The sequence below is a fragment of the Loigolactobacillus backii genome (assembly GCF_003946275.1).
In the GTDB taxonomy this organism is placed as follows: Bacteria; Bacillota; Bacilli; order Lactobacillales; family Lactobacillaceae; genus Loigolactobacillus; species Loigolactobacillus backii.
The window spans coordinates 1-57,671 of the sequence record NZ_RHNQ01000001.1; the positions used below are offsets into that span (position 1 = coordinate 1).

The following is a 57,671-nucleotide window of genomic DNA, read 5'->3' on the forward strand; positions in this document are numbered from 1 at the left end:
GGGGAAGTATACTCTCCTCACAATTAGAACTATCAATATTTTACGTATCACCTACTTGACTTCTGACCACAAGTCTTATCAATAAATTACGTAAAACGTAGCACCGTTTTATTTAACTGATGAAATGAAGTTAAGCGGCTAGGACAAAAGCCCTAGCCGCTTACTATTTCTGATCATTACTCTAGTGGCGTGTAGCGTTCATATTTAAATTGAATTATATCGCTACCAAAAATAATGCTTATACCACTTGCCATTGAATTACACGTGGGCAGATTTAGGTTAGATTCCATTCCAGTGCGCGAGGACGGAACGCGTGGCGGAATGGTACCTAAACTATTCGTTCCTGTTCCAGTTAGGTTTTAGCGTTTTTAAAACTAGTTAATAGTTTTAAATATGGTCGTTACGATCCACTAGAACGTACGCCCAAAATCAGAGTTCTCGTACCTTTGTCACACCACTGTTTTCATTTTTGGCGGATATAAAAAAGCACTTGGCTATTTTGCCAAGTGCTTAAAATTACAATTATTATTTAGCGTCTTCATTATCTGGTAATTCACCAGTATGGTAAACTTCCGATACGTCGTCATCATCTTCGAGAAGATCAATCATTCGTTCGAATTGTTCAACCTTATCCGTTGGAACTGGTGTTGTGTTCTCAGGAATCATGGTTAATTCAGCGTTGGCTAACTTATAACCTTTTGCTTCCAAAGCATCACGAACAGCTGCCAATTGCTTCGGATCAGTGTAAATTTCGAAAGCTTCATCTGAAGTTTCCATATCATCAGCACCAGTTTCCAAAGCATCCTCTAACATCTGATCTTCATCAACGTCCAAATCTTCACGTTCGATTACGATATAGCCACGCCGATCAAACATGTAAGCAACTGAACCTGAAGCACCTAAGGCACCACCATTACGCGTAAAAGCAACACGTACATTAGATGATGTCCGATTTTTATTATCCGTTAAAGCATGAACTAAAACGGCAACACCACCTGGTGCGTAACCTTCATAAGTAACTTCTTCATAATTTGCTGTATCAGTATTGGAACCCTTATCAACCGCGTGTTTAACATTATCCTTCGGCATATTAGCAGCTCGTGCCTTATCCATAATCAAGCGTAGTTGGGGGTTTGAAGAAGGATCAGGACCCCCAGCTTTTACAGCCATATATAACTCGCGAGATATTTTTTGGAAGATTTTTCCACGCTTTGCATCTTGGGCGTTTTTACGGCCCTGGATGTTATGCCATTTTGAATGTCCTGACATGTTATTTCCCTCTTTCCTTTATCAAAAAATTGTGTCAATTCAATAAGACACCTAGACTATATTATCAAAACTAGCCGTCGCTGACAAGACCCACCACCAATAAATTGATACCGATTACTTATTTTTAGACTGAATTATCTCCACTTAAAAAAACTAACCAATTGAATTTGGCAAAAAAATAGGTTAGACCATTTAGCAATCATTGCCAAACGGACTAACTTACTTTTAGATTAAGTTTATTCTACCGTAACTGCCTTTGCCAAATTACGTGGTTTATCAACATCATAGCCCCGATTCAAACTAGTGTAATAAGCTAATAATTGAGCTGGCACAACGGTTAATAATGGTGTCAACATTGGGTCAACATCCGAGAAAGTAATGTTATCTTCAGGTTGAGCAACGCTATCCATCGCAATGGTTAATACGTGTGCACCACGGGCCTTAACTTCCTGGATATTTCCGCGAGTATGACTTGCTACACGCTTATCGGTGATGATCGCCATAACTGGTGTACCATCCTCAATCAACGAAATGGTACCATGTTTCAGTTCAGCACCAGCAAAGCCTTCCGCTTGAACGTAAGAAATTTCTTTTAACTTCAGTGCTGCCTCTAAAGACACGGCAAAATCATAACCGCGCCCAATATAAAAGGCATTACGGGTTGTAGCCAAATAATTCTTGGCTAACGAGTTAATCAATTCTTTTTCATCAACTAAACTTTGCATTTCATTGGCCACGATACTCAACTGACCTTTAACGTCAAAGTCAGTGGCCGTCGTTTGCTGGCGAACGTCACCTAATGCTTTAGCCAAAATCGTTTGTAAGGCAATTTGTGCCGTGTAGGCCTTGGTCGAAGCAACTGCGATCTCGGGGCCGGCGTCAAGTAACATCGTGTACGTAGCCTCACGTGACAAGGTTGATCCTTCTGAATTCGTGATCGTTAAACTTGGGTAGCCCCATTGATTAACCTTAACTAACACTTGGCGACTATCAGCTGTTTCACCACTTTGTGATAAGAAAAGGAAGAACGGTTTTTTGGACAATAATGGTGTGTTATAGCCAAACTCACTTGCCAACTGAACTTCCGTTGGAATATTGGCCAATTTTTCGAAAATTGATTTTGCAACTAGGCCTGCATTATAGCTGGTCCCGGCTGCTAAAATATAAAGCCGATCCGCCTGGTTCAGCGCCTTTAAAAGATCGGTTTCAATTTTAGGCTTCCCTGCATCATCTAAATACTTCTGGAGCAAGGTTCGCATGACGGCTGGTTGTTCGTCAATTTCCTTTAACATATAAAATGGGTAAGTGCCTTTTTCAGTATCACTTTCGTTAATCGAAACGTGATATGATTTTCGGGTAACAGCTTTGCCGGCCAATGTTTCAATCGCAATTCCATCTTTTTTAACCGTCACAAGTTCGCCATCATGGAGTTCAACAAAATCCTTGGTTTGACCAACCATTGCCATGGCATCCGAGCAAACAACGTTAAAGCCATTACCCACACCAATTAACAACGGGCTCTTATTCTTAGCAACGTATAATGTGTCTGGATCTTCACGGTCAACTAACAAGAACGCGTAAGAACCATCCAGCAGCTGAACTGTTTTCCGAAAGGCTTCCTTACCGGAGAGTTGCTCGTTGGTTGCAAAATAGTCAACCAATTGAACAACAACTTCCGTATCGGTCTGACTGACAAGATGAACACCCTGCAAATATTGATCACGTAATTCAGCATAGTTATTGATGACACCGTTGTGGACCAAATAAAAACGACCATCAGCCGATACATGTGGGTGCGCATTAACGTCACTAGGAATACCATGAGTTGCCCAACGTGTGTGCCCAATTCCCATGGTTCCTTTCACTTCAGGTCCAATTGCCTTTTTAAGGTCCGCAATTCGGCCCTTCGTTTTAACTAAATAATCATGACCATTTTGATCGTTAACGTAAACACCTGCTGAATCATAACCACGGTACTCTAACTTTTGTAACCCGTTGATTAAAATATCAACGGTATTTTCTTTTCCGATAACACCAACAATTCCACACATAAAAAACATCCTCTTCTCAGATTAATATTGAAGTTCATGTTTCCAACTGCGTGATTGCCGCTTTATTGCAAGCTTACACTTGTTTTTAACGATCAATCTGTAGAGTGCAGACCCTGAAGCCACCCGCCGATATTCGATAGACTTCTTCCTCGTCAACCAAAAATTTTTGGCCCAGGCGCTTTCCATTATATTGGTATAGACACATCCTTTTCTCATTTAGTAATTGGAAACACTTAAAACTATAGCTTTAAGTTGAACAGTTGTCAATTATAGTTCACATAAAAATAAATATTTTAATATTGGTATACTATCATTAATCATAAGCCAAGGCACAAAAATAAGGAACAATCACAAATCTTTTTGTAATTGTTCCTTATTTTTTTAATATTCACAATTATCTAGTTGGTAAAAAAATCATTGCTAAGCTATTCGACACCAACTTGTTCCCGAACAACGGCCGCGATTCGGTCAACGTACTGACCAACTTCTTCTTTGGTTGGTGCCTCGGCCATTACTCGCAGTAATGGTTCAGTTCCACTTGGGCGTACTAAAACACGACCATCACCGTTCATTTCTTTTTCAACGGTGTCAATAACATCCTTAATCGTTGGGTTATCTAAGGCCTTTTTCTTATCGGCAACTTTAATATTAACCAATTTTTGCGGATAAGTTTTGACTGGCTCTGCTAATTCGGAGAGTTTTTTACCCGTTTGCTTCATAACGTTTAATAATTGAATAGCCGTTAAAAGCCCGTCACCTGTTGTATTATAATCAAATAAAACAACGTGTCCTGATTGCTCGCCACCTAGGTTATAGCCGCTCTTACGCATCTCTTCAACAACGTAGCGATCACCGACCTTAGTTTGTAGGGACTTCAAACCATCAGCCTCTAACGCCTTATAAAGGCCCATATTACTCATGACCGTTGTGACGACAGTATCCTTCTTTAGTCGGCCACGCTGAGCAAAATAATTGCCCAAAATGTACATGATCTTATCACCGTTAACAATCTTACCTTCTTCATCAACTGCAATACAGCGATCACCGTCACCATCAAAGGCAACACCAGCCTGTGCTTCCTTATCAACAACGGTTTCTGCAAGCTTTTCGGGATGAGTTGAACCAACACCATCGTTGATATTCACACCATTTGGTTTAGTTGCGATTGTCGTAAATTCAGTCTCTAAATCGGCAAATAAGCGGGTGACAATTCCACTGGTAGCTCCATTGGCCGCGTCAACAACAACATTTAAGCCAGACAAATCTTCTTGTAAGGTTTGTTCTAAGAATTGCGTGTACTTTAATACACCTTCTGAATAGTCCGCAACAGTTCCAAGACCTTCTTTTGATGGTCGTGGTAACGTGTCCTTGGGTTCATCCAACAAGTCTTCAATCTCGGCTTCTTGTTCGTCCAGCAACTTAAAGCCATCAGGGCCAAAAAACTTAATGCCGTTATATTCAGCTGGATTGTGCGAAGCTGTTATCTGGACACCAGCGGCAGCTCCTTGAATACGAGTTAAATAGGCTACAGCTGGTGTTGAAATAACACCTAAAGACATAACCTCGATGCCGACTGACAACAAACCAGAAATTAATGCTTCTTCTAATAACTGACCAGAAATTCGTGTGTCCCGCGCAACCAAAACAAGTGGTTTTTTATCTTGATTTTCCTGGTATTTAGCTAGAACATAGCCACCAGTTCGACCAACGCGAAAAGCCAACTCGGGCGTTAATTCTTGATTTGCAACACCTCGTACGCCATCGGTTCCAAAATATCTTCCCATAACTTAAATTCCTCGTTTCTTTTTCATTTATTAATTAGACTGTGAGCTGCTACTACTCGAACTCTCTTGGTTCGCACTCTGACTTGACTCCGAACTCGATTCAGAAGAAGTCGTGCTACTTGAACTATCATTCTTACTGGAAGTAGCAGTGACACTGCTACTGGCAGCACCACTTTCAGCCGTTGTGTCATTATTATTAGTCCCATCATCACTAACGGAGACAAGTACCTGAACACTCTTAGGACTGCACTGCAGATTACTACTACCCGGATCAAGGCTGATTGTCTTAGTGGTCGAAGATGAAGCATCGTCCACTGGCACATCAACCGTTAGATCTTTCAATTTATCAAGTTCACTCTGCGGTCCCGTTACGGTAACTGATTTGGTATCTGAAGACAGCTTAACTGATTTACCATCTGCTGGTGTCCCAGTGGCCTTCAAATTAATACTTACTTTTTTAGACGGATGTTCCACCGGTATGGTCACTTTAACTGCTTGTGGATCCATTAAAACATTAACCGTATTTCCTTTGCTATCCAACGCTTGCAGTAAAGTTTCCTGGGAAATATCACTTTCAATATTGTTCTTTGTATTTACGGTTGCAACGACTTGCTCAATTGAATTTACAGCCGAACGTGATCCTGTAACAGTGGTCGTCGTTTGATTCAAACTAATATCGCCCGTTGTGTAGCCGGTTGCCAAATTAGCCTTATTAAACTTGACCTGAATTGGAAAACGCTTAGTTTCCTTCCGTTGAACATCAATCGTTACTCGCTGGGGACTAATACGGTAACTAAGTTCCTTGTTTAGCCCTTCCTGGCGCAAAGTAACGACGTGTTTGCCAACACCCAGTCGTTCAAGGTTGGCCATTACTTTAAAATTTTGTGTATTAGTTGTTGCCGTTACTAAAGCACTGGGCCCTTCAATCTTAACCTTAACTTTTTCAGGATAACCGGTAATAAAATATTTATCCGTATCGGCGTTGATCTGTAGCGGCACCGTAATTGTTTTTGATTTATTTGCTAACATTGTACTACTGCTACTAGCAGCCTGCCGTGTTGAATTGATCCGATCAATATTAACGTAGGTAAACAACATGATCGCAAAAATCAGTGCTAGACCACGATAAACCCAAGGGCTATTAAAAAATTTGTTCATTTTTTAATTCCCCCTTTAATGACTGCGTCGATAAATTCTTGCACAACATTTCGTTGCGGTTGCTCAGGCTTCAATAATTCACGACGCAAAATTTTAAGGTAATCTTCTTGGGATAGATCACGCATCATTTCACTATTTTGGGTGATCATGACCCCACCAGTTTCTTCTGAAACAACAATCGTTAAGGCGTCGGTTACTTCACTAATCCCGACGGCTGCCCGATGTCTTGTCCCTAATTCTTTAGGAATAAGATTACTGTCTGATAATGGTAGGTAGGCTGCAGCCACCGCAATTCGCCCATTTTGAATGATTACCGCACCATCATGTAAGGGCGTGTTAGGAATAAAGATATTAATCAATAATTCCCCGGTGACATCGGCGTCCAAGGTAATTCCAGTTTCGATATAATCTTCTAAACCGGTATTTAATTGTAACGTCATTAAGGCACCAATCCGCCGCTTTGACATGTACTGAATCGCCTTATCAAGCCCGGCAATCATGCGCTTTTCCTGTTCATTTTGCGAACGATTGCGCACAAAAATTGAACCGCGACCTAAATGCTCCAAGCCTCGTCGAATTTCAGGTTGAAATATAATTACTGTGGCGATAACGCCCCAATTAATGACCTGATCCATAATAAACGAAACAGTCCGTAGCCCGATTCCCCAACTGATCAATTTAATTACCACGATCACAACTATTCCCTTTAATAGTTGCACCGCCTTGGTTCCCCGAACTAACATGATCAACTTATAAATGAAATACCAGACAACAAAGATGTCTAATAAGTTGACGATGTTACCCCAGTTTAATAGATCATTCCAATTAATTGACATAGGCTACCTCCACTTCTTATAAACTTGCGTTATTATTATAGCACGAACGGGACTACTTTTAGTGACCATGCATCTTAAATTCAAGAAATTTATCATTATAAATACCAACCATCCGCGGTCCTAAATCCTGGTAAACCTGCAGATGACTAATCGTTTTTTCATCTGGATAAAACTGTGGATCATGAGCAATTGCTTTGGGCAACTTTTTTTCGGCCGCCTTATTTGGTGTGGCGTAACCAACATAAGTGGCATTTTGAGCGGCATTTTCCGGTCTTAGCATGAAATTAATGAACGCGTAAATGGCTTTATAGTGCTTAGCCGTCTTTGGAATCACTAAATTATCAAACCACAGATTGCTTCCTTCACGCGGTACAACATAATGTAAATGAGAATTATTCGCCATCATCTCAGATGCCTCGCCGGACCAAGTAACGGCCAATGCTGCCTCGTCTTGCGCCATATACATTTTAATCTCATCTGCGACAACGGCCTTAACGTTAGGACTTAATTGATCGAGCCGCTTTTTTGCCGCATTCAACTGGACTAGATTAGTTGTATTAACTGAATGACCTTGTTCGATTAAGGCCATTCCCATAATATCCCGAGCAGAATCCACCAACATAATTTGATTACGGAAACGTGGCGACCATAAATCACGCCAATGTTGTACCTGATTAGCCTTAACCATCTGATCATTGTAGACAATCCCTAATGTTCCCCAAAAATAGGGTACTGAGTAACGATTATCCGGATCAAAACCAAGGTTAAGAAAACGCGAATTTATGTTAGCCAGACCGTGAATTCGAGATTTATTTAACGGTTTTAATAAATGTGCTTTCCGCATTTTTTGAACCATATATTCTGATGGGACGGCCAGATCATAACTAGTACCACCCTGCTGAATTTTAGTAAACATTGCTTCGTTACTATCAAAAGTTTCAACACGAACTTTGTAGCCTGTTTCATGTTGAAACTTTTTAATGAGTTGTGGATCAATATAATCGCCCCAATTGTACAAGGTTAACGTATCGGAACTGGTTAGTCCTTGTGCCTTTTGTAAATGGCTACTCGTCATAAACAATAAGAAACAAACCGCCAAAATTCCTAAAATAAAACTAATTAATCGTTTCATTTAATTTGAGTTGCCTCCAATCGTTGCCGCTTTCGCGTTCGTTTGGAAGAATTATACTGATTGAGAAAATAATACCCTACGACTAACAACAAAGAAAAAACGAACATCAACGCAGATAGTGCATTAATTTCTAAACTGATCCCTTGCCGCGCCCGGGCATAAATTTCAACCGACAGCGTTTCAAAGCCATTCCCAGTAACAAAAAAGGTCACCGCAAAGTCGTCTAACGAATAGGTAAAGGCCATGAAATAACCGGCAAAAACACCTGGGGCAATGTAGGGTAAAATGACCCGACTAAAAACTTGAAAATTGGTAGCGCCTAAATCAGTTGCGGCGTCAATCAAAGATAAATTCATCTCGTTTAGCTTAGGAAGCACCATTAACACCACAATTGGAATGGAAAAAGCAATATGGCTTAATAAGACGGAGCCAAAACCCAGTTTGAACCCTAAAAAGGTAAAAAAGATTAAAAAACTGGCCCCAATAATGACATCTGGCGAAACCATTAGGATATTATTCAATGATAAAATGGCGTTTTTAACAACCGGCCGCTTGACACTGTAAATCTGTAATGCCCCCAACGTTCCAATAATAGTCGCCAAAAGTGATGACAAAAGTGCAATTAATAATGTATCAACAACAATCTCGATCATCCGGGAATCACTAAATAATTCCGTATAATGCTGCCAAGTAAAACCAGTAAAATGCGTCATAGTTCCGCCACGATTAAAGGAATAAAAGATTAAATAAAAAATCGGTACGTAAAGTAACGCAAAAACGAAAATTAAATATAAATTTTGCCAACTAAATCGTTTTTTCATTCACCTTTTCGCCCCTTTTTTCGTCGTTCACCAGTGACAAACATAATAATGACCATTGCAACAATTAAAACAACCCCAATTGTGGAACCCATCCCCCAGTTCTGTGTTACTAAAAAATGCTCCTCAATTGCTGTCCCTAGCGTGATCACCTTATTACCGCCGATTAAACGCGTTAGCATGAATAGCGATAACGAAGGAATGAAAACGGCCTGGACGCCGGCCTTAACACCGTTTATCGTTAAAGGAAAAATCACCTTACTAAAGGTTTGCCAATTAGTCGCACCTAAATCACGACTGGCATTAACGAAGGATGGGTTCAGCTCATCAATAGCGTTAAAAATTGGTAAGATCATAAACGGAATTTCAATGTAGGCCGCAACAAAAATAAAACTAGCGTTGGTAAATAACAGTTGCTGGGGGCCAATCCCAACAAAGGTAAGAAAATGATTCACCGACCCATTTTGACTGAGAATCCCAATAAACGCGTAGGCTTTCAATAACAAATTAATCCAGGTTGGTAAAATAATCAGCAACAACCACAATTGCTTATTTTTAGTTTGATTTAGCCAATAGGCCGTTGGGTAACTGATCAATAGCGTTAACAACGTGATCAATAGTGCGTACCAAATCGAATTAAGCGTCATTTTAAGGTAGGTCCCCGAACCAAAGTAGGCTTGATAGTTAGCAAGCGTTAAATGGCCACTAATATCAAAAAATGATTGGTAAACAATCAGGACTAACGGCGCAATTACAAAAAGAACGATCCAAAGAATGTATAAGAAGCTATAAGCCGGATTAAAACGTTTCATTCTTCTTCACCTTCATAAGTCTCAAGCCGCGCGTCAAATTCTTCTTCTGATTCACCAAAACGCATAACGTGCACATCCTCTGGCCCAAAACTAATCCCCACCTTTTGTCCAATGGTGGCCTTATGCACGGCGTGAATGAGCCACTGATTATTTGCGCTGTCATGACTCATAATTTCGTAAATATTTCCCCGGAAAACTTGCGTATCTACCGTCACAGTGAGCTTCCCCTTGGTTACATCCGTTAAAACTAAGTCCTCAGGGCGTAGCACAATTTCAACGGGCTCGTCTGGTCGCATTCCCGCATCCGCACACTCAAACTCCTTACCAACAAAAGAAACTAAGTAATCCTTGACCATTTTTCCTTTGACGATGTTACTTTCCCCAATAAAATCCGCAACAAAATGATTAATTGGTTCATCGTAGATATCCACTGGATTACCTTGCTGCAAAATCTTGCCATTATTCATTACAAAAATTTCATCACTCATCGCCAGTGCCTCACCCTGATCATGGGTCACAAATAAAAAAGTAATGCCTAATCTACGCTGTAATTGGCGTAATTCAACTTGCATTGCTGTTCGCAGCTTGGCGTCTAAGGCGGATAATGGTTCGTCCAACAACAAAACTTCTGGCTCGTTAACAATGGCCCGGGCAATCGCAACCCGTTGTTGCTGACCACCAGATAACTCGGCAATCTCGCGATCATCATAGCCCGTTAGTTGAACTAGACGTAATGCTTCAAGCACACGTTGGCGAATTTCTGCTTTAGGAACTTTTCGTAAACTAAGACCAAAAGCAACATTATCAAAAACATTTAGATGGGGAAAAAGTGCGTAGTCTTGAAATACTGTATTAACTTTACGTTTATTTGCGGGTAAGTTATTAATCTTTTGCCCTTTGAATTTGATTTCACCACTCGTTGCGCTTGTAAAGCCGGCTAGGATTCTAAGAATAGTTGTTTTACCGCAACCAGAAGGCCCTAGCAAAGTATAAAATTTGCCTTGTTCTAATTCAAAATTAATATCATTTAAGGCAATTGTGTCACCATAACGCTTATCAACGGCTTCAAAACTAATAATTGTATTTGCCAACGCACATTGCTCCTTTTTAGTTAAATTATTCGCTTTTAAGTTTAATTCACAGCACCCCCAATTATATCGGACAAAATGCTTTTTTTAAACCTTTTCCGTACTTGTTTTACTGTTGTGAAATGGCTTACAATAATAAGAAAGTAAATTCACTTTGGAGGGAAGCACATGACTGACTACCAGGCTTTAGAACTCACACAAGAAGCGGACACGATTATCCCGCAATTTACTACCCGGACGCTACAACCACTTGAAAGTGGTCAGGTCCAAATTAAGGTCGACTATTCCAGTATCAATTTTAAAGACGCCCTAACGCTTAACGCAAAAAGTGGCGTTCTTCACCATTACCCCCAAATTCCCGGCATTGATGCTGCAGGCGTGATTGTTAACAGTGCTTCCACTAAATTATTGCCTGGAACCGCCGTGGTTGTGACTGGTTTTGGTCTGGGTATTAATCATCCTGGTGGCTTTGCCGAATACATTACCGTTCCCGAAAGTTGGGTGGTTCCTTTGTCCAACGGCTTAACAACCAAACAGGCCATGTTTTTTGGGACCGCGGGCTTTACGGCGGCGCTATCCATTTTGACCCTGCGCCAGCACAGTTCAATGCTAAATCCACAAGCACCACTGCTTGTCACTGGTACTACCGGCGGCGTTGGCGGTCTAGCACTCATGATGCTTCACCAATTGGGCTACCAAGATCTCACTGCGGTCACCCGCCAACCACAACAGCAATCATATTTAGAACAACTTGGCGCAACTCAAGTAATTAATCCTGCTGAGCTAATTAATGATCAAAAACGACCGTTACTTAAACAACAATACACTGGTGTTGTTGACGCAGTTGGTGGCAGCCTTTTAAATAATTTACTTCCGCAAATCAGCTACACCGGTGCCGTCGCCTTATCTGGCAACGCCGCTGGCATTCAATTGGCCGCCACCACTTTGCCCTTTATTCTTCGCGGAATCACTCTGTACGGTATTGACTCAGTCAATGTTCCCATAAAACAACGACCAGTAATTTGGCAACATTTGGCCACTGATTTTTGGCCAACCAATTTAACCGATTTCAAAGTAAGAACTGTTCTATTCAAAGATTTAGGATTATTCCTACCAACTTACTTACAATCACCTCGCCAGGGCCGCGTGATTGTAAAGATCTCCTAGTGGCGTGTTGGAAAAAGCGTTTAGATTCCTGCAGTTACAATGCATCAACTGAGTATCATTTGAAACAAACAAGGGACCAAACAATAATCACTTTTGGCCAACTACAGTCATGAAATAACGGCAGTAGTCCTAATTAATGATTATTGCTTGGCCCTTTTTAATTATCCTCAACATTATCAGCTAGCAGTAGTGCGTTTTCTGAATAATTAACGTACTGCCGCAACTTGGCAGCTAACTGCCACGAAATATACCGCTCCTCCAGCATATTTTGGATTCCGGTTCGCTCTGCAGCTAAGGCCTTCAAACGTAGTTCACGCATCTGCCGATCATACGTTACGCGTGGCGAATGGCCTTGAGCGTGATTCATCTGTTTAATTTGCTCAATTTGGTTACGATAGTTAACAATAATCTGGTAAATAAGTTGCCGATTATACCGGTGTTTTTTAGCCGCCGTTGTTTTCAAAAAGGTAGAGAGTGCCTTGATGCCACCCTTTGCACACTCTTTTTCAACGTATAAACGTTCATTATAGAAGGGGCCTTTTTGCCGGTGTGCAATAACCTGATACCGCAACCGATTTAAGTTATGCCGAAGATGGCCTATTTGAACTAAGATATGGGAACCATTTAATTGTTTGGGTAAATTAATTAACATTTGTCGCCGCCGAGCCAGATTCTTTTGAAAATATGAGTAGGTTCTCCCCTGAATTTTACCCTCTTGCCATAATTGATCTAACACTTGGGCTTCACCATTCAAACCAACTTGGCGAAGTTTTAGTTCATCTTCTAGAAAAGGAACTAATTGTTCTTCTGTTCGATTAGCAACTTGAAGTTGGCGGATCATCTCTTGGTATTCCGAAATAAGGTCATAGACTGCCCGTTGATTTGACGTATGCCGCTCACTTTCTATTCGTCTCACGGCCAATTGCATCGTATAAATTCTTGCCTTAACCTCTGGTAATTCTTTCTCAGAGGGCTTCTCCACCATTCCTTGGGCCATATTTTCCTGTGATTGTAACTCGTCATCCCCACCTAAATCACTACCACGAGTCATGATTGAAACTTTGCTTTTGGTAATTAGTGGGATAAAAATAACCGCCATCAACAGGCTTAAAATAATAACCCCCGCCGCAATAAAAAGCATAATGGAGCGTTCAGGAAATGGTGCCCCAGAAGCAACATAATAAGGTACTGATAATACACCGGCCATTGTGATCGCACCACGAACACCGGACAATCCAGAGAGTAGTGCAACGCCAATACTTGGTCGAACATCGTCTTTGGATGGATTAAGGTAGTGGAAGAGCATATTACCTAGTGTCCAAATAACCCGTAATGCGAAAATCGCCAGCCAAACTAAAATAACGTCTAAGATTGCTACTGGCGTACTATCATTAGGATTGCGAATAGTTTGCGTCATTGCAACCGGCAATTCAATGCCAAGTATGATGAAGACAACCCCGTTTAATAAATAAATAGCAATATCCCAAGTTCTTTCTGTGACAATTTTTAATTCCGGCAAATAACCTGCATAATTTTGATTAGAAAAATTATAGACAATCCCCGCTGCCACAACGGCAATAACCCCAGATGCATGGGCACCTTCTTCGGCCACTAAATAAATAATAAACGGTGTAACCAACTGTAAAACAGTATGTAAAACAACATCACTTATTCCCTGCTGCAGTAAAAAGGCCTGCAGTCCCCGAATTAAATACATCAGGGCAACCCCAACCACTGCACCAACTAGCGCAATGTAGAAAAAATCAGTTGTTGCGTGCTGCCATGAAAACAAACCGGTAACAGTTGCGGCAATTCCGTACTTAAACCCAATCAGGCCACTGGCATCATTTATAAGACTCTCACCGCTAACTAAATGCAGCACACCATCCGGTAATTTGGCCTGACTTGAAATCGATTGTACGGCCACTGGGTCAGTTGGTGAGATAATAGCCGCCAACGCAAAACTAGCTGCCAGTGGTAGATCAGGTACCAGCCAGTGGATAACATAACCACCTACTATGGTTGTCGCCAAAACAAGAAAAATGGCGTTTGCAATAATCGGCCCGCGTAAGGCCCATAACTCGGCCTTGGGAAAATGGCGGCCATCATTAAATAGCAGTGGTGCTATGAATAGCAGCATAAACCAATCCGTTCGCAAAGGAATTTGAACTTTAAAGGCCAAGGCCAACAATAGACCTAGCGCAATTTGCAATAAACTTACAGGAAGAAAGGTTAAGTAATGGCTAATAATATTTGATACAAGGACAAGGCAGATTAAAATAATTATTGCTTCTAACATTGTCATTGTCATTACGCAATTTCCTCCTTTTTAATAATAAATGGTCGACCCAAAAAGAGTCGACCACGTCGTTAGTTTTTTGATTCAGGATCTTCACCAATAATCCGTACTTCAGGTTCCAGTTGAACCCCAGATTTTTCTAAAACTGTTTTCTGAACAAAGTGAATTAAATCAATATAATTAGTCGCGGTCCCATGGGCAACATTTACCATAAAGCCAGCGTGCTTAGTTGAAACCTGAATGCCACCAATTTGTTTACCTTGTAGCCCAGCTTCATGAATCAATTTACCAGTAAAATAACCGGTTGGTCGCTTGAAGACACTTCCACAAGAGGGGTACTCTAAAGGTTGCTTAGACGCTCGTAACGCATTTAATTCGTCCATTCGTGCCTTAATCTTAACCGGGTCACCCTTTTTTAGTTGAAACTGTGCTTCTAGCACAATTCCTTGATTCTCCTGAACAAGACTGTGACGATAGCTAAAATGAAGCTCGCGGCCGCTGAACTTCTGTACTTGGCCATTTGGTAACAACAACGTCATCGCACTAACAACTTCACTCATCTCACCATCGTAAGCGCCAGCATTCATGAACATTGCGCCACCAATACTACCGGGAATGCCCGCCGCAAATTCTAAGCCAGTTAGGCCACCCTGCCAAGCAGCGATTGTTGTATCAATAATCTTGGCACCGGCTTGCACAATGATTTCTTTACCAACTACCTGAATTCGATGCATTTTAGTCAGAATAAGGACTAGCCCACGAATACCGCCATCCTTCACGATTAAATTACTGGCATTACCTAAAATTGTAAGTGGTAATTGTTGCTCACGGGCGTAATTAACTAAATCAGTTGTTTCAGCGATTGTCTTTGGAAAGGCCAGGTAATCTGCCGGCCCACCAGTTTTTGTATACGTATAATGACTTAAAGGTTCATTTAATTTAATATCAGTTTTCGAAAATTTTTGTTGGATCGTCAAAACATCATTTAACATACTTTGTGCCATTCCTTTCGGAAATTTATTCTTGTTATTATTTTAGCATGAACATTACTAGATTAACAGCTAGCAACTTCTAGGTAACCTGCTTTGTCTTTTGGCCAATTGTTTTGTAAAATGGAGAAGAAATCACTGTCCTAACTTCAATAAATAAAACTGTACGGTCAACTGGAGGAACTAAAATGAAATTTATTTCGTGGAACGTTAATGGCTTGCGGGCCATTCTTAAAAAGAATTTTATGGACGTCTTTGAAGAACAAGATGCCGATTTCTTTTGTGTTCAAGAAACAAAACTACAAGCGGGTCAAGTTGATCTTGAGCTGCCTGGCTACCACCAATATTGGAATTACGCAGATCGCAAGGGCTATTCAGGTACTGCCATTTTCACTAAACATGAACCTTTGACGGTTCGTTACGGAATGGACATCGATGAACACGACCATGAAGGCCGTTTAATCACGCTAGAATACCCTGATTTTTACGTGGTTACTTGCTACACACCCAATTCCCAAACTAAATTAAAACGATTAGATTACCGGATGCGTTGGGATACGGCCTTTCGCAATTACGTCACTGAACTTTATAAAGTTAAATCAGTGATTTTCTGTGGTGATTTAAATGTTGCTCACGAGGCAATTGATTTAAAAAATGATCAGTCTAATCATCATAATGCAGGCTTTTCAGACGAAGAACGAGAACAGTTTACACAGCTATTAAAGGCTGGTTTCACCGACAGTTTTCGTTACTTTTACCCTGATCAAACTGGCAGCTATTCTTGGTGGAGCTACCGCTTTAACGCCCGGGCAAACAATGCTGGTTGGCGAATTGACTACTTTGTAACCTCCAATGACCTACAACCTAAATTAACGCGGGCGAGCATCTTAAACGATATTATGGGCTCTGATCATTGCCCAGTAGTATTAGAAACCAACTAACGACATCTAAATTTTTAACAATTAAGAAAGCGGGTAAATCAATGAACTTTGTTGCAATGGATTTTGAAACTGCGAACAGCAAACGCTATAGTGCCTGTTCAATCGCGCTTACAATTGTTCGTGATAGTCAGGTAGTTGATGAATTTTACTCACTAATTAAACCTGATACGCCGTTTAGCCGGCGTAATGAAAAAATTCACGGCATTCATACGGCTGACGTTAGTACCGCACCGGATTTTCCAGCTGTTTGGCCGCATATGGCACCTTTTTTCCAGCGAAACCGATTAGTTGTCGCGCATAACGCTAATTTTGATATTGGGGTTCTCCGCAGCTGTCTAGAGCACTACCAATTACAGCAACCTGAGTACTTAGCGCTAGATACGGTAAAAACAAGTCGCCAATTCTTCCCTGAATTTCCTAATCACAAGCTGGATACCGTTTGCCGTGAGTTAGAAATTGATTTATACCATCACCACAACGCATTAGATGACAGCCTAGCTTGTGCTAATATTTTGCTTTGTGAAGCCAATCAATTTGGTACCGCCCCATTACAAAAATTAGTTAAGGTCATCGCTTAGTGAAGCAAATGCTTTGCTTAATAACCTTTCAACCAAAAATAGTAGCCCTGCCAAAAATTTTGACAGGAGCTACTATTTTTCTTTTCCAAACGTTTCAGTCCCAAAAAATTCCAACTAAAAATCTAGCCCAAGCAATAACCTTGAACAGAAGTACTGCTTAAACTAGTTGATCATCTTCGCCATCAATAATACTTGTAGAAAACCAGCCTGCTCATCATGAAAACCCCGCTCAAGCTTTCCTTCTACCTGAAAATCGAATTTTTGGTAAAGGTGAATTGCCCGCTCATTACGTGCCTGAACGGTCAGTTCTAAGCGGCGTAAGATTGATTCTTTTTCCGCCCAACTAATTAACTCCGCCATCATTGCACTTCCCAGGCCTAGGCCCCAATACGCTTGTAAAATGGAAATACCTAATTCACCAATGTGTTGAATTTGCGCCTCTTGTCCAGCAATCACTCGTGCAATTCCGATAATCTGCTTCCCAGCAAGTGCCACGAGCAGTGTGTTATTGGTTGACGCGTAAATATCGGCCAGTTGTTCTTGCTCAAACGCTTCTGTCATACCATCATTATTACCATCCACTAACAAATAAGAAGTCTCTTGCCCCAATTTGGCCATTACCTTCATTATTTCGGCCGCATCCGTCGGAATTGCCTGCCGAATGGTTACTTCCTCATCACTCATGACGATACTCCTGAGCCAATGAATCAACTACCCGTTGGCTTTGTTCACCATGCGCTTCAAATAATAAACGACGCCAATCATCATGGTGTGGATCTTTAGTAAATTTAATCAACAAGTAATCCGTTGGCCATAGATCCTGAATAAACTGCGGCCATTCAACAACACTCACACCATCACCAGTAAAATATTCCTCTAGTCCAAGTTCATCACCGCCGCCATCTTCTAGTCGGTAAACATCCATATGGTAAAGCGGCAAGCGGCCTTCCTTATATTCACGAATCAAGGTAAACGTAGGACTCTTAACGTAACGTTTAATACCCAGTGCCTGCGCAATTCCTTTTGTGAAAGTTGTTTTGCCAGCACCTAAGTCCCCTTCCAAAAGAAGCACACTTCCAGCCTGCAGCAATTGACCTAGCTTGTTTGCTAATTGCTTGGTTTCCTGATCGTTTCTTACCTTTACCGTTAGCATGATTTCACCCTCACTTAACTAATTAGGTTTATTATACCAAAATAGGCGGGAGTGGGACAGAAGTCAGTTTTGGGTTTACTACGTCACGTAGGCCAACCCAATCACCGTGCTATGGTTATTGGGTTAGCTACAGTTAGGTATGTAAACCCATACTTTCAGCAAACGTTCTAGAGTAATGATCGGAAATAATAAGAGGCCAGGAAAAAATTCCTGACCTCTTACATTGGATTTATTTTAATTATAATGAAAGATTTAAAAAATATTTGACTTCTGATCAACAAAACTTTGGTCAGGATTGGTAAATACGCTTATTATATTTCTCTGACCAATTTGGTGAAAACGTGTTTGCAAAAGCAGATTATGGCGTATAACTACTTTTTCAAACATTCCTTACATTAACGTCTGTGCTGCGGTAATGATCGCCAATTTATAAACATCTTCCTCGTTAGCACCTCGCGACAGATCAGAAACTGGTTTGTTCAAGCCTTGTAGAATTGGTCCCACGGCTTCAAAGCCTCCAAAACGTTGGGCAATTTTATAGCCAATATTCCCTGCTTGTAATTCGGGGAAGACAAAGACGGTGGCCTGGCCAGCAACCTTAGAATCTGGTGCTTTTTGTTGTCCTACTGAAGACACATACGCAGCGTCAAATTGTAATTCGCCATCAATTTGGTATTCTGGTGCAGCCGTTTGAGCTAGCTTAGTTGCTTCCTGAACCTTGGTAACAACATCAGCCTTTGCTGACCCCTTAGTTGAAAAACTCAATAAGGCAACGCGCGGATCAATGTCAAATAACGCGGCCGTTTTAGCCGATTCTACTGCAATTTCTGCCAATTCTTGTGCGTTAGGATCAACGTTAATAGCACAATCAGAGAATAAGTAACGTTCTTTACCTTTGGTCATAATAAAGGCACCACTTGTTCGGCTAACACCAGGTTTTGTTTTAATGATTTGCAAGGCAGGTCGAACAGTATCGCCAGTTGGATGAACTGCACCGGAAACCATCCCGTCAACTGCACCAGTATAAACTAGCATTGTTCCAAAATAATTTTCGTCTAATAACATTGTTTCGGCCTGTTCTTTAGTATTTTTACCTTTACGCCGTTCAACAAACGCCGCTACTAAGCTCGCAAAATCCGCACTATTAGCCGGATCAATAATTTCAATACCGGTTAGGTCAAAATCATGTTCTGCAGCCACTTGTTTAACCTTAGTGACATCCCCTAGAACAACTGGTGTTAGAACACCATCGGCCTTCAGACGACTAGCCGCACCAAGGATTCGTGGTTCTGTGCCTTCTGGAAAAACAATCTTAATGTTCTTACCTTTGATCTTGCTGGTTAAGCTTGCGAATAATTCCATTTAAAAACCCTCCAGTAACTTTTAATACTTTCATAATACAGCGCTTACACCAAAAATCCTAGTCCTATTTTAAATCGGCCTCGTCCACTTGCTCAGGTAACTGCCAATCAATTGGCGTTTCTCCAAACTTTTCAAGTGCGGCATTCGTTTTCGAAAATGGTTTAGAGCCAAAGAAACCATAACTTGCAGAAAATGGACTGGGATGAGAAGACGTCAACACAGCATTCTTCGATTCATCGATTAAGTCGCGTTTTGCCTTAGCGGCGTTTCCCCACAAAATAAAGACAACCCCGCCGCGCTGAGATAACTTTTCAATTGCCTTATCCGTTAGCTGCTCCCAGCCTTTACCTTTATGCGAAAAGGCCTGGCCACGACGAACGGTTAAAACTGAATTCAACAGCAAGACGCCTTGATCGGCCCACTTCTTTAGATAACCGTGTTTAACTGGGGCAATCCCTAAATCACTTTGCAATTCCTTATAAATGTTCTGTAAAGATGGTGGCAACTTTACTCCAGGCTGAACGGAAAAGCTAACGCCCATCCCTTGATTAGGATTATGGTACGGATCTTGGCCCAAGATAACAACTTTAACCTGATCGAATGGCGTCCATTCAAAGGCCGTAAAGATGTGGTACATATCTGGATAAACCGTCTGCGTCTCGTATTCACCTTTTAAAAATTCATGTAATTGTGCGTAATAAGTTTTCGCAAATTCTGGCTCTAAAATAGTTTGCCAGTCATTATGAATCAATGTTTTCATCATTATAGCACCTCACTGCTATCTATCTTACCGCCCTGCCATTTAAAAAGCTATCCACATCAAAAGATAACGGTTTCGTGGTTCTTTAAAAGTATGCTAAACTATTAGTGAAAACGAAACGGAGGGATCCGCATTGATTCAACTGATTGCATCCGATATGGATGGCACTTTATTAAACGAAAAGATGACTGTTTCCAGTGAAAATGCAGCCGCAATTCAACGCGCGGCGCAACTGGGAATTAAGTTTATCGTTGCCACAGGTCGCGGTTACACAGAAGCCAAACCGCTCATCGAACAAGTTGGCATTGAGGCCCCTATTATCACAATGAATGGCGCCCAAGTCTTTAACCATACTGGTGAAGTCATTGATACTGTCAGTATCCGTAAGGAAGTTGTTCGCAAAATTTTTCATGTTCTCAAAGAAAAAGGCCTTTACTTTGAAGCAATGACAACTAAAGGAACTTTTTCTGATAGCAAAATGAAGCGAATTCAAAATGTCGCGTCACTACTTGTTGATCTCAAAACAACTGATAGCTTTAAGATTGCCGTTTCACTTGCATCCGCCCGGCTTGAATTAATGGACATTAATTACGTTGCAAGCTACGATACGGTTTTAGACGATAAGGATAATTTTGTGCTTAAAGTCATTGCGTTTAGTCCCGAAAAACGTGAAATTTTGGCACCAATAGCAGATCAACTAGAACAGCTAGGTAACTTAGCGATTACCGCCAGCTCGGCTAGTAATATTGAAATTAATCATATCAACGCCCAAAAAGGCATCGCCCTTGAGACTTACGCCAATTCATTAGGAATTAACATGAATAATGTCATGTCGATTGGCGACAACCTGAATGACCGTTCAATGCTTGAGGCCGCCGGTGTCAGTTTTGCAATGGGAAATGCAACTGAGAAAATTAAACAAGTTGCCCGTTATTTAACGGACACTAACGTTAAAGATGGCGTCGGTAAAGCGATTAACCGGGCAATTGACGAAAAGCTGTAGAAACTGGCCTGTTTTCCTAGTTTAACCTATGTTACGCTTGGAAATACTCGCACCAGTATTTTTCCTGGTTAGTTTAATTAATGTAAACGTGTTTGAAAAAGCAGCTTCTGCAGTTGTCATGTTTCAACTTGGCTGCACTTCGGACTTCGGGCCATCTTAGCCCGATCGCCAGCGTCAGTGAAGCTAGTAATAATCCCCAATTGTGGAGTAGAATCTGGCTGCTTTTTCAAACACTCTCTATAGTTACGCTCTTATAAAGAGGTGAATTGTGTGCTGCAACTGTACATTAAGCAACAATTACTGGCATCTAAGGGAGTGCCCATCATTGTTCGCGACCAGAAAAAAAAGCCCCGCTTTCTGGTTACTGGGCGTTTTGGTTTACGCCAAGATTCATTTACCCTTTACGCCATGGATGGTCATTATATTGCTGAAATTAAACAGATGTCATTAGGTTTATTTCCTAAATTTGACCTTTATCTAGGCCATAAAAAAGTTGGTGCCATCAAAAAAATGTACGGTGTTTGGCACCAATTTCAGTTTGTTAACGATCTAAATTGGATTATTATGGGAGATTTATTACGCCATCACTATAAAATTTACCACCGGACAGAAACGTTGTTAGTAATGGATAAAGCCTTCTTATCGGATGGTGACTACTACCAACTTTCAATCACCCACGAATCTGACGCGCCCCTCTGCATTTTATTAAGTCTCGTATTGGATCATTGGTCGGTTCGCCGGGATAAAAAGCCACAGAAACGCCGCAACTTGAACGCAATCTATGATTAACTAAAAGTACCACTTCTCAATCACCTGTTGTTACACCAAGGTGATTGAAAAGTGGTACTTTTTTAATTTTAACCGTTAGTAAGCTGCATGTGTTCGTAACTATGACCACTTAAGGTCGTCATCCCTACTTTTTTATAACCCATTTTAAGGTAAAGCTTCTTAGCGTTAGGATTAGCAACATCAACGTTTAAACCAACCTTGTTAAAGCCCTGCTTCTTCGCTAAATCAGGAATTGCCTTTAATAATTCGGTACCTACACCCTGGTGTTGCTGATTTTCTGCAACGGATAAGGTGTCCAAATACCATTCCCCAGGAAAGGCCTCCTTATCCGTGAAAACTTTATCGTTTGGGTCGGCACCTAATTCAGGTAAATAGACCTTTAACGCGTCATCAATGTGTACCTCAGCTTCAGCGGGATAGCCAAAGGCAACCCCAACGACTTTATCATTACGTAGCGCCACTAATCCGTGCCGATAGCTATAACGATAATCCTCAGTTTGGTAAGCTTTAGCAAGAACATCAAAAAAGGCCTTCTGGTCAACGTTTTTCAAAAATGGCAGTTCCATCTCTTCTAACACAATATTGATAATCGGGACAACTGCTTTTACGTCTTTCTTTTCTGCTGGTCTAATCATAATTTATCCTCCTTGTGACTCTACTGACCAGTGTACGAAAGGATTTCAACTCTGTCAAAGTTAGAATCCGCAAAAAGGATAGTCAGCGTTTAAAATCTATGTTATATTAGATGACATAGAGTCGTGTCACTTTATATAACATATTATTTGGAGGCCTTTTTATGCGCAAGCGTTTGCTTTGGTTAGGCACAGTCCTACTAGCTTGTTTGAGCTTATTTACGTTTTTTAGTACTAAAACTCAGGCGGCAGAAAAAACTTATACAATTGGAACAGATATTACATACGCACCATTTGATTTTCAGGATTCAAATGGGCACTATACCGGCATTGATATTGATTTAATTAAGGCCATCGCTAAAGAAGAAGGTTTTAAAGTTAAATTAAAACCAGTTGGCTTTAACGCCGCTGTCCAAGCAGTTGAAGCTAACCAAATGGATGGTGTCATCGCTGGTATGACGATCACCAATGCACGTAAACAACAGTTCGATTTTTCCGATCCCTACTACTACGCCGGTGAAGTTATGGCGGTTAAGCAAGGTAGTTCCATTAAATCACTAGAAGATTTGCGTGGTAAAAAAGTAGCCCTAAAAGTGGGTACTTTAGGTGCAAGTTACGCCAATTCAATTAAAAAGAAATACGGTTTTACAACAACTGAATTCGATCAATCAAATGATATGTATAATGATGTTACAAGTGGTAATTCGGCTGCGGCCTTTGAAGATTACCCGGTTATGGCGTACGGTATTCGCAATGGCATGAAAATGAAAATTGTGACTAAACCAAAGGCCGGTGGTAGTTATGGTTTTGCGGTTAAAAAAGGTGAAAATCAAGAATTACTAACTAAATTTAACACTGGACTAAGTCATTTAAAGAAAAATGGTCAATACGATAAAATCGTTGCTAAATACTTAGGTAAATCCGCTCAGGCTAAAGAAAAGAAAGCAGCTACAGGTAATGATGGTTTACTCAGTTTAGTTAAACAAAATAAGAGCTCCCTACTCAGTGGTCTTGGTCAAACGCTTTACTTGACGTTTATTTCAATCATCCTGGCAACCATTCTTGGTGTTATCGTTGGTTTGATGCAAGTAATGCCCGTTAAATGGGTTAATTGGCTATCAAGTATCATTATTTACATTTTCCGGGGAATGCCTTTACTAGTTCTGGCCCTCTTTATCTATATTGGTGTTCCAAACTTGACTGGTAGTAAAATTTCCGCATTCGTTGCCGGAATTATTACACTAACCCTCAATGAAGGTGCCTACACTGCCGCTTTCGTTAGCGGCGGTATCAAGGCAGTTGATCCTGGGCAAATGGAAGCAGCACGCAGTCTTGGCCTTCCTTACGGTAAAGCAATGCGCCGTGTTATTTTACCACAAGGGGTCAAAATTATGGTTCCTTCCTTCATTAACCAGTTCATTATTACCTTAAAGGATACTTCAATTCTATCCGTGATTGGCATTCTTGAATTAACGCAAACAGGTAAAATTATCATAGCTCGAAATCTACAGGGCTTCAAAGTTTGGACAATCATAGCAATTATGTACATTGTTATCATTACGCTATTAACCTGGCTATCCAAATTTGTTGAAAGGAGAATCAACGATTGAGCGAACAAAATTTAAAAGTTGATGTCACCGACTTAATTAAAGATTATGGTAATAATCACGTTTTAAAAGGACTTAATTTACAAGTTAAAAATAATGAGGTTGTCTGTATGATTGGCCCATCAGGCTCAGGTAAAAGTACTTTTCTTCGGTGTTTAAATAAATTAGAAGATCCCACTGCAGGCCGGATTGTGATTGACGGACACGATATCTCTAATAAAAATACCAACATGAACCACGTTCGGGAAAAAATTGGAATGGTTTTCCAGCACTTTAATCTATTTCCCAATTTAACCGTTTTAGACAACATTACTTTGGCCCCAATCGAATTAAAAAAGATGACCAAACAACAAGCCGAAGCAACTGCCCACGACCTTTTAAAAAACGTCGGTTTAGATGAAAAGGCGACTGCCTACCCCGCCTCCCTATCAGGTGGCCAAGAACAGCGAGTTGCGATTGCCCGGGCCTTAGAAATGCAACCGGACATTATGCTATTTGATGAACCAACTTCCGCCCTTGATCCAGAAATGGTTGGTGATGTTTTAGACGTTATGAAGAACTTGGCCAAACAAGGAATGACCATGATTGTCGTAACTCACGAAATGGGATTTGCCAAGGAGGTTGCCGATCGTGTTGTCTTTATGGCCGATGGTCACATTATGGAAGAAGGCCGACCCGCTGACCTATTTGATCATCCCCAAAACCCACGTACCCAGGACTTCTTACGTAAAGTGCTCAACGCGTAGATTCTCGCTTATAGATATAGAAACCCTATCTTTTTAGGCACGTGAACTCAGACTTTTGACGCGCGTTCTAGAATAACGTTCGAAAACAAATAAGAGGCTAGGACAAAAGTCCTAGCCTCTTATTTGTTTTTGGACCAAAGGATGCTTTCGTTCGGTCCTTTCTTATTAAATTTTTTGTTTAATGATCTAACGATTAGCCCAAACGAATAACCTTCATAGAATCTTTTGGCGCCAATATCCCGTACAGATGTGTTGCACATGGCTTATTAAGCACATCCTAACACCTCCACAAAATTACTATAGCATATTCATTTTGGATAGTAAGTGTAGATGATAAGGCTTTAATTAATTTTTTTCAAATAGTGTCATTAATGTGCAATTCTGCAGTAAATTCTCATTATTTTCAAGAAATATCAATTATTAATCGAAATAATCGCGCCGGGAACCGATAATTAATGAGAAAATTAGTGCGTATTTTTAATCAAAATCAACAAAAAAAGTCACCGCTAAATTAACGGTGACTCTTTAAAACACGTTGTAATTCACGATCTTGCTCACGACGTTTAATCGTTTCACGCTTATCGTACTCATGTTTCCCTTTGGCAACACCAATTAGAACTTTCGCAAAGCCATGTTTTAAATAAACTCGCAGCGGCACTAAAGTAATGCCCGCACTACTAGTTGCAATACCCAGTTTACGAATCTCTTTTTTGTGTAACAATAACTTTCGATTACGCAACGGATCAACGTTAAATTGATTACCCTGCGCATAAGCACTAATGTGAACATTTTCAAGCCAAAGTTCATCACTGTGAATCCGAGCAAAACCATCTTTTAAATTCATGCGGCCAGCCCGGACTGATTTGATCTCGGTCCCGGTTAACGCAACGCCGGCCTCGTAAGTTTCTAAAATACTGTAATCATGGCGCGCTTTTTTATTCTGCGCTAACACGTTATCTTGCTTCTTTTGTTGTTTCGCCACTAGTCTTCACCTCACTACTTAAGGCTATTTTTTTCTGGTTTGCTGACTTTGATTAGTGTGACTGATCCGTGGATGATTGCCACTACCACCGGCTTGTGGCCGCCGCCGATTATTACTATTGTGCGTATTATTATTGCTACGCCCTTTAGCATTTCGATTATTACTGTGGTTGCGATCATTTTGACCACGGTGATTAAAGGTGCGCCGTGGTTTTGGTCGTTCAACCAAATCACCAAGGTCACTAGTTGGCGTATTCTCGTCTGGCAATAATTTAAAATCAATCTGACTTTGTTCCAGATCAACGTTAGTCAACTTAACCCGAACTGCTTGGCCAATTCGATAAGTACGCTTAGTGTGCTCCCCAACCATCGCTAAATAACTTTCAACAAAGTTATAGTAATCATCATCCATCGTTGAAATATGCACTAAACCTTCAACGGTATTCGGTAACTCAATAAATAAACCAAATTTCGTTACTGAACTGACCACTGCGTCAAACTCTTCACCGACTTGCGGTAACATATATTCACATTTCTTCAAACTATCAGTATCCCGTTCGGCATCAATCGACCGTCGTTCCATTTCGGAACTGTGCGTTGCAATGCCATCTAAATCATCGCGGAATCTAGCCTGTGCCTCTTCATTAGTACCATTTTCTTGGTACCAATGAATTAAACGGTGGACCATTAAATCAGGGTAACGGCGAATTGGTGACGTAAAGTGAGTATAATACTTGGCCGCAATTCCAAAGTGACCTAACAGTTGATCCGCATATTTAGCCTGTTTAAAACTACGTAACAACATAATTTGAACAACTGGTTGAAGTGCTGAACCATCAATTTTTTCAAGGACTTTTTGCAACATCTTCGGGGTAATGTTTTCAATATCACCCTTAGCAACTACCCCAATATTATTGATAAATTCATAAAATCTGCGCATTTTTTCACTATCCGGCGTTTCGTGTACCCGGTATAAAAATGGTACGTGCATTTTACTGTAGTGTTCAGCAACCGTTTCGTTGGCCGCTAACATAAAGGATTCAATCATCCGCTCACTAGTTCCACGTTCGCGCATTTTAATATCGGTTGGCTTACCATTCTCATCTACAATAATTTCTGCTTCAGGTTCATCGAAATCAATGGCACCACGCCGATGACGCATATCGCGTAAAATCTTGTGTAATTCACCCATTACTTCAAACATTGGTACTAAATCAGCATATTCAGACCGAACAGCATCATCTTTGTCATCAAGTATTTGGTTGACCTCATTATAGGTCATTCGGGCAGAACTCTTAATGTAACTTGGAAAAATTGCGCGATCAATAATTTCGCCTTGTGGGTTAACTTCCATTTCACAAGTCATCGTTAAACGTTCAACTTGTGGATTTAAGGAACAAATACCATTTGACAATCGTTCTGGTAACATCGGTAAAACCCGGTCCGTCAAATAAGTACTAGTACCGCGATCAAAGGCCTCCTGATCAAGTGCTGTTCCCGGTGTAACGTAATGCGAAACATCAGCGATACTAACCCCTAAATGATAGTTACCATTATCCAATTTCCAAACAACAACGGCATCATCAAAGTCCTTAGAAGAATCACCATCAATTGTGACAAAATCTTGAGCGGTCAAATCTTTTCGGCCAGTCTTCTCTTCTTCCAATACCTCGGCAGGAATATTGTTTGCCTCTGCCATGACTTCATCTGGAAACTCAGTTGGAATCCCATGACGATAAACAATTGAAAGAATATCAACACCAGGCGCATTTTTGTTACCCAAATCTTGTAAAGCAACGCCACGCATACTCTTTGGGTAAGCTGTGCTAGGGTAATTAGTAACGTCAACAACAACCATATCGCCATCTGTTGGGTGGACACCAGCATCTGAAATGTAAACCGGTACGTCCTGTAAACTTTTTTGCGTTAAATGAACGTAACCAAATTGATGTACTTTTTGAACCTCACTTGGTGGAAAACCAGTGAACTCACCAACAACGCGCGTAAAATTACGCTTAGTAACGGCGGTAATCTTTCCTTCTGGTCCTTTGCCACTGCCAGGCTGAGCAGCCTTAATAACCTCGGCCTCAACTTCATCACCATTTAAAGCATAATTAGTGTTATCGGCTGAAACGTAGACATCTGGTAACTCAGGATCATAGGAAATAAAACCAAAACCACGATCATTAGCGTGAAATACACCTGCTACGGTTTTTAACTGCTCTGGCATCGCAAAACGACCACTACTATCCGTTCGAATCACTTTTTCCTGCTCAAAACTGGTCAAAGTCTGAACCAATACTTTAAAAGCACTGGCCCCTTGTAAATTTAATCTTTCATTAATCTCTTCAACGGTATAAAAATGCTTCTGGTGTTGCTTGAAGAAATTTAAGACTTCCGTTTCAAATAATTCGTCCTTCTTCAAATTAAACCTCTTTCCAAAATACATCATGTATTTTAACTAATTCAAATTTATTTTCACTATCTTATTCGGTTAAAAACCTAAAAAAACCTCCTGCCATAAAAACAGGAGGTCAGTTCACTAGTGTGATGACACGTAAGCTAATATCAAAGATAAGGCAAAGAAGAGAGTACCGAGTACGACGGTTACTTTCTGCATAAAAGCCTCAAAACCGCGTGCTTTTTGTTTGCCGGATATCTCTTGAGTCCCACCTGACAGTGCGCTTAATGCATCTTGCTGTTTACTAGGTTGCATCAAAACTGCAATAATGATCGACACAGAAACAACAAGCAATAGGGTTAAAATTGTATTGTACACCCTAGTACCTCCTTTGATTAAATCCGTTGTTCGTTGTTTATTCTACAAACGAACTTTCATTGCCTTTTATTATACCATTGATTGAAATAGAACAAAACCCAAATGATAAAAAGTGTACAAAAAAAGGGGCTGGGACAAAAGCCCCTAGCCTCTCATTGTTTCTGAACGTTACCCTAGAACGTGCGCCAAAAGTCTGGGTTCACGTGCCTAACTACGACTAATCGAATAACCATAGTACGGTTATTTGATTAGTCTACGTTACGCAGTAAACCCAAAAACGACTTTTGTCCCACTTCCCTTGTTTAAGCCACTCGATCAGGAATAGTTTAAACGTGTCTAAAAGGGCAGATTTCTGTTGTAGTTAATTCTCGGAATCAGCACCCTTTGAGACCCTTCTAGTCCTGATAATGAACTAATTCTAAGAATGAATCTGGCTGTAAGCTAGCTCCACCAACAAGCCCACCATCGATATCAGGTTGACTCATTAATTCTTTAACGTTAGCTGGTTTCATTGAACCGCCGTATTGAATACGAACGTTTTCAGCAGTAGTTTGGTCATATAACTTAGCAACTGTTTCGCGAATTAAATGACAAACTTCTTGTGCTTGTGCAGGAGAAGCAGTTTCGCCAGTACCGATTGCCCAGATTGGTTCGTAAGCAATAACAAGTGAAGCAACTTGCTTTGCTGATAAGCCCTTTAAAGCAGCAGTAACTTGTCCAGAAACCCATTCGTTAACCTTACCGGCCTTACGAGTTTCTAAAGTTTCACCACAACAGATAATAGGTGTTAAGCCATTATCAAATAGTGCGTGAGCCTTTTTGTTGATGTCTTCATCAGTTTCGTGGAAATAACCGCGGCGTTCGCTATGGCCAATAATGCCATAGTTAACACCCATTTCAGCAAGAACTTTTGGTGAAGTTTCACCAGTAAAAGCACCATTGTCTTCAAAATAGTTGTTTTCAGAAGCAATGTGTAAGTTAGTACCTTTAGCGGCATCTAACAAAGTTTGAAGATCAACTGCTGGAGCACCGATAACGGCTTCTACTTTAGTTGTTTCAGGTAATTTGCCCTTAATTCCAGCAACAAATTCTGCTGTTTCTTTAGGGTTTTTGTTCATTTTCCAGTTACCAGCGATAATTGGTGTACGCATAATATGAAACATCCTTTCTTATGTAACAAGAATGGGATCAAAAATTTAATTTTCATCCCAAACTTATCAGTAATTAATGCTTATTTATCAGAAATGGCCGCAATACCAGGTAAAGTCTTACCTTCAAGGTATTCAAGTGAAGCACCGCCACCAGTTGAAATATGAGTCAACTTGTCGCCAACGCCTAATTGTTTAACTGCAGCGGTTGAATCACCACCACCTACAATTGTTGTTGCGTCAGTTAAAGTACCTAAGAACTTACCAATTTCTAGCGTGCCCTTAGCGTAGTTACTCATTTCAAAGACACCCATTGGTCCGTTCCAAACAACTGTCTTAGCGTCTTTAAGAACATCTTCAAAATTAGCAATTGACTTTTCACCGATATCGAGGGCCATATAGCCATCAGGAATATCGCCTTCAACGTCTTTGCTAGGTACATCATTATCAAACTTTTCAGCAACAATGTTATCAACTGGCAAGACTAATTTGTCGCCGGCCTTTTCAATAATTGACTTAGCTAAATCAATCTTATCTTTTTCAACTAATGAATTACCAATCTTGATACCCTTAGCAGCGTAGAACGTATACGTCATACCGCCACCAACGATAACCTTATCAGCCTTACTCAATAAATGATCGATAACGCCGATCTTATCAGAAACCTTAGCACCGCCTAAAATAGCAACAAATGGGTGTTTAGGATTATCAACTGCATTACCTAAGAATTTGATTTCCTTTTCCATTAAGAAGCCGGCTGCAACCTTTTGGCCCTTAGCCTTCATTGCAGTAGCAATCCCAACGTTTGAAGCGTGTGCCCGGTGAGCCGTACCAAATGCGTCATTGATGAAGAGATCACCTAATGATGCCCAGTATTCACCTAATTTAGGATCGTTCTTGCTTTCACGTTTACCAAAATCATTGTCAATATCTTGGAAACGCGTATTTTGCATCAAAAGAACGGAACCGTCTTCCATGCCGTTAATTGCATCTTCAAGCTGTTTGCCTTCGTTAACGGGAACAAAAGTAACGGGTTTGTTCAATGCTTCGCTTAAACGAGTTGCAACTGGTTCAAGGGTTAATTCTTTCTTATCTTCATCAGTCTTAATCCGACCTAAATGAGAAAGTAAGATTGCTTTACCACCATGATCGATAACGTATTGGATTGTTGGTAATGCCGCAACAATACGGTTGTCATCACCAATAACACCGCCTTTAATTGGAACATTAAAGTCAACGCGAATTAAAACTTTTTTATCTTTTACATCTAAATCAGAAACGATTAATTTAGCCATGAAGGATAGCCTCCTATTTTAATTTCAAAATGAATTTTTTATTTGGGTAAATAACGCCACTTACTAAGTGCTCTCATCCTTAGTTAAGTCACATTATTTAGCGATTTTTAATTTTTATCCGTAAGAGCAACAGAATAAAAAGAAAAAAGGTAGAGGAAGTTTACCTCCCTCCACCTTTTTAAAGATCTTTTAATTACTAAATTAGTTAAACTTTAAATTAAAGCGTAGCGAATTTGAGTAAAGTACGAACCATTTGGCAAGTGAAGCCATATTCGTTGTCGTACCAAGCAACAGTCTTAACTAATTGCTTGTCGCCAGCAGTTGTAACTTCTGTTTGAGTTGGATCGAAGATTGAACCGAATGTAGTGCCGATAACGTCACTTGATACGATTTCGTCTGCGTTGTAACCAAAACTTTCGTTACCTTCAGTGTGTTTCTTGATTGCTGCATTAACATCATCAGCAGTAACATTTTTGTCAAGGATAGATACTAATTCAGTTAATGAACCATCAACAACACCAACACGTTGTGCATGGCCTTGTAATTTACCCTTCAATTCTGGGATAACTAAGCCAATAGCCTTAGCAGCACCAGTTGAATGAGGAATTGTGTTAACAGCTGCTGCACGTGCTGCACGTAAGTTACCGCCACGAACTGGGCCGTCAAGTAACATTTGTGTAGAAGTGTAAGCATGGATAGTTGTCATAGTACCAACTTCAAGACCAAATTCTTGGTTTAAGAAGTAAGCCATAGGAGCTAAGCAGTTAGTTGTGCATGAACCAGCTGAAACAATCTTATCATCAGCAGTTAAAACATCATCATTAACGTTGTAAACAACAGTCTTCAAGTCGTTGCCGGCTGGAGCTGAAATCAAGACGCGCTTAGCACCTGCATCCAAATGAGCTTGTGCTTTAGCTTTAGATGTGTAGAAACCAGTACATTCAAGGACGAAATCAACACCATCGTTCTTAACCCAAGGAATATCTTGTGCTTTAGGTTCAGCATAGACACGATATTCTTTACCGTCAACGACGATACCATTGTCAGTAGCGCTAACTTCGCCAGCAAAAGTACCATGTGTTGAATCATATTTCAATAAGTGAGCTAACATAGCAGGTGAAGTTAAATCGTTGATTGCGACAACTTCGATATCATTTGATTTAGCACCAAGTTCGAAAATACGACGGAAAGCCAAACGGCCGATACGTCCAAAACCATTAATACCAATTTTTACAGTCATACTAAAATTTCCTCCTTTAGGAAATAAAAAATTTATTTTAAAGGGTTACCCCTTTTAAAATCAAGTTTGCGGCACCTTCGTCAGTGATTAACCACGTTTGCTTAGGTGCTAATTTTGTGTAGGCCTTAATTGCGACGGCCTTACTTTGCCCGCCTGCAACAGCGACCACACAAGGAATATTTTGTAAGTCGCGAAGCTGTAATCCGATTCGTGGAATCTTATAAATAACCCGTCCACTTGCATCGAAAAAATAACCAAAAGCTTCGCCGACAGCATGCTCTTTTTCAAGCATTTTAATTGTCGCTAGTGGCATATTACGGCGCTTTGCCATCAAAGCAGCCACACCAATACTATGGACCACACTGGCACTTTTGTCAACTAGTGCCAACACGTCTTTAATCGCCGGTTCTTCAAGCAGTGGCCGGTATGCGCGCTCACTTACGTGTTCCGGAATGTACAGTACTCGGTACTGCCCCCCAGTGTGAAACGCCATTCGCGCACAAACCGCATTGGCCTGAATATCAACGGCTTCACCAAGGCCACCACGGGCAGGAACAAAAGTGAGCTTGCGGTGCGCTGATAATTTGGGACTCAGCGTATCCGCAATTTTTGCCATTGTTGTGCCACCCATCGCCGCAATAATATTATCGCCATTAGGTAATAATAAGTCCAGCGTTTCGCTCACTAATTTCCCCATATCATCAAGAACTTTAGTTTGCTGATCGGAATCACCAGGCACGATTAAGCAATGGTCAATTTGCAACACGGCACTTAACTGTTGCTCCTTAGCTCGGACGCCAAGAAGATTATCCATCACCGCTTCTAATCCTTGAAAAGTTGTTTGCCCTTTTTGAGTCAGCACCATACCAGACTTAGTTACACTGAGCAAATTATGTGCCCGCAGAAAATCTGTTTCCGTTCGCAGTACTCGCTCACTTTTACCAATCTTTTGTGCTAAAACTCGTCGACCAACTGGTGCCATCCAATAAATATTCTGGAGTATCTGGTAACGTAATTTGGCAACAAGAATTAAATCAGGCGCTAAGGCTTCAAGCCGCGCTAAGTCCTGGTGCATCACAATCCTCTTCCTTAGTGGGACAATTATTCCCCACTGTGTCATCTAGCGACCCAATATGGCCAAAAAACAAAGTGCACAGTACTTTCTCTGTCCACTTAGACCACAACTCGTATTATAGCAAAACTGATTATGAATGCAAGGTTCTAGCAACGATAATTCTTAGCTTAAAAACCACTTCAAAAATTACCATTTTTTTAAAACCGTTTTCTTTTTGAAGATGACGGTATTCCAAGACTTTCACGATATTTTGCGACGGTTCGGCGGGAAATTGAAATATTTTTTTCTTCCAAAAGTTTTACTAACTTTTGATCTGACAATGGCTTCTTTTTATCCTCAGCGTTAATCAATTGTTTTAACCGTTGTTGAACATTATCGGCGGAAAATTGATCCCCCACCGATCCACCAACTGCATTTGAGAAAAAATGGCGTAGTTCGAACACGCCAAAATCGGCCTGCAAATACTTACCATTCACACTACGACTAATCGTTGATTCATGTAAATCTAGTGTCTGCGCAACATCCCGTAACATTAGTGGCTGCAGCGGATGATCTGGCCGTAAGAAGAAATCGATTTGGCGTTGAACAATAACCTGACCAACACGTAAGATAGTGTCACCACGCTGCACTAAACTTCGCTTTAACCAATCAAATTCTTGTTTCTTTTCCTTCATATAGTCGGTTACTTCTTGGTCCTTAGTCCGTACCATTTGGTTAAAATAATGTTGTTGAAACATTAATCGGGGTCTTCCTGAACGCGTTGGCCTAACACTCAGCCGGTTGTTAGCCTCTTTTTGAACCAACAAATCGGGAATAATATAATTATTCTGATTTTGCGTAAAAATGGCTCCTGGATTTGGTGACAGTGTCTGAATATAATCAAGAATATGTTGAACTTCTGCCAACGTTGTTTGATAGCGCTTAGCAATTTTATCCCAGTTTCGGTCAACGAAGTCGTTAAAACTCTCCTCCAAAACGATATACGCCAAATTAGGTGCAGTATTATCTTCCTGAATCTGTAATAATAAACATTCTTGAAGATCACGTGCGCCAACACCAGGCGGATCAAGTTGTTGCAATAAAGTTATAGCGTCCAAGAGTTGCAACTGATCGGCGCCAGTTTTTTCCGTTGCGTCGGCCAAGGAGATTTTTAAATAGCCATTAGAATCAACGTACTCTAATAAAAATAAGACGAGATCCCGCAGCGGTGTATCCCGCAAAGTTAACCGGACTTGTTGGAGCAGATAATCAAACAATGACGATGGTGTGTCCGGAATTGCGTTCATATAGTTATCAGTCCGATTGCCAGTCAGTGAACTCGCAGTTGTTCCCCCAGAGTAATCAGCCTTGAGTTCAATCAATGGATTTTCGAGACTTTTCTGTTCAAGAAACTTTTGTAACCCATCTACGCTAAACTGTAGCATCTGGATTGACTGTTGTAGTTGCTGGGTCATAACAAGCTTTTGTACTTGTTTTTGCTGTTGGCTCATCGCCTGTTTTAACGGCATAAAAATTCCTCCCAACATTCTTTTAGATTATACCTTGTGTTTTGAGGATAATTCCGGTAGAATATTCTGTGTTGCTTATGCGCCTGTAGTGTAATGGATATCACGTGAGATTCCGGTTCTTGAGATGGGGGTTCGATTCCCTCCAGGCGCATCAGTTAAGCTGCCTTTACGGGCAGCTTTTTTATTACCCAAAATTAAAAATGAGTTGTATCATTAGTAATTATTATACGTTTTCTCTACCTGTGGTACAACGTCATTGCTTTAGAAAAAATTAGCGTTAAATCATTTGACCTTTTTTGACCAATGTACTAAACTGGCATTACACTTAATTGAGTGCTAAAATTATATCGAAATCTATTATTCACTTAGGAGGTCACACTATGTTAGTACCTACAGTCATTGAACAAACTTCACGAGGCGAACGTTCTTATGATATTTACTCTCGCCTTCTGAAGGATCGAATTATTATGCTTTCTGGTGAAGTTAATGACCAGATGGCCAACTCCATCATTGCTCAACTTCTTTTCCTTGATGCACAAGATTCAGAAAAGGATATTTCCATTTACATCAATTCGCCAGGTGGCGTTATTACCGCCGGCCTCGCAATTTTTGACACAATGAATTTTATAAAATCAGATGTACAAACAATTGCAATGGGCATGGCAGCTTCTATGGCTAGTGTTTTATTAGCCGCTGGTACTAAGGGCAAACGATTTGCCTTACCAAATTCGACTGTACTTATCCATCAGCCTTCTGGTGGCGCTCAAGGTCAGCAAACTGAAATTGAAATTGCGGCCCAAGAAATCTTAAAAACACGCAAACGGATGAACCAAATCTTGGCTGATGCAACTGGTCAACCAATTGAAACAATTCAAAAAGATACTGACCGCGATAATTACCTTACCGCTCAAGAAGCTAAGGATTACGGTTTGATTGACAGCATTATGGTCAACCAAAAATAAGCATTAACTAATTGGAGACCGGGATAAAAATCCTGGCCTCTTTTTATTTCCGAACTTTACTCTAGACCAACTTGATAAAGTTAGCGGTCATTGATTGGCCCCTAGAAAAGTTGCTACTATAAAAAGCGTGAAATAAAGTGCCATTATTGTAGTTAGTCAGTGGACTAGCACAAGATGGTACCTTACTTCACGCTTTTTTAATTAAGAAACAGCTCTACCTTGCCGTAAATTATCCGCTACTTCATTTAGTTTTCGTAAACGATGGTTGATGCCCGATTTAGAAATGGCACCACTAGGCACCATTTCCCCTAGCTCCTTCAACGTTATATCGGGATTGCCCAGCCGCAAAACCGCAATTTCTTGCAATTTAGCCGGCAAACTATCCAAACCAGCAACCGCGCTAATATACTTAATATTCTCAACTTGGCGGGTTGCCGCATCAATGGTTTTATTAAGGTTTGCCGTTTCGCAGTTAACTAGGCGATTAACTGAATTTCGCATATCACGAACAATCCGGATATCCTCAAACTTAAGCATTGCATTCGTTGCACCTATCAACTGTAAAAAATCGGCAATTTTTTCTGCCTCTTTAAGATAAACAATAAAGCCGCCCCGTCGTTCTGTCGTTCGAGCATTTAGGCCAAATTGATTAATCATAGCAGCAACCTTTTGATTATGCTCTTCATAAAGTGAGTAAATTTCAAGGTGATAGCGACTTGTTTCGGGATTATTCACTGAACCGCCAGCTAAAAAAGCACCACGCAAATAAGAACGAATTTTTTGTTCAGAATTAAGGACCTCTAATGATGGCAACGTTGATAGCGTTGAAATGCCATCCAAAATATGCAAATCATTTAAAACTTTATTCGTTCCCTGCTTTAACCGGACAATATAAAGATTATTTTTTTTGAGCTTCATTTTGCGGCGAACAATTAATTCACTTTCAACTGCATAATTTTGTTTTAACAGTGTGTACATTCGCCGGGCAATTGCCGGATTCTCCGTTTGTACATTTAAAATGAATTGGTGATTAAAAATACTTAATGAACCATTCATTCGAATTAAGGCCTCTAACTCCGCCCGGGCGTGTTCCCGGTGCACTTCAAGCGTTGTTAGTTCTTTCTTTACTTCGCTAGCGTAAGAACTCATTTTATCACCTCAGAAGGCTGCGATGCTAAATGAAGTAGCTCATGAGCTACCTTATCGCCGTCGTGAAAAACACCATGATCACGTAACTTTAAAAAATCGTCCGAAATCACGCGACAACTTAATTCACGTAGGCCGTGAAAATCATGTTGCACCTGGACCAAATACTCATCGTACTTCTGGTGATCCATATAATTGTCTGGAACAGGCTGGGTATTAACCAATACCGTATTAACAAAATTAGCGCCTAAATGTTGGTTTAAAACGCGAACGTGTTCAGCATCCGTAAAATGCTCCGTCTCACCTTTTTGCGTCATAATGTTACAAACATAGACAACCTGCGCCTTGGTTTGTTTAACTGCTGTTCCAACATTCTCAATCATTAAGTTGGGTAAAATACTTGTAAACAAACTACCAGGACCTAAAACAACAATGTCGGCGGTCATAATTGCATTGATCACTTCTTTAACGGCGTGAGGCTTTTTCTGTCCTAGCGCTGAAGTGACCCAAACACGTTCAATTTGTTTACCGGCACCGGTAATTTCCGCCTCGCCGGCAATATCGCTGCCATCAGAAAAATGAGCGTTCAAAATCAAGGGGTCATTACTAGCTGGATACACGTGCCCGTCAATCTTCATCATCGTTGACAATTCCTGAACTGCGTCGAAGATTCCTGATTTCATTTCTGACAACGCCGCAATAATTAAATTACCAATTGCGTGACCAGCCAGAAATGAGTCATTACTATTAAACCGGTACTGAAAAATATCCAAATAAAGTTGTGGTAAATTCGACAAAGCCGCCAACACATTACGAATATCACCTGGCGGAACGACGTTAACGTAATCCCGAATAATACCCGACGAACCGCCATCATCTGCAACGGTGACAACGGCCGTGATATCAGCGTTGAGCTTGTGCAAGCTTTTGAGGATAACTGGTAAACCAGTTCCACCACCGATCACCACAATTCGTGGCTGTCGATAATTTGTAATGTGCTTTGTCATGAGCGATTCACCGTTTCCTTTCGTTTATTAACGTCACGGTGGGTGACTTCCACGGCGTATTGCTGACCTAAATCAGCCCCTAGCCGCTTGGCAATGGCAACAGAACGGTGCTGTCCGCCTGTACAGCCAATCGCTATCGTCAAATTCGTTTTTCCTTCATTTTGGTAACCAGGCATAATTGTGTGCAAGAGTCCGCTAAACCGTTCATAAAACTCCTCAGTAGCAGGCTGTTGCATAACATAATTATAAACTGGCTCGTCTAATCCAGTTAACGGTTTAAATTCGGGCACGTAGTAAGGATTGGTTAAAAAACGGACATCCATCACAATATCGGCATCAATTGGTAACCCGTACTTGAAACCAAACGAAATAACTTCAATATGAAAAGTCGCCACATCTTTTAACTTAAAATTCTCAAATAATTTCTCGCGTAATTCCCGGGGCGTTAAAGTGGTTGTATCCACAACTAACTGTGCCCGCTGCTTAATCTCATTCAGTAGTGCACGTTCTTTGGAGATGCCGTCCATTAGTCGGCCTTCCATTGCCAGTGGGTGTGAGCGCCGTGTTTCTTTGTACCGGGAAACTAACTCTTCATCGGAAGCATCTAGGAAAAGAATCTTAGTGGTGACAAAACTAGTGTTGTCCAAATTAGCCAACATATCGTTAATTTCATCGTAAAAAGCACGTGATCGCAAATCAATCACTAAGGCAATCTTAGTGACTTTACCTGATTCTTTAACCAGTTCCCAAAATTTAGGAAGTAAACCCGGTGGCATATTATCGACACAAAAATAGCCTAAATCTTCAAAGCTCTGCATTGCAACGGTTTTGCCTGCACCGCTCATACCAGTAATAACAACTAAATTTAGTGCATCAGCCATTTTAACGCTCCTCTTTAAATTCGCTCAAATTTTAATTCATCTGCATGTTCCAATATTAACATACCGGGCGTGTCATGCATAGTAACTAATCCTACTGCTTTCGAGCAAAGGCAATCATTAAATAATTTAACCCAAAAATCAAAAAATAAATACTTACCATGAAACTAAGTGAAACCATTGATAATAGCGGATTTAAAACTAATATAAGCGCGGCGATAATGCCTAAAATATTAAGAATCACCGATAACCAATAATAGCCGGCACCAAATAGTCGTAGATGTCGCGCCGTTATAAGCCCATTAATCGAATCAATCAAGAACCAAAAAGCAAATAAGTAACTTAATAGCAGCACACCAGTTGTAATGTGCGCCAAGAAGATAAAACCGACAATGATATCCAAAATTGCGATTACTAGACTAACCCGTGCAAGTTGGCCAATGGTTTCACGCATGGCCTGATAACTCGATAAGGTGGTCACCCCACGCACAATTGCACTGATTGCAAAAATAATAACAATACTCGACAAAGCAAGTCGTGGTGCGACGGTAACAAAGTAAGCAGCAATCAAAAAGATAATTCCTGTAATTAACTCTGACCAATCAAAACCCCATTGACGTTTTTTACTAAACAATTTCAACACCCCTTTCAAGTTAGTTAAATGATAGTGGTTTCTGTGTAAAAGTGCAATTTTAACCAAAAAAATCTGATTCGACAAGGCACATCGAATCAGATAAATAAATGCAGCTAGCATTGGGGAAAGATTAATTTTCCTTGCTTGCAAATACTTTTAAGGAGACCATAACAAAAGTCCTAACCGTTCACTATTTCCAAACACTACTCTAGAACGTGCGCCAAAAATCTAGGGGCACGACTAATCCATCTTAAGTAGCGCCTTAGCCGCAGCTATTTGGCGCTTAATTTGTTTAAATCCAGTGCCACCTAGAGAATTACGGCGTTCAACCGCGGTCTTTGGATCAAGTGCCAGATAAATATCTTCCTGAATTAATGGCGATATTGCTTGATAATCGGCCAAACTAACGTCCTTTAAGTATTTATGTTCCTTTAAACACTTCAGCACTAGCTCCCCAACTAACTCGTGTGCTTGCCGGAATGGTAACCCCTTACTTGCTAAATAATCCGCCAATTCAGTCGCATTAGCAAAATCATGGGTGGTTGCGTAGGCCATCTGTTCTTTTTGGACTTTTAAAGTTCCCAACATCCCGTTAAAGACCGTCAGTGATTGTTCGACTGTGGTTACCGCGTCAAACATACCTTCCTTGTCCTCTTGAAAATCTTTATTGTAAGCTAACGGTAACCCCTTCATAACCGTTAGGAGACCCATTAAATCACCGTAAACTCGCCCCGTCTTACCACGAATTAATTCGGCCATGTCTGGGTTCTTTTTTTGCGGCATAATCGAACTACCCGTCGAATAGGTGTCATCCATCTCCAAATAGTGAAATTCTTGACTATCCCAAAGCACAATCTCCTCGCAAAAGCGCGACAAGTGCATCATTAATTGCGCACAGTTACTGAGAAATTCTAAAATAAAATCACGATCACTGACTGCATCGAGACTATTTTGGTATACGGCCCCAAAACCTAATTGTTCGGCGGTATAGTCCCGGTCAGTCGGGAAAGTTGTTCCGGCCAACGCCGCAGCACCAAGCGGTGACATATCCGTGTGCTTTAAATTAAATTCAAAACGATCATAATCGCGCCTGAACATTTCAAAATAAGCCAATAAATAATGCGCGTAAGAAATTGGTTGCGCGTGTTGCATGTGGGTGTAACCAGGCATCAACGTTTCAACGTTATCCGCCGCCTTTTTTACAACTGTTTCTTGTAACTGCTTAATGAGCGGCAAAATTTTATTAAGGTGTTTCTTCAAATAGAGGTGCATATCAACAGCAACTTGGTCATTACGACTACGAGCCGTATGTAACTTACCGGCCACAGGACCGATTAAATCGGTCAATAATTTCTCTAGGTTCAAGTGAATATCTTCATTTTCAATGGAGAAATGTAACTCTCCGGCTGCCAACTTGGTCTGCAATTGGTGCAGTCCAGTTGTAATTTGGTCGGCCTCGTCAGCCTTAAGAATCCCGGTCTTTTTTAACATCGCTACGTGCGCCAATGAACCGATTAAATCTTCTGCTGCCATTTTCTGGTCAAAATCAATCGAAGCACCAAACGCCTGAACGTATTTACTTGGTTCCGCTGTAAAACGGCCACCCCATAATTGATGATTTTCTGCCATAGTTATCCTCCTAAAATATACTCAGCTACCTTAAAGTAGCTTACAAACTTCGCTTAATCTATTTTCAAATTACTGAATAATAAAAATCGTACTTAAATCTATCTTAGTGTGATTTTAATGAAAAAACGAGCCAAATTAAACCACCAACTACTGTTAATAATAGTTGAACCAACAAAAAAGAGCTAGGATAAGTTCACGATACTCCCAACTCTTTTTGCACTGCTTTTAATCTTTTGCTTTTTCCTGAACCTGAGTATAAACCTGAGTTGGTAGGCCCCATAACTTAATGAAGCCTACAGCAGCGTCTTGGTCAAAGGTATCAGAAGAAGTGTAAGTAGCCAAATTCTTATCGTACAGAGAATATGGTGATTTACGTCCTTCAACAGTGGCGGTTCCTTTATATAGCTTTACCCGAATTGTCCCCGTAACAACCTTTTGTGTTGTCTTTAAGAAAGCAACCATTGCCTTGAAAAGCGGTGAGAACCAAAGTCCATTATAAATGGTATTAGTCATTTGACCTTCAATTGTTGGTTTAAAATGAGCCAAATCACGTTCAAAAGTGAGGTCTTCTAATGCCTTATGTGCCTTAATTAAAACCATTGCTGCAGGTGCTTCATAAACTTCACGGGATTTGATCCCAACCAAACGATTCTCAATGTGATCAATCCGCCCAACACCATGTTTGCCAGCTAACTTGTCTAATTTAGCGATTAAATCAACTAAATTTAATTGCTCACCATCTAGGGTCACTGGAACACCCTGTTTAAAACCAATTTCAACGGTCGCCGGTGTGTTTGGTGCGTCCTCAACAGCATTAGTTATCGCGTAAGCATCAGCGGGTGGCGTTACCCATGGATCTTCAAGCACACCAGCCTCGTTGGCCCGGCCCCAAAGGTTCTGGTCAATTGAATAAGGGCTATCTAGGTTAATTGGCACTGGAATATTATGTTCTGTAGCATAATTGATCTCTTCTTCCCGTGACCATTTCCAATCCCGAACTGGTGCTTCAATCTTCATTTCTGGTGCCAAGGCCCGAATTGCAACTTCAAACCGAACTTGATCATTACCCTTACCCGTACAACCATGGGCAATGGCCGTTGCACCTTCTTTATGTGCCACTTCAACTAATTTTTTAACAATCAATGGTCGGGACAACGCAGAAACCAAGGGATATTCACCCTCATACAAAGTGTGTCCCTGCAAAGCAATTAAAGCGTAATCGGCTGCAAATTCGGCGCGGCAATCCAATGTATAAGATGCAATTGCCCCCATCTTTAAGGCCTTTTCTTTAATGAAAGTCATGTCCTTGCCAACTTCACCAACATTAATACAAGTCGCAATCACATCGTACCCTTTGTCGATCAACCATTTAATTGCAACTGACGTATCAAGTCCACCTGAATATGCTAAAACAATTTTTTCCTTTGCCATCAATTATCTACTCCTTTAACGTTAAAAATAATTAGGTTATTACTTGGTTTCCACCAGTTTCTAATGTTATTTATTTTGCTTTCATTAGTTTCTAACCTTTACGATGATATTAGCATATACCCTTATTCAGTTTAATGCAACTTTTTTATATAATTATTCATAAAAAAGTAGTATATACCCCTTATTGTGTATATTTCTTATTTTGTTAACCATAAAATAACTACAAAAAAAGTAAGAACCCCTGGAATAATTAAAATTGGCTAAAAGCACAATTTTAACGACAACAGTGTCCTTACTATTTTTAAACCCTACTTTTTAGTTTTTAGCGAGTTGACATCAAAACGTGGTCGTTTTGCATCACGTTCTAAAATTGGCTTCAAATATTGACCAGTATAACTTGCATCAGTTTCGGCGATCTTTTCAGGCGTTCCAGTTGCAACAACATAACCGCCTTCCGCACCGCCTTCAGGTCCTAGATCAATTAAATAATCGGCCGTTTTAATAACATCTAAATTGTGTTCGATGATTAAAACTGTGTTGCCAGCATCCACAAGTCGATGTAACACGGCCAATAACCGGTTAATATCATCTGAATGTAGGCCAGTTGTCGGTTCATCTAAAATATAAAAAGTCTTACCCGTTTGGCGCCGGTGTAATTCAGAAGCCAGCTTCATTCGTTGTGCCTCACCACCAGATAAAGTGGTTGCCGGCTGGCCCAAAGTAATGTAGCCCAACCCGACATCAACAATAGTCTGCAACTTACGTCGAATCTTGGGAATGTTTTCAAAGAACGGCAAGGCTTCATTAACCGTCATATTCAAAACATCCGAAATATTTTTATTTTTATACAAAACTTCTAACGTTTCCGAATTGTAGCGACTACCGTGACAAACCTCACAGGGCACGTAAACGTCGGGCAGAAAGTTCATTTCAATTTTGATGATCCCATCACCCTTACAGGCTTCACAGCGACCACCGCGAACGTTAAAACTGAAACGATTCTTTTTATAGCCATGCATTTTGGCTTCATTAGTCTGGGCAAAGAGATCCCGAATATCATCAAAAACACTGGTGTAAGTGGCCGGGTTACTCCGGGGAGTTCGCCCAATTGGACTTTGATCGATATCAACTATCTTATCAATATTTTTCACACCCGCCACTGATTTATATTTACCTGGTTTTTGCTTGTTTCGATTTAATTTTTGCGCTAAAACACGCTTTAAAATGCTGTTTACTAAGGTTGATTTACCGGATCCAGAGACCCCAGTGACGACAATAAAATCGCCTAACGGAAAATCAACGGTGATATTCTTCAAGTTATGTTCGGCAGCACCGGTCAAACGAATTTTTTTACCGTTACCTTTACGGCGTTCTTCCGGTAACCGAATATACTTTTTACCAGCTAAATATTGACCGGTTAGTGACTTGGGATTAGCCTCAACTTCTTTAGGGGTTCCGGCCGCCATTACCCGGCCACCATTTTCACCCGCTCCCGGGCCAATATCTAATAGATAGTCCGCGGCGCGCATAGTGTCTTCATCATGCTCAACGACAATTAACGTATTACCAAGATCCCGCATTGATTTTAATGAACTAATTAAGCGATTGTTATCTCGTTGGTGGAGACCAATTGATGGTTCATCTAAAATATACAAAACACCGGATAAATTCGAACCAATCTGGGTAGCCAAGCGAATCCGTTGCGCTTCACCACCAGATAAGGTTCCAGCAGAACGACTTAAATTAAGGTAATCCAAACCAACATTTTTCAAGAAATTCAATCGATCAGTAACTTCCTTAAGAATTGGTTTGGCAATAGTTAACTCTTTTTCAGTTAGTTTTAATCCTTGGAAAAATTCTAAGGAACGATTAATCGCGTATTCGGAAACCTCAGCAATATGCTTACCGTTTACTTTAACGGCAAGTGCTTGCGGGTTTAACCGGTAACCATGGCAAACGGGACAAGTTAATTCCGTCATGTATTGCCTCATCTGTGTCCGTGTAAAGTCACTGTTGGTATCGCGGTAACGTCGAGAAACGTTATTCACGACGCCTTCAAAGGTTGCGTCAACATCCCGAATTCCACCAAAATCATTTTCGTAATGAAAATGGAACGTTCGGTCACCAGCACCATATAAAACTAAATTACGCTGCTCTTCAGGTAACTTATTAAATGGCTTTTCCATATCAATACCAAAACTTGCTGCGGCCTGGGCCAACATCTGGGGGTAATACTGGGATGAAATCGGGTTCCACGGTGCAATTGCCCCCGCTTTTAGAGTCAACGTTGGGTCAGGCACAATCAAATCTTCGTCAACTTCCAATTTAGCCCCTAAACCATCACACTCGGGACAGGCCCCAAAAGGTGCGTTAAATGAAAATAACCGCGGTTCCAACTCGCCAATCGTAAAGCCACAGTAAGGGCACGCATAATGTTCAGAAAACATGATCGGTTCGCCGCCAATAATGTCCGCCGTTGCGTACCCATCAGATAACCGCAACGCCGCCTCGAATGAATCAAATAGCCGTGAGCGTGCGCTGGCCTTAACAACAATTCGGTCAATGACGATATCAATATCGTGTTTCTTATTCTTTTCCAGCTCAATGTCATCGCTAATATCATAAATTTCACCATCAATTTTAACGCGGACATAGCCCTCTTTTTGAATTCGCTGCAGGACCTTTTTATGTTGGCCTTTTTTGGCCCGAATAATTGGTGACATAATTTGTAATTTCGTTTTTTCTGGTAAGTTTAATACTCGATTGACCATTTGTTCGACGGTTTGACTACTAATTTCTGTCCCATCATTAGGACAAATGGGATGGCCAACCCGTGCCCACAGTAACCTTAGGTAATCATTAATTTCCGTAACGGTTCCAACTGTCGACCGGGGATTCTTTGAGGTTGTTTTTTGATCGATTGAGATAGCTGGGCTTAATCCATCGATAGAATCAACGTCAGGTTTATCCATTTGACCCAAGAACTGTCGTGCGTAGGCCGATAAACTTTCCACATAGCGTCGTTGTCCTTCTGCATAAAGCGTATCAAACGCAAGTGAGCTTTTCCCTGAACCCGATAAACCAGTGATGACGACTAATTTATCCCGGGGAATAGTAACGTCGATATCCTTTAAATTATGCGCACGAGCGCCGTGAATGATAATTTTATCATTTGCCAATAAATTTTCCTCCTCAGTTCTTAGGACTAATTTTAAGTTGAAACGCAAATGAACGTGCCAAACAAAGGTCATCCGATTGCGATTGTCTAAAATTTATTCAATTGCTGCTTTTAGTTCTAAGATTGTATCCCGTAAAGTTGCTGCCTGTTCAAAATCTAATTTCTTGGCGGCGGCCTTCATCTGCTCTTCAAGCCGACCAATCATTTCTTTTTGTTCTTTCTTTGACATATCCGTAAAATCTGGTCCTTTAATGGCACCAGTTTCTTGGTGATCGTCCTTCGCCGCTTTCGTTGGTGAAATTAGATCACGAATTGGCTTAACAATGGTCGTTGGTGTGACGTGATGGACCTCATTAAACTTCTCTTGGGTGGTTCGTCGCCGTTTAGTTTCATCCATTGCCGCTTGCATTGAATCAGTAACCCGATCAGCGTACATAATGACAGTCCCATCAACATTTCGTGAAGCACGACCAATTGTTTGAATCAGTGAGCGTTCACTCCGTAAGAAACCTTCCTTATCGGCATCTAAAATGGCAATCAGCGAAACTTCAGGAACATCAATTCCTTCCCGCAATAAATTAATACCAATCAGAACATCAAATTTGCCCAAACGTAGATCACGAATAATCTGTGTTCGCTCTAACGTTTTTATATCACTGTGTAAATAACGAACTTTAATTCCTAATTCTTTCAAATAGTCAGTTAAATCTTCCGCCATTTTCTTGGTCAAGGTTGTTACAAAAACACGTTCATGGCGCTCTACACGCTTATTAATTTCGCCTACAAGATCATCAATTTGACCCATAATTGGCCGAACTTCAATTTTAGGATCTAACAGTCCAGTTGGTCGAATGATTTGTTCCGCGACGTGATCCGTTTGCGAATACTCATACGGACCAGGTGTTGCTGAAACGTAAACAATTTGATTAACGTGCTGTTCAAATTCATTTAGTTTTAGTGGTCGGTTGTCCAGCGCACTTGGTAACCGAAAACCGTAATCAACTAACATTTGTTTCCGAGCTCGGTCACCGTTATACATCCCCCGAATCTGCGGCATCGTTGCGTGAGATTCATCAATCATAATCAAGAAGTCCTTGGGAAAGAAATCAATTAATGTATACGGTGGCTCACCAGCTTTTCGACCCTCCATGTGGCGAGAATAGTTCTCAATTCCGGAAGTGTAGCCCATTTCGCGCAACATTTCAATATCATAATTGGTCCGCTGCTCTAGTCGCTGCGCCTCCAATAATTTATGCTGATCGGTTAACTCCTTCAAACGCGTCTTTAACTCGGCCTCAATGCTAACAATTGCGTGTTCCATCTGCTCATCGTTGGTCATAAAATGAGTTGCCGGGAATATGGCCACGTGATCGCGGTCACCCACAACTTCACCAGTTAGCGCATCTACTTCACGGATACGATCAATTTCATCACCAAAGAATTCAATTCGTAACGCCCGTTCATCCCGGGAAGCTGGAAAAATTTCAACAACATCCCCGCGGACACGAAAACGTCCCCGCTGAAAATCAATATCGTTACGTTCAAATTGAATATCAATTAAACGGCGCAGTAATTCATTGCGTTCCAATTCTTGGCCAACTCGCAATGATAAAACGTGATCACGATACTCATCCGGACTGCCTAAACCAAAAATACAAGAAACCGAAGCGACAACAATCACATCGTTACGTTCTAATAGTGAACTCGTTGCCGAATGGCGTAATTTATCAATTTCATCATTAATGCTAGAATCCTTTTCAATGTACGTATCGCTTGACGGTACATAGGCTTCTGGTTGGTAATAATCATAATAACTTACAAAATATTCAACCGCGTTATTAGGGAAAAATTGTTTGAATTCGCCGTATAACTGACCAGCTAAAGTTTTATTGTGGGCTATCACCAAAGTCGGTTTTCCAACATTCTTAATCACTTCACTCATTGTAAACGTCTTACCAGTCCCGGTTGCCCCTAATAGGATCTGAGCCTTTTCACCATTTTCAATTCCCTCAGTCAATTGTTTAATTGCCTGTGGCTGATCACCAGCAGGTTGATAAGGTGAAACTAAATCAAAATCACGATGTTCTTCACGTTGAATCAAGTAAGTGACCTCCTCATTACCTATGTCTATTTTGTGTGACCACAAAATCCTATTTTCGGATGATGTCCATTCTCCTAGCGCTTAATTCGCACCCTGGAAACATGGCACCTCCTCATTACCTATATGTCTATTTTACGTGACCACAAAATCCTATTTTCGGTGGATATTCCATTCTCCCAGCGCTTAATTCGCGCCCTGGAAACATGGTCTCCAAACCAAACGAAAGAGAGTGGGCCAGCTATTTATAAAATATATCGAACCATTTATAAACTCGCTGCAAAAAGATGAGGCCTCTTTAAGCGTAATCATCACCTTTTCATTCCACTCTCTACAATCAAATTAGTGTCTATATTCTATCACACCGAACATATTTTCGCCATAGCTTTGCTCGCTTACTTAACCTGCATAATTTGCTGCGTTATTTGCCGTAATTTTTCTCGATTAGTAAATTGCTCGGCCAATAAATCCGGTAAAATTTGATTAATAAAATACTGAACGCTTGCCATATCCGAAAATCTAACAATTGTCCGGAGACTTTCCCGATAAATATTAGTGTAAACTGTTTCGGGATTACCTTTTTGAATCTCACCAAAGGATTCATACAATAAATCTACTTTATCAGAAACTGATAAGATTCGTCCTTCCAATGTATCATCCTTACCTTCACCTAGTCGGCGCCGGTAAGCTTCCTGAAACTCGGTCGGTATTTCATTAACGATGAAATTCTCAGTAAGGTTGTCATCAACCTCCGCTAACATTTTGCGAAGTGCTGGTGTTGCGTATTTCACCGGCGTTTTAATGTCACCAATAAAGCGTTCTGTATAATCATGGTTCAATGCTTTTTCGTATAATGAACGCCAATCAACCGTTTGACCGGCATTTTCTTCAATATCACCGAGCATCTGCGCCACTTGAGTAACTTTAAACGAATGGGCGGCCACTGAATGCTCTTCAAATTTAAAATATCCTGGCGCTCGTTGAATTGTTTCTAAATTACTTAGGCTTTGTAAATATTGATGCATTCCCATAATCAATCAGTCCTTCCGGCTATTAAATTGCTCTTATTTTACAGTTTCTTCTGGTTAAATTTCAAGTTAAGTAGCAAAAATGGTGCGGTTATATCACCGTTTTAACTCATTAAAACGTGCAATAACCACACCACTTTTATTTTTATTTAGCCGCAAAAGCAGTTAATGCTTGCTCAAATGCCGTTAAACGAGTTTGAGCATCTTCTTCACTAGTACCAACCGTCCCAACATAGAATTTAATTTTTGGTTCAGTTCCTGAAGGACGAATGGCAATCCAAGTCCCATCGGCCAACAAATATTTAAGCACGTTGGACTTTGGTAGCTTAATAGGTTCAGTGTGTCCATCCGCAAAATTAGTTACTTGATTTTGAAAATCCTGTAAAGCAGTAACCTTAACGTCATTGAAACTTTCAGGTTGTTCTTCCCGGAATTTAGTCATTAGTGCCTTGATTTCACCAGCGCCTTCAGCCCCGGCAAAAGTTTGTGAAATTGTTTTTTCAGCAAAATAACCATACTGCTTAAACAAATCTTGTAAGCCATCATATAGTGTTTTACCTTGTTTTTGATAGTAAGCCGTAATTTCGGCCAATAAAAGAACACCCTGAATGGCATCTTTGTCTCGAACAAATGGTTTAATCAATGAACCGTAGCTTTCTTCAAAACCAAACATATAAGTATGGCTATGGTCTTCTTCATAATTTTTAATCTTTTCAGCAATAAATTTGAAACCTGTCAAAACATTAATCATCTCAACACCGTAGTGTTCAGCAATTTTAGTTGCCAACTCAGTTGAAACGATAGATTTAATTGCAACCGCGTTCTTAGGTAAGGTTCCGGCTTCCTGATTAGCTCGTAAAATATAATCAAGCATTAAGGCCGCAATCTGATTACCATTTAACAAGCGGTATTCACCATCTGGTTGGCGCACCGCCGTTCCCAGCCGATCGGCGTCAGGATCAGTAGCAACCAACATGTCGGCGTCCTCTTTTTTACCCAAGGCAATTGCTAGATCAAATGTTTCTGGAAATTCAGGGTTTGGGTAAGCAACGGTAGCAAATTCTGGGTCGTAAATGGATTGCTCTGGTACTAAACGAAATTGGCTGAAACCAGCATTCCGCAAAGCTTGCTCGCCTAACATTTTACCAGTGCCATGAAGTGGTGTATAAACCAACTTCATCTTACTACCAACTTCGTCAATTAATTTTTGATTGATCGTAACGGATTTAATATTAGCCAAGTAAGCTTCATCCACATCTTCACCAATGAGAGTTAATAAGTGCTTAGCCCGTAATTCATGCTCGCTAACCGTTTTAATTGCAAACAGGTCCGTTACTTTACGAACATAACTAGTTGTTAAATCAGCCTCTTTTGGTGGCATCTGACCACCATCCGGGCCGTAAATTTTATAGCCATTATATTGCTTCGGGTTATGGCTGGCAGTAATCATAATACCAGCGTAGGTACCTAAATTACGAACAGCAAACGATAGTTCTGGCGTAGGCCGTAGCGCGTCAAATACAAAGGATGGAATGCCATGAGCGCCCAAAACATGAGCGGCCTCATGCGCAAAGGCCTCAGAATTGTAACGTGAATCAAAGCTGATAGCGACCCCTTGCGCCTTTGTCTTAGCATCTAAGGTGTCCATCATTAACGCTAAGCCTTCAGTTGCTTGCCGAACCGTATAAATGTTCATCCGGTTAATCCCAGGGCCCATTACACCACGCATACCTGCTGTACCAAATTCCATTGGTGCATAAAAAGCATCCTTCAAATTAGCCTCATCACCGGCCATTTGTTCCAGTTCAGCTTTAAGCCCAGCGTCCAAACGTGTGTAATTTTTCCAAGTATTGTACGTATCCTGCCATGTCATTAAAACGTACCTCCTAAAGTCATTAAATCCTTATTTAAAATTTACGTGGTCACCCCACGTCGGATCTTTAATTCAATAATTAGTATACTACAAAAGGCAGCGCTTTTATAAAACAACTCTAAAAAGCTCAGAATAATTTCATTAATTGCTCAAAATTTAATAATCAGTTGCGTGGCTTAACCAACTTCCAGTTAGATTCTTCAATACCTAATTTAGTAAATTTACGCAAATTAAAAGCAGCTGGGACAAAAAGCCCTAGCCGCTTACTATTTTCGATCATTACTCTAGAACGTGCGCCAAAAGTCTGGGTCACGTACCTAATCCAGTAACCATAATTAGCCTACGTTACGCAGTAAACCTAAAACCGACTTTTATCCTACTCCCTTAGCTAAAGCCTTAGGAAATTGTTTCTTTATCCTTAGCCGCTAAATCCTGAATGTAGGCGTATGCCTGTTGACCGGCCATACCGCCATCACCAACTGATGTCGTAATCTGCCGTAGATCCTTTTGCCGAACGTCACCAATGGCAAAGATTCCAGGCACCTTAGTACGCATGTGATCATCCGTAACTACCCAACCAGCATCATCGAGAATCCCTAGATCAGTAAAACTATCCGTCAAAGCATTAATCCCAACGTAGATGAAGACCCCACTAGCTGGTAATGTGTGTGCTTCGCCGGACACTTTGTCGGTGTAACGAACACCGGTGACTTTTTGATCATCACCTAAGATTTCCTCAGTATTAGCATTCCAGATAAAATTAACCTTAGGATTAGCAAAAGCACGATCCTGCATAATTTTTTGTGCTCGTAATTGATCCCGGCGATGAATAATTGTTACCTTAGAGGCCAACTGAGCTAGATACAGACCTTCTTCAACTGCAGAATCACCGCCACCAATCACAGCAACTTCCCGGTTCTTAAAGAACGCACCATCACAAACAGCACAGTAGGAGACGCCCCGGCCACTATAGTCATTTTCGCCAGGAATTTCTAATTTACGGTGTTCGGCCCCAGTTGCAATAACAACGGCCTTGGCCTCATAATCACCATCATCAGTGCTGATTAGCTTAACGTCGCCATTATCCTTGATTCCGGTAACGTTACCGTAAGCGTACTCCGCACCAAATTGAGTTGCGCCGTCATACATTTTTTGTGCCAAATCAGGCCCAAGAACTGACTTGAAGCCTGGATAATTTTCAATTGCAGCTGTATTGTTCATTTGCCCGCCATAAATCCCGCGGTCAAGTATAATAACCGATAAATTTGATCGTGATGCATAAAGTGCGGCCGTTAAACCACCTGGACCAGCACCGATTACAATGATATCAGCTTTTTTTGTCATGGTCACAACCCCCGTCATTTAGATTCTGAAATTAAGCATACGCCGTCGCTTTCAGAAAGTCTAATAGTTTGCTTACTAAAAGTTACCAAGCTCAGTCCTTAATTGGGATAGTAAATCCATGGCTTCCGTCTTAAATTCCTGTTGACCGCTTGTGAGGTACCCTTGAACACACTGAAAGCTATCTTCAAACTGGTTCATAAAGGCATAGCAATTGGCCAAGAAATACTGAATTTCGGGATGATTCTTACCGTAATGCTTATTTAGCTGCTCTAACTGTAAAATTGCTTCATTATAACGATTATCATACTGGAGACAAATCGCTAACTGACAATTAGCAAAGACATAATCATCATCAGTTTGTGCTAACGTTTGAGCCCGTTCAAGGTAAACAATTGCCTTTTTATAGCGATTCTTTGAAAAAGCTGTCATTCCTAAATTAAAGTAAAATTCACATGAAGGCTGAAATGAGATAACCTCACCCATTACGTCGACTCCTTTATTTAAAAAATAAATTATTCTGCGTTAACTAACTTAAATAAACCTCACCGTCAAATTAACCTACCTGAGATAAAATGTCAACCACCCGGCTAAATTAAATTTAGGTTGTGTTTTAAAATCATTTTTAGTTAGTGTTTTCCTAACTAATTTGGCGTAAATGTGCTACAAGAACTTTTCCAAACGCTCACTTGCTACAATGCTAATCCATTTCCATTTTTCCTTCACGTTGCATTAAACAAGTGATTTCATCGCGAATATTCTTCTGTTCATATAGAACGTGATAAATAGCCGTAGTGATCGGCATTTCAATATTTTTTTGTTGGGCAAGTTCGTGGGCAACCTTGGTTGTTGAAACACCTTCAACAACCATTCCCATGTTCTTTAAAATTGTTTCTAGCGATTGTCCCTGGCCTAATTGATTGCCTGCCCGCCAATTACGGGAATGAACACTGGTACAGGTAACGATTAGATCGCCGACGCCGGATAGCCCGATAAAGGTCAGTGGCTTAGCACCAAAAGCGACCCCTAAGCGACTGATCTCGGCCAAGCCCCGGGTTATTAAAGCAGCCTTCGTGTTATCACCGTAACCTAACCCGTGCAGGGCACCGGCGCCGATTGCAATGACGTTTTTTAAGGCCGCCCCCATTTCGACACCAATGACATCATCATTGGTGTAAATTCTAAAATAATCATTCATAAATAATTGTTGTACTCGTTTAGCCGCCTCAAGATCGACGGAGGCCGCCGTAATTGAGGTTAAATCACGATTAGCAACATCCTCAGCGTGACTGGGACCCGATAACACGACTAACGCCTGCCGTTCATTTTCAGGAATCTCCTCGCTTAACACTTGTGATAGGCGCTTATGCGTTCCCTGTTCCAGACCCTTACTGGCGTGCATAATCAGTGGCTTACGTCCGGTTTCATTTAAAACGGTAACGACCTTTTTTGCCACCTCGCGAATTGCATTCGTTGGGACTACAAATAAAATTAAATCAACGTCTTGCAAGGCAGTAGCAAGGCTAAGTGTCGCTACCACTTTAGGATTAATTTTAAACGTTGGTAAATAATGAACGTTTGTGTGTTCTTGATTAATTTCCGTAACTAACTTTTCTTTGTTAGCCCAGAGTGAAACCTGGTGACCATTTTCCGTTAATAAATTTGCTAAAACAGTCCCCCATGAACCGGCACCAAGTACCGCAATTTTTTCTGTCATAACGTTAAAAACTCCTTCTTAAACCGTTTACTTTTTTTGATTGCCAGCCAAATAATCAACCAGTAGTGGGTCATTGTAGCGGCGCCAAATCCATAAACCAATTGCACCAATAAAGAAAATCAGTGAAAGCAGTTGTGAAACTCGAAGCAGATTAAAGAGCATTAAACTATCCGTTCGCATTCCTTCAATAAAGAAACGGCCAAACGCATACCAACTAACATAAAGCAGGAAAACCTCGCCCTGCTTAAATAGTCCTTTACGATGGCGTAAGCTCATAATCACAACGAAACCAAGCAAGTCCCAAACTGATTCATACAAGAAAGTGGGCTGGCGGTAGGCCCTGTTAATAAACATCTGTTGGATAATGAAATTAGGTAAGTGCAATCCCTGCAAAAATGTAAGTGATGTCTGTGCACCAAAGGCCTCTTGATTCATAAAGTTTCCCCAGCGACCAATACCTTGCCCTAAAATAACGGTTGGTGCGGCAATATCCAGCACTAACCAAACCGGCAACTGATGCCGTCGACAAAACACGTAAAAAACGATCGCCGCTGCAATTAAACTACCATAAATTGCCATTCCTCCGTGCCAAATCGCAATGATTTCACCAGGATGAGCAGCATAATACGGCCATTCAAAAAGGACATAATAAAGCCGGGCCCCAATTAAAGCAAAAGGCAAGGACCATAAAATAAGATTAAATAGATCGTCTGAAGAGACTTGGCGGCGATCGGCCTCACGCATTGCTAACACAACGGCCAAAACTACACCAGTTGCAATAATCACGCCATACCAATGAATCTCAAATGGTCCAAATTTTAAAGCGATAGGATTTAACGCGGCTACCAACATTAGGCGTCAGCACCACCCTTCTTTGTTTCATCCGTTTTCGGTTTTGAACTAACATCACCACTTGGTTTAGTTGTTGGTGTATTTGGCGTTGCATCTGCTGCTTCGTCAACTGCAGAATTTTTTTGAATGAGCTGATTCAAATTAGATTCAAACGTCTTGGTTGCATCATAACCCATTGCTCGAGCTCGGAAATTCATCGCCGCAACTTCAATAATAATTGCCAAATTACGCCCAGTTTTAACCGGAATCGTAACCCGTGGTAGCGTAACGTCAAAGATTTGCATTGCTTCTTCACCGTTACCTAACCGATCAAAATTCTTTTCGGGCGTCCAAGTCTCCAAATGAACAACTAGTTGAATTGGTGTATCACTACGAACTGCCCCCGCACCAAATAAATTCATGACATCAATAATACCAATTCCACGAATTTCAAGCAGATGGCGTAAGATGGCCGGTGCTTCGCCAACTAAAGTTTGTTCATCCTGTTCATAAACTTCAACGCGATCATCAGCGATTAGACGGTGGCCCCGCTTAACTAGTTCCAAAGCAGTTTCACTTTTACCAACTCCTGAATCGCCAGTAATTAATACGCCAATTCCGTAAATATCTACCAAAACACCATGAATTGACCGCCGTTCAGCTAGGCGCCCATCTAAATAATCGGTCATTAGGCTTGATAAGCGCGTCGTCGCAAGTTTTGATCCCAATACCGGGATTTTGGCGTCTCCTGCTGCCTGACACAATTCATCTGGTGCCGGTAATGAACGGGAGACAACAAACGCCGGCGTATCCTTAGCAGCCATTTTTCTAAAAATCATTAATCGCTCTTCAGGCGTCATTTTTTTTAAAAAAGAAATCTCAGTTCGACCAAACAATTGAATTCGTTCGTGGGGATAATAATTAAAATAACCGGTTAATTCTAAGCCTGGCCGGGAAATATCACTGACCGTAATGCCGCGCTGCTCTAAAAATTCTTGGCCCGCGTAAACCTTGAGTTTAGCACGGTCAACAAGCTCGCTAACTTTAACACTTTCAACCATTACAATTGCTCCTATCATAAAAAGTAATTAAACAACAATATTCTTTATTTTAACATTGCCACATGGTCCCTGCACTGCTTTTCTAATGAATTACTATTCAAAGACTGTACTTACTAGGTTCAACATACAAACTAAAAGACGTTATGTCAAAAGTAATCGCATTCAAAAACAACTTCTGTTCAGAATCTTTTTAACTAATTTAGCCTAAACGTCCCCCTAATAATCAAAAAAATAGGTAGCCGGGACAAAAATATATTTTGTCTCAACTACCTATTTTTTTAGTTATGCTGCCCGACCAAAATGACTACTAATGATCATATTAACTAGTGAAATAACAATCGCAACTAGTATTGCTGAACTAAAGCTGCTGAAAGCAAAGCCACTGCCAACGAAAAAGGCAGTTAGGCGCAACATAATTGCGTTGATGATAATACTGAATAGACCCAATGTTAGTAATGTGATGGGTAGCGAAAGAAATGTCAGGATAGGTTTAACCAAGGCATTCAAAATCCCCAGAACTAAACTAGCACCAATGGCCATCCAAATACTAGAAACAAAAAGGGCGTTGGGGAAAAAGCCAGCAATTGCCAAAAAGATAATGGCATTCACTAAAATTCGCTGCCAAAAACCCATTAAAAATCACTCCAGTCGTCGTCTTCTACTTTAACATCTCGGGCCGCCTTACGTTCCCGGTTAGCCGAATGTGGTTGCGTGCGGTAATTACTTTGCCGCCAATTATAGTGGCGATGATGATAATTATGATGATTCTTCTTTGTTACTAAATGGAACATAACGATTAATAAAATTGGAACGGCTAAAAATCGTAACGGCAACCAAAGCAACAAGACCAACAATAAAACAAGTGCAATTGCTGGACTAAAGAAGAGCATCATTGCGCCCAATAATAGTAATAGTAAAAACATCATTAGAAATCACTCCAATCATCATCATGGCTTTGATTAGTCGTTGTCTGCTTTGAGGTCTGATCATCAGCCATGACAAGCGCTAAAATGAGGTAAATAACAACAGCAGGCACAACGCCCGTGAGTAGCCCCGCAGCAGCATAAATCAAGCGAACCAATGTCTTATCTAAATTGAAATAGTCCGCAATGCCTCCTAAAACGCCACTTAGAATCCGGTTGTTTGATTTTACTAATCTTTTTGCCTGCATCATTTACACTCCTTAATCATCTAAACTACGCTTTAGTGTTCTTTAACAAAATATTCCCTGAAGTTGTACTTAAAGTTAACTTTGCCGGTGGTGTACTAAGGTCACGTTCGAAATCGTAAACTGAATTACCGGTATTATGCCGTTCATTAGTTACCGTGACTTCGCTTAAGCGTGACTTGATTGCACCAAAACGTGACTTGGTTTGGCCCGTAACTGCCAGATCTTCTGGCAAGGCAATTTTGACGTTACCATTAACAGAGCTGGCAACCAACTTAGTTAACGTTGTTTCATTGACAGTGGCCTTAACTTCACCATTAACAGTGGTTAATTCTACTGACTCAGCGTTACTCATGAATTTAACCTCACCGTTAATTGTATTTAATAAGGCATCAATTAAACGACCACCATTTACCTTAATATTACCATTAACCCCCTCAACTTCAAGCATTGAGGCATTAACGCCGGTAAATGTCATCTGGCCATTGGTGCTCTTAATATATAAATCTTCACCCTCAAAATCGGTTAGATCAACATCACCATTTAATAATTTAATTGTGGTGTGATCGTAGGTCCGCTTAGGTAGGTAGAAGGTTAGATTGGCCTGAATTCGCTTATTTGGCACTTTAAAGGTGAAAACATCTGCATCGATAGCAATCTCGCTCCGCTGTAAGAAATTCTCTAACGGA

Annotated in this window: 51 protein-coding genes and 1 tRNA gene (1 of these 52 running past the window's edge); 9 read left to right on the forward strand and 43 right to left on the reverse strand. The window is 40.7% G+C overall.

The window, feature by feature from the left end; all coding sequences use genetic code 11:
- Positions 1 to 525: 525 nt before the first annotated feature.
- The 9 genes from EKM61_RS00005 to EKM61_RS00045 all read right to left on the reverse strand — a co-directional run bounded on the left by EKM61_RS00005 (position 526) and on the right by EKM61_RS00045 (position 10,951).
- Positions 526 to 1,269, reverse strand: coding sequence for a YebC/PmpR family DNA-binding transcriptional regulator (locus tag EKM61_RS00005; RefSeq protein ID WP_068225232.1), 744 nt, complete (start codon positions 1,267 to 1,269; stop codon positions 526 to 528).
- Positions 1,270 to 1,505: 236 nt separating this feature from the next.
- Entirely contained in the window at positions 1,506 to 3,320 is a 1,815-nt protein-coding gene (gene glmS, locus EKM61_RS00010) for a glutamine--fructose-6-phosphate transaminase (isomerizing) (RefSeq protein ID WP_068225234.1), read from the reverse strand.
- 425 nt (positions 3,321 to 3,745) lie between these two features.
- Complete coding sequence (glmM, locus tag EKM61_RS00015; RefSeq protein ID WP_068225237.1) at positions 3,746 to 5,104, reverse strand: phosphoglucosamine mutase; 1,359 nt, start codon at positions 5,102 to 5,104, stop codon at positions 3,746 to 3,748.
- Between the two features lie 30 nt (positions 5,105 to 5,134).
- Complete coding sequence (locus EKM61_RS00020) at positions 5,135 to 6,262, reverse strand: CdaR family protein (protein WP_068225239.1); 1,128 nt, start codon at positions 6,260 to 6,262, stop codon at positions 5,135 to 5,137.
- Positions 6,259 to 7,098, reverse strand: coding sequence for a diadenylate cyclase CdaA (gene cdaA / locus EKM61_RS00025; protein ID WP_068225242.1), 840 nt, complete (start codon positions 7,096 to 7,098; stop codon positions 6,259 to 6,261). The genes EKM61_RS00020 and cdaA overlap by 4 nt, the downstream gene beginning before the upstream one ends.
- Before the next feature lie 58 nt (positions 7,099 to 7,156).
- Positions 7,157 to 8,230, reverse strand: coding sequence for an ABC transporter substrate-binding protein (locus EKM61_RS00030; RefSeq protein WP_068225244.1), 1,074 nt, complete (start codon positions 8,228 to 8,230; stop codon positions 7,157 to 7,159).
- Positions 8,227 to 9,051, reverse strand: coding sequence for an ABC transporter permease (locus tag EKM61_RS00035; RefSeq protein ID WP_068225247.1), 825 nt, complete (start codon positions 9,049 to 9,051; stop codon positions 8,227 to 8,229). The genes EKM61_RS00030 and EKM61_RS00035 overlap by 4 nt, the downstream gene beginning before the upstream one ends.
- The gene (locus tag EKM61_RS00040; RefSeq protein ID WP_068225251.1) at positions 9,048 to 9,860 is read right to left on the reverse strand and encodes an ABC transporter permease; all 813 of its coding nucleotides are present in this window, start codon (positions 9,858 to 9,860) and stop codon (positions 9,048 to 9,050) included. Before EKM61_RS00040 ends, EKM61_RS00035 begins: the two co-directional genes overlap by 4 nt.
- The gene (locus EKM61_RS00045; RefSeq protein WP_068225253.1) at positions 9,857 to 10,951 is read right to left on the reverse strand and encodes an ABC transporter ATP-binding protein; all 1,095 of its coding nucleotides are present in this window, start codon (positions 10,949 to 10,951) and stop codon (positions 9,857 to 9,859) included. The genes EKM61_RS00040 and EKM61_RS00045 overlap by 4 nt, the downstream gene beginning before the upstream one ends.
- A gap of 165 nt (positions 10,952 to 11,116) precedes the next feature.
- Here EKM61_RS00045 and EKM61_RS00050 point away from each other — a divergent pair, with 165 nt between their 5' ends.
- Positions 11,117 to 12,115 (forward strand): YhdH/YhfP family quinone oxidoreductase, encoded by a 999-nt coding sequence (locus EKM61_RS00050; RefSeq protein ID WP_068225255.1) that lies wholly within the window; start codon positions 11,117 to 11,119, stop codon positions 12,113 to 12,115.
- 157 nt (positions 12,116 to 12,272) lie between these two features.
- Here the strand turns inward: EKM61_RS00050 and EKM61_RS00055 are convergent, their stop codons facing one another.
- Entirely contained in the window at positions 12,273 to 14,420 is a 2,148-nt protein-coding gene (locus tag EKM61_RS00055; protein WP_068226241.1) for a cation:proton antiporter, read from the reverse strand.
- A 65-nt stretch (positions 14,421 to 14,485) separates the two neighbouring features.
- The gene (gene murB / locus EKM61_RS00060) at positions 14,486 to 15,406 is read right to left on the reverse strand and encodes a UDP-N-acetylmuramate dehydrogenase (protein ID WP_068225256.1); all 921 of its coding nucleotides are present in this window, start codon (positions 15,404 to 15,406) and stop codon (positions 14,486 to 14,488) included.
- A 185-nt stretch (positions 15,407 to 15,591) separates the two neighbouring features.
- Here murB and EKM61_RS00065 point away from each other — a divergent pair, with 185 nt between their 5' ends.
- Positions 15,592 to 16,344 carry an exodeoxyribonuclease III gene (locus tag EKM61_RS00065; protein WP_068225259.1) on the forward strand — a complete coding sequence of 251 codons (753 nt, stop codon included), beginning with the start codon at positions 15,592 to 15,594 and terminating at the stop codon, positions 16,342 to 16,344.
- Between the two features lie 41 nt (positions 16,345 to 16,385).
- Entirely contained in the window at positions 16,386 to 16,922 is a 537-nt protein-coding gene (locus tag EKM61_RS00070; RefSeq protein WP_125636133.1) for a 3'-5' exonuclease, read from the forward strand.
- 162 nt (positions 16,923 to 17,084) lie between these two features.
- On the opposite strand, the gene EKM61_RS00075 is transcribed toward EKM61_RS00070, so the two are convergent.
- The 4 genes from EKM61_RS00075 to EKM61_RS00090 all read right to left on the reverse strand — a co-directional run bounded on the left by EKM61_RS00075 (position 17,085) and on the right by EKM61_RS00090 (position 20,197).
- Complete coding sequence (locus EKM61_RS00075; RefSeq protein ID WP_068225261.1) at positions 17,085 to 17,606, reverse strand: GNAT family N-acetyltransferase; 522 nt, start codon at positions 17,604 to 17,606, stop codon at positions 17,085 to 17,087.
- On the reverse strand, positions 17,599 to 18,075 hold the full coding sequence (gene tsaE, locus EKM61_RS00080; RefSeq protein WP_068225265.1) for a tRNA (adenosine(37)-N6)-threonylcarbamoyltransferase complex ATPase subunit type 1 TsaE: 477 nt from the start codon (positions 18,073 to 18,075) through the stop codon (positions 17,599 to 17,601). The genes EKM61_RS00075 and tsaE overlap by 8 nt, the downstream gene beginning before the upstream one ends.
- A 390-nt stretch (positions 18,076 to 18,465) precedes the next feature.
- Complete coding sequence (pta, locus tag EKM61_RS00085) at positions 18,466 to 19,437, reverse strand: phosphate acetyltransferase (RefSeq protein ID WP_068225267.1); 972 nt, start codon at positions 19,435 to 19,437, stop codon at positions 18,466 to 18,468.
- 64 nt (positions 19,438 to 19,501) lie between these two features.
- Positions 19,502 to 20,197 (reverse strand): uracil-DNA glycosylase, encoded by a 696-nt coding sequence (locus EKM61_RS00090; protein WP_068281266.1) that lies wholly within the window; start codon positions 20,195 to 20,197, stop codon positions 19,502 to 19,504.
- A 133-nt stretch (positions 20,198 to 20,330) separates the two neighbouring features.
- Between EKM61_RS00090 and EKM61_RS00095 the strand changes: the two genes are divergently transcribed.
- On the forward strand, positions 20,331 to 21,200 hold the full coding sequence (locus tag EKM61_RS00095; protein ID WP_068225269.1) for a Cof-type HAD-IIB family hydrolase: 870 nt from the start codon (positions 20,331 to 20,333) through the stop codon (positions 21,198 to 21,200).
- A gap of 270 nt (positions 21,201 to 21,470) precedes the next feature.
- Complete coding sequence (locus EKM61_RS00100) at positions 21,471 to 21,989, forward strand: LURP-one-related/scramblase family protein (RefSeq protein ID WP_068225271.1); 519 nt, start codon at positions 21,471 to 21,473, stop codon at positions 21,987 to 21,989.
- Between the two features lie 68 nt (positions 21,990 to 22,057).
- Here the strand turns inward: EKM61_RS00100 and EKM61_RS00105 are convergent, their stop codons facing one another.
- Positions 22,058 to 22,624 (reverse strand): GNAT family N-acetyltransferase, encoded by a 567-nt coding sequence (locus EKM61_RS00105; RefSeq protein ID WP_068225273.1) that lies wholly within the window; start codon positions 22,622 to 22,624, stop codon positions 22,058 to 22,060.
- A 161-nt stretch (positions 22,625 to 22,785) separates the two neighbouring features.
- Between EKM61_RS00105 and EKM61_RS00110 the strand changes: the two genes are divergently transcribed.
- Positions 22,786 to 24,231, forward strand: a complete 1,446-nt coding sequence (locus tag EKM61_RS00110; protein ID WP_068225274.1) for an amino acid ABC transporter substrate-binding protein/permease — start codon at positions 22,786 to 22,788, stop codon at positions 24,229 to 24,231.
- Positions 24,228 to 24,974 (forward strand): amino acid ABC transporter ATP-binding protein, encoded by a 747-nt coding sequence (locus EKM61_RS00115; protein WP_068225277.1) that lies wholly within the window; start codon positions 24,228 to 24,230, stop codon positions 24,972 to 24,974. The genes EKM61_RS00110 and EKM61_RS00115 overlap by 4 nt, the downstream gene beginning before the upstream one ends.
- Before the next feature lie 511 nt (positions 24,975 to 25,485).
- Here the strand turns inward: EKM61_RS00115 and smpB are convergent.
- From smpB to rpoN, 8 genes are all read right to left on the reverse strand, one after another.
- The gene (gene smpB / locus EKM61_RS00120) at positions 25,486 to 25,956 is read right to left on the reverse strand and encodes an SsrA-binding protein SmpB (RefSeq protein ID WP_068225279.1); all 471 of its coding nucleotides are present in this window, start codon (positions 25,954 to 25,956) and stop codon (positions 25,486 to 25,488) included.
- A 24-nt stretch (positions 25,957 to 25,980) separates the two neighbouring features.
- Positions 25,981 to 28,380 carry a ribonuclease R gene (rnr, locus tag EKM61_RS00125; protein ID WP_075168880.1) on the reverse strand — a complete coding sequence of 800 codons (2,400 nt, stop codon included), beginning with the start codon at positions 28,378 to 28,380 and terminating at the stop codon, positions 25,981 to 25,983.
- 117 nt (positions 28,381 to 28,497) lie between these two features.
- Complete coding sequence (secG, locus tag EKM61_RS00130) at positions 28,498 to 28,734, reverse strand: preprotein translocase subunit SecG (protein WP_068225283.1); 237 nt, start codon at positions 28,732 to 28,734, stop codon at positions 28,498 to 28,500.
- A 395-nt stretch (positions 28,735 to 29,129) separates the two neighbouring features.
- Positions 29,130 to 29,885 carry a triose-phosphate isomerase gene (gene tpiA, locus EKM61_RS00135; RefSeq protein WP_068225285.1) on the reverse strand — a complete coding sequence of 252 codons (756 nt, stop codon included), beginning with the start codon at positions 29,883 to 29,885 and terminating at the stop codon, positions 29,130 to 29,132.
- An 80-nt stretch (positions 29,886 to 29,965) separates the two neighbouring features.
- Positions 29,966 to 31,177, reverse strand: a complete 1,212-nt coding sequence (locus EKM61_RS00140) for a phosphoglycerate kinase (RefSeq protein ID WP_068225287.1) — start codon at positions 31,175 to 31,177, stop codon at positions 29,966 to 29,968.
- A gap of 217 nt (positions 31,178 to 31,394) precedes the next feature.
- Positions 31,395 to 32,417, reverse strand: a complete 1,023-nt coding sequence (gene gap / locus EKM61_RS00145) for a type I glyceraldehyde-3-phosphate dehydrogenase (RefSeq protein WP_068225289.1) — start codon at positions 32,415 to 32,417, stop codon at positions 31,395 to 31,397.
- Positions 32,418 to 32,454: 37 nt separating this feature from the next.
- Positions 32,455 to 33,492, reverse strand: a complete 1,038-nt coding sequence (locus EKM61_RS00150; protein ID WP_068225291.1) for a sugar-binding transcriptional regulator — start codon at positions 33,490 to 33,492, stop codon at positions 32,455 to 32,457.
- Between the two features lie 197 nt (positions 33,493 to 33,689).
- Positions 33,690 to 35,000 carry an RNA polymerase factor sigma-54 gene (gene rpoN, locus EKM61_RS00155; protein WP_068225293.1) on the reverse strand — a complete coding sequence of 437 codons (1,311 nt, stop codon included), beginning with the start codon at positions 34,998 to 35,000 and terminating at the stop codon, positions 33,690 to 33,692.
- A 79-nt stretch (positions 35,001 to 35,079) separates the two neighbouring features.
- Between rpoN and EKM61_RS00160 the strand changes: the two genes are divergently transcribed.
- Together EKM61_RS00160 and clpP are read left to right on the forward strand one after the other, a co-directional pair.
- Positions 35,080 to 35,151, forward strand: a tRNA-Arg gene (locus EKM61_RS00160).
- A 229-nt stretch (positions 35,152 to 35,380) separates the two neighbouring features.
- On the forward strand, positions 35,381 to 35,962 hold the full coding sequence (gene clpP / locus EKM61_RS00165) for an ATP-dependent Clp endopeptidase proteolytic subunit ClpP (RefSeq protein ID WP_068225295.1): 582 nt from the start codon (positions 35,381 to 35,383) through the stop codon (positions 35,960 to 35,962).
- 201 nt (positions 35,963 to 36,163) lie between these two features.
- On the opposite strand, the gene whiA is transcribed toward clpP, so the two are convergent.
- From whiA to liaX, 19 genes are all read right to left on the reverse strand, one after another.
- Positions 36,164 to 37,111 carry a DNA-binding protein WhiA gene (gene whiA / locus EKM61_RS00170; protein WP_068280276.1) on the reverse strand — a complete coding sequence of 316 codons (948 nt, stop codon included), beginning with the start codon at positions 37,109 to 37,111 and terminating at the stop codon, positions 36,164 to 36,166.
- Positions 37,108 to 38,115 carry a gluconeogenesis factor YvcK family protein gene (locus EKM61_RS00175; RefSeq protein ID WP_068225298.1) on the reverse strand — a complete coding sequence of 336 codons (1,008 nt, stop codon included), beginning with the start codon at positions 38,113 to 38,115 and terminating at the stop codon, positions 37,108 to 37,110. The genes whiA and EKM61_RS00175 overlap by 4 nt, the downstream gene beginning before the upstream one ends.
- A complete protein-coding gene (gene rapZ, locus EKM61_RS00180; protein ID WP_068225299.1) occupies positions 38,112 to 38,996 on the reverse strand; it encodes an RNase adapter RapZ in 885 nt (294 codons plus the stop codon). Before rapZ ends, EKM61_RS00175 begins: the two co-directional genes overlap by 4 nt.
- 91 nt (positions 38,997 to 39,087) lie before the next feature.
- Positions 39,088 to 39,627, reverse strand: coding sequence for an HdeD family acid-resistance protein (locus EKM61_RS00185; protein WP_082918576.1), 540 nt, complete (start codon positions 39,625 to 39,627; stop codon positions 39,088 to 39,090).
- Between the two features lie 240 nt (positions 39,628 to 39,867).
- The gene (gene argH / locus EKM61_RS00190; protein WP_068225300.1) at positions 39,868 to 41,256 is read right to left on the reverse strand and encodes an argininosuccinate lyase; all 1,389 of its coding nucleotides are present in this window, start codon (positions 41,254 to 41,256) and stop codon (positions 39,868 to 39,870) included.
- Between the two features lie 225 nt (positions 41,257 to 41,481).
- Entirely contained in the window at positions 41,482 to 42,687 is a 1,206-nt protein-coding gene (locus tag EKM61_RS00195) for an argininosuccinate synthase (protein ID WP_068280273.1), read from the reverse strand.
- 308 nt (positions 42,688 to 42,995) lie between these two features.
- Positions 42,996 to 45,866 carry an excinuclease ABC subunit UvrA gene (gene uvrA / locus EKM61_RS00200; RefSeq protein WP_068225302.1) on the reverse strand — a complete coding sequence of 957 codons (2,871 nt, stop codon included), beginning with the start codon at positions 45,864 to 45,866 and terminating at the stop codon, positions 42,996 to 42,998.
- A 93-nt stretch (positions 45,867 to 45,959) separates the two neighbouring features.
- Positions 45,960 to 47,966 carry an excinuclease ABC subunit UvrB gene (uvrB, locus tag EKM61_RS00205; protein ID WP_125636135.1) on the reverse strand — a complete coding sequence of 669 codons (2,007 nt, stop codon included), beginning with the start codon at positions 47,964 to 47,966 and terminating at the stop codon, positions 45,960 to 45,962.
- Positions 47,967 to 48,358: 392 nt separating this feature from the next.
- Positions 48,359 to 48,994 carry an HD domain-containing protein gene (locus tag EKM61_RS00210; RefSeq protein ID WP_068225304.1) on the reverse strand — a complete coding sequence of 212 codons (636 nt, stop codon included), beginning with the start codon at positions 48,992 to 48,994 and terminating at the stop codon, positions 48,359 to 48,361.
- A 142-nt stretch (positions 48,995 to 49,136) separates the two neighbouring features.
- Positions 49,137 to 50,864, reverse strand: coding sequence for a phospho-sugar mutase (locus EKM61_RS00215; RefSeq protein WP_068225305.1), 1,728 nt, complete (start codon positions 50,862 to 50,864; stop codon positions 49,137 to 49,139).
- A 396-nt stretch (positions 50,865 to 51,260) separates the two neighbouring features.
- Positions 51,261 to 52,208 (reverse strand): thioredoxin-disulfide reductase, encoded by a 948-nt coding sequence (trxB, locus tag EKM61_RS00220; protein WP_068225306.1) that lies wholly within the window; start codon positions 52,206 to 52,208, stop codon positions 51,261 to 51,263.
- Between the two features lie 75 nt (positions 52,209 to 52,283).
- A complete protein-coding gene (locus EKM61_RS00225; protein WP_068225307.1) occupies positions 52,284 to 52,691 on the reverse strand; it encodes a tetratricopeptide repeat protein in 408 nt (135 codons plus the stop codon).
- A 214-nt stretch (positions 52,692 to 52,905) separates the two neighbouring features.
- Entirely contained in the window at positions 52,906 to 53,922 is a 1,017-nt protein-coding gene (locus tag EKM61_RS00230; RefSeq protein ID WP_068225308.1) for an NAD(P)H-dependent glycerol-3-phosphate dehydrogenase, read from the reverse strand.
- Positions 53,923 to 53,949: 27 nt separating this feature from the next.
- The gene (gene lgt / locus EKM61_RS00235; protein ID WP_068225309.1) at positions 53,950 to 54,774 is read right to left on the reverse strand and encodes a prolipoprotein diacylglyceryl transferase; all 825 of its coding nucleotides are present in this window, start codon (positions 54,772 to 54,774) and stop codon (positions 53,950 to 53,952) included.
- Entirely contained in the window at positions 54,774 to 55,814 is a 1,041-nt protein-coding gene (gene hprK, locus EKM61_RS00240) for an HPr(Ser) kinase/phosphatase (RefSeq protein ID WP_082918513.1), read from the reverse strand. Before hprK ends, lgt begins: the two co-directional genes overlap by 1 nt.
- A gap of 282 nt (positions 55,815 to 56,096) precedes the next feature.
- Positions 56,097 to 56,447, reverse strand: coding sequence for a phage holin family protein (locus tag EKM61_RS00245; RefSeq protein WP_068225310.1), 351 nt, complete (start codon positions 56,445 to 56,447; stop codon positions 56,097 to 56,099).
- Positions 56,447 to 56,740, reverse strand: a complete 294-nt coding sequence (locus tag EKM61_RS00250) for a hypothetical protein (protein WP_082918514.1) — start codon at positions 56,738 to 56,740, stop codon at positions 56,447 to 56,449. The genes EKM61_RS00245 and EKM61_RS00250 overlap by 1 nt, the downstream gene beginning before the upstream one ends.
- Positions 56,740 to 56,988 (reverse strand): PspC domain-containing protein, encoded by a 249-nt coding sequence (locus tag EKM61_RS00255; RefSeq protein ID WP_225359709.1) that lies wholly within the window; start codon positions 56,986 to 56,988, stop codon positions 56,740 to 56,742. Before EKM61_RS00255 ends, EKM61_RS00250 begins: the two co-directional genes overlap by 1 nt.
- Before the next feature lie 22 nt (positions 56,989 to 57,010).
- Positions 57,011 to 57,671: the 3' portion of a daptomycin-sensing surface protein LiaX gene (liaX, locus tag EKM61_RS00260; RefSeq protein WP_068225312.1), read on the reverse strand. The gene runs 818 nt beyond the window's last position; 661 of the gene's 1,479 nt are visible here — the last part of the coding sequence; its start codon lies beyond the right edge, outside the window; the stop codon is at positions 57,011 to 57,013.

What these genes read in the sequence shown, in the direction of transcription:
- EKM61_RS00005 (WP_068225232.1), bottom strand. Translation starts at nt 1,269, where the DNA reads ATGTCAGGACATTCAAAATGGCATAACATCCAGGGCCGTAAAAACGCC.
- glmS (WP_068225234.1), bottom strand. Translation starts at nt 3,320, where the DNA reads ATGTGTGGAATTGTTGGTGTTATCGGAAAAGAAAATACCGTTGATATT.
- glmM (WP_068225237.1), bottom strand. Translation starts at nt 5,104, where the DNA reads ATGGGAAGATATTTTGGAACCGATGGCGTACGAGGTGTTGCAAATCAA.
- EKM61_RS00020 (WP_068225239.1), bottom strand. Translation starts at nt 6,262, where the DNA reads ATGAACAAATTTTTTAATAGCCCTTGGGTTTATCGTGGTCTAGCACTG.
- cdaA (WP_068225242.1), bottom strand. Translation starts at nt 7,098, where the DNA reads ATGTCAATTAATTGGAATGATCTATTAAACTGGGGTAACATCGTCAAC.
- EKM61_RS00030 (WP_068225244.1), bottom strand. Translation starts at nt 8,230, where the DNA reads ATGAAACGATTAATTAGTTTTATTTTAGGAATTTTGGCGGTTTGTTTC.
- EKM61_RS00035 (WP_068225247.1), bottom strand. Translation starts at nt 9,051, where the DNA reads ATGAAAAAACGATTTAGTTGGCAAAATTTATATTTAATTTTCGTTTTT.
- EKM61_RS00040 (WP_068225251.1), bottom strand. Translation starts at nt 9,860, where the DNA reads ATGAAACGTTTTAATCCGGCTTATAGCTTCTTATACATTCTTTGGATC.
- EKM61_RS00050 (WP_068225255.1), top strand. Translation starts at nt 11,117, where the DNA reads ATGACTGACTACCAGGCTTTAGAACTCACACAAGAAGCGGACACGATT.
- EKM61_RS00055 (WP_068226241.1), bottom strand. Translation starts at nt 14,420, where the DNA reads ATGACAATGTTAGAAGCAATAATTATTTTAATCTGCCTTGTCCTTGTA.
- murB (WP_068225256.1), bottom strand. Translation starts at nt 15,406, where the DNA reads ATGTTAAATGATGTTTTGACGATCCAACAAAAATTTTCGAAAACTGAT.
- EKM61_RS00065 (WP_068225259.1), top strand. Translation starts at nt 15,592, where the DNA reads ATGAAATTTATTTCGTGGAACGTTAATGGCTTGCGGGCCATTCTTAAA.
- EKM61_RS00070 (WP_125636133.1), top strand. Translation starts at nt 16,386, where the DNA reads ATGAACTTTGTTGCAATGGATTTTGAAACTGCGAACAGCAAACGCTAT.
- EKM61_RS00075 (WP_068225261.1), bottom strand. Translation starts at nt 17,606, where the DNA reads ATGAGTGATGAGGAAGTAACCATTCGGCAGGCAATTCCGACGGATGCG.
- tsaE (WP_068225265.1), bottom strand. Translation starts at nt 18,075, where the DNA reads ATGCTAACGGTAAAGGTAAGAAACGATCAGGAAACCAAGCAATTAGCA.
- pta (WP_068225267.1), bottom strand. Translation starts at nt 19,437, where the DNA reads ATGGAATTATTCGCAAGCTTAACCAGCAAGATCAAAGGTAAGAACATT.
- EKM61_RS00090 (WP_068281266.1), bottom strand. Translation starts at nt 20,197, where the DNA reads ATGAAAACATTGATTCATAATGACTGGCAAACTATTTTAGAGCCAGAA.
- EKM61_RS00105 (WP_068225273.1), bottom strand. Translation starts at nt 22,624, where the DNA reads ATGATTAGACCAGCAGAAAAGAAAGACGTAAAAGCAGTTGTCCCGATT.
- EKM61_RS00110 (WP_068225274.1), top strand. Translation starts at nt 22,786, where the DNA reads ATGCGCAAGCGTTTGCTTTGGTTAGGCACAGTCCTACTAGCTTGTTTG.
- tpiA (WP_068225285.1), bottom strand. Translation starts at nt 29,885, where the DNA reads ATGCGTACACCAATTATCGCTGGTAACTGGAAAATGAACAAAAACCCT.
- EKM61_RS00140 (WP_068225287.1), bottom strand. Translation starts at nt 31,177, where the DNA reads ATGGCTAAATTAATCGTTTCTGATTTAGATGTAAAAGATAAAAAAGTT.
- gap (WP_068225289.1), bottom strand. Translation starts at nt 32,417, where the DNA reads ATGACTGTAAAAATTGGTATTAATGGTTTTGGACGTATCGGCCGTTTG.
- EKM61_RS00150 (WP_068225291.1), bottom strand. Translation starts at nt 33,492, where the DNA reads ATGCACCAGGACTTAGCGCGGCTTGAAGCCTTAGCGCCTGATTTAATT.
- rpoN (WP_068225293.1), bottom strand. Translation starts at nt 35,000, where the DNA reads ATGCCGTTAAAACAGGCGATGAGCCAACAGCAAAAACAAGTACAAAAG.
- clpP (WP_068225295.1), top strand. Translation starts at nt 35,381, where the DNA reads ATGTTAGTACCTACAGTCATTGAACAAACTTCACGAGGCGAACGTTCT.
- whiA (WP_068280276.1), bottom strand. Translation starts at nt 37,111, where the DNA reads ATGAGTTCTTACGCTAGCGAAGTAAAGAAAGAACTAACAACGCTTGAA.
- EKM61_RS00175 (WP_068225298.1), bottom strand. Translation starts at nt 38,115, where the DNA reads ATGACAAAGCACATTACAAATTATCGACAGCCACGAATTGTGGTGATC.
- rapZ (WP_068225299.1), bottom strand. Translation starts at nt 38,996, where the DNA reads ATGGCTGATGCACTAAATTTAGTTGTTATTACTGGTATGAGCGGTGCA.
- argH (WP_068225300.1), bottom strand. Translation starts at nt 41,256, where the DNA reads ATGGCAGAAAATCATCAATTATGGGGTGGCCGTTTTACAGCGGAACCA.
- EKM61_RS00195 (WP_068280273.1), bottom strand. Translation starts at nt 42,687, where the DNA reads ATGGCAAAGGAAAAAATTGTTTTAGCATATTCAGGTGGACTTGATACG.
- EKM61_RS00210 (WP_068225304.1), bottom strand. Translation starts at nt 48,994, where the DNA reads ATGGGAATGCATCAATATTTACAAAGCCTAAGTAATTTAGAAACAATT.
- EKM61_RS00215 (WP_068225305.1), bottom strand. Translation starts at nt 50,864, where the DNA reads ATGACATGGCAGGATACGTACAATACTTGGAAAAATTACACACGTTTG.
- trxB (WP_068225306.1), bottom strand. Translation starts at nt 52,208, where the DNA reads ATGACAAAAAAAGCTGATATCATTGTAATCGGTGCTGGTCCAGGTGGT.
- EKM61_RS00225 (WP_068225307.1), bottom strand. Translation starts at nt 52,691, where the DNA reads ATGGGTGAGGTTATCTCATTTCAGCCTTCATGTGAATTTTACTTTAAT.
- EKM61_RS00230 (WP_068225308.1), bottom strand. Translation starts at nt 53,922, where the DNA reads ATGACAGAAAAAATTGCGGTACTTGGTGCCGGTTCATGGGGGACTGTT.
- lgt (WP_068225309.1), bottom strand. Translation starts at nt 54,774, where the DNA reads ATGTTGGTAGCCGCGTTAAATCCTATCGCTTTAAAATTTGGACCATTT.
- hprK (WP_082918513.1), bottom strand. Translation starts at nt 55,814, where the DNA reads ATGGTTGAAAGTGTTAAAGTTAGCGAGCTTGTTGACCGTGCTAAACTC.
- EKM61_RS00245 (WP_068225310.1), bottom strand. Translation starts at nt 56,447, where the DNA reads ATGGGTTTTTGGCAGCGAATTTTAGTGAATGCCATTATCTTTTTGGCA.
- EKM61_RS00250 (WP_082918514.1), bottom strand. Translation starts at nt 56,740, where the DNA reads ATGATGTTTTTACTATTACTATTATTGGGCGCAATGATGCTCTTCTTT.
- EKM61_RS00255 (WP_225359709.1), bottom strand. Translation starts at nt 56,988, where the DNA reads ATGATGCAGGCAAAAAGATTAGTAAAATCAAACAACCGGATTCTAAGT.